The organism is Halovulum sp. GXIMD14793, assembly GCF_054457435.1.
The window spans coordinates 1-50,394 of sequence record NZ_JBTLNE010000028.1; the positions used below are offsets into that span (position 1 = coordinate 1).

At 59.0% G+C, this 50,394-nt stretch carries 43 protein-coding genes, 1 tRNA gene, 3 pseudogenes and 1 other annotated feature; of the genes and pseudogenes, 20 read left to right on the forward strand and 27 right to left on the reverse strand.

Going from position 1 to position 50,394, the window contains the following annotated elements; translation table 11 throughout:
• Window positions 1-698: pseudogene (locus ACW9UQ_RS09670) on the reverse strand (transposase); the annotation flags it as partial.
• A 205-nt stretch (window positions 699-903) separates the two neighbouring features.
• Here ACW9UQ_RS09670 and ACW9UQ_RS09675 point away from each other — a divergent pair.
• Window positions 904-1,977: a preprotein translocase subunit SecD gene (locus ACW9UQ_RS09675; protein WP_458930816.1), complete on the forward strand. Its 1,074-nt coding sequence runs from the start codon at window positions 904-906 to the stop codon at window positions 1,975-1,977.
• 275 nt (window positions 1,978-2,252) lie between these two features.
• Here the strand turns inward: ACW9UQ_RS09675 and ACW9UQ_RS09680 are convergent, their stop codons facing one another.
• The 7 genes from ACW9UQ_RS09680 to ACW9UQ_RS09710 all read right to left on the reverse strand — a co-directional run bounded on the left by ACW9UQ_RS09680 (window position 2,253) and on the right by ACW9UQ_RS09710 (window position 10,272).
• The gene (locus ACW9UQ_RS09680; protein WP_458930817.1) at window positions 2,253-2,912 is read right to left on the reverse strand and encodes a pseudouridine synthase; all 660 of its coding nucleotides are present in this window, start codon (window positions 2,910-2,912) and stop codon (window positions 2,253-2,255) included.
• Window positions 2,909-3,592 (reverse strand): 6-phosphogluconolactonase, encoded by a 684-nt coding sequence (gene pgl, locus ACW9UQ_RS09685; protein WP_458930818.1) that lies wholly within the window; start codon window positions 3,590-3,592, stop codon window positions 2,909-2,911. The genes ACW9UQ_RS09680 and pgl overlap by 4 nt, the downstream gene beginning before the upstream one ends.
• Before the next feature lie 56 nt (window positions 3,593-3,648).
• Window positions 3,649-4,737, reverse strand: a complete 1,089-nt coding sequence (locus tag ACW9UQ_RS09690; RefSeq protein WP_458930819.1) for an ABC transporter ATP-binding protein — start codon at window positions 4,735-4,737, stop codon at window positions 3,649-3,651.
• 16 nt (window positions 4,738-4,753) lie between these two features.
• On the reverse strand, window positions 4,754-6,406 hold the full coding sequence (locus ACW9UQ_RS09695; protein ID WP_458930820.1) for an alpha-amylase family glycosyl hydrolase: 1,653 nt from the start codon (window positions 6,404-6,406) through the stop codon (window positions 4,754-4,756).
• A gap of 11 nt (window positions 6,407-6,417) precedes the next feature.
• The gene (locus ACW9UQ_RS09700; RefSeq protein WP_458930821.1) at window positions 6,418-7,572 is read right to left on the reverse strand and encodes a carbohydrate ABC transporter permease; all 1,155 of its coding nucleotides are present in this window, start codon (window positions 7,570-7,572) and stop codon (window positions 6,418-6,420) included.
• A complete protein-coding gene (locus ACW9UQ_RS09705) occupies window positions 7,572-8,810 on the reverse strand; it encodes a carbohydrate ABC transporter permease (protein WP_458930822.1) in 1,239 nt (412 codons plus the stop codon). Before ACW9UQ_RS09705 ends, ACW9UQ_RS09700 begins: the two co-directional genes overlap by 1 nt.
• A 97-nt stretch (window positions 8,811-8,907) precedes the next feature.
• Window positions 8,908-10,272, reverse strand: a complete 1,365-nt coding sequence (locus tag ACW9UQ_RS09710; protein ID WP_458930823.1) for an ABC transporter substrate-binding protein — start codon at window positions 10,270-10,272, stop codon at window positions 8,908-8,910.
• A gap of 224 nt (window positions 10,273-10,496) precedes the next feature.
• On the opposite strand from ACW9UQ_RS09710, the gene ACW9UQ_RS09715 reads away from it, so the two are divergent.
• Window positions 10,497-11,516: a LacI family DNA-binding transcriptional regulator gene (locus tag ACW9UQ_RS09715; protein WP_458930824.1), complete on the forward strand. Its 1,020-nt coding sequence runs from the start codon at window positions 10,497-10,499 to the stop codon at window positions 11,514-11,516.
• A gap of 4 nt (window positions 11,517-11,520) precedes the next feature.
• Window positions 11,521-12,867, forward strand: a complete 1,347-nt coding sequence (locus tag ACW9UQ_RS09720) for a GH1 family beta-glucosidase (protein WP_458930825.1) — start codon at window positions 11,521-11,523, stop codon at window positions 12,865-12,867.
• Window positions 12,868-12,910: 43 nt separating this feature from the next.
• Here the strand turns inward: ACW9UQ_RS09720 and ACW9UQ_RS09725 are convergent, their stop codons facing one another.
• Complete coding sequence (locus tag ACW9UQ_RS09725) at window positions 12,911-14,254, reverse strand: MATE family efflux transporter (RefSeq protein ID WP_458930826.1); 1,344 nt, start codon at window positions 14,252-14,254, stop codon at window positions 12,911-12,913.
• Between the two features lie 379 nt (window positions 14,255-14,633).
• Window positions 14,634-15,848, reverse strand: a complete 1,215-nt coding sequence (hemA, locus tag ACW9UQ_RS09730) for a 5-aminolevulinate synthase (protein ID WP_458930827.1) — start codon at window positions 15,846-15,848, stop codon at window positions 14,634-14,636.
• A gap of 298 nt (window positions 15,849-16,146) precedes the next feature.
• Between hemA and gatB the strand changes: the two genes are divergently transcribed.
• Window positions 16,147-17,658, forward strand: a complete 1,512-nt coding sequence (gene gatB, locus ACW9UQ_RS09735; RefSeq protein ID WP_458930828.1) for an Asp-tRNA(Asn)/Glu-tRNA(Gln) amidotransferase subunit GatB — start codon at window positions 16,147-16,149, stop codon at window positions 17,656-17,658.
• Window positions 17,659-17,676: 18 nt separating this feature from the next.
• Window positions 17,677-18,000 carry a DUF4177 domain-containing protein gene (locus ACW9UQ_RS09740; protein WP_458930829.1) on the forward strand — a complete coding sequence of 108 codons (324 nt, stop codon included), beginning with the start codon at window positions 17,677-17,679 and terminating at the stop codon, window positions 17,998-18,000.
• Between the two features lie 76 nt (window positions 18,001-18,076).
• Here ACW9UQ_RS09740 and ACW9UQ_RS09745 read toward each other — a convergent pair whose 3' ends face one another.
• Window positions 18,077-18,337, reverse strand: coding sequence for a BolA family protein (locus ACW9UQ_RS09745; protein ID WP_458930830.1), 261 nt, complete (start codon window positions 18,335-18,337; stop codon window positions 18,077-18,079).
• Between the two features lie 87 nt (window positions 18,338-18,424).
• Between ACW9UQ_RS09745 and ACW9UQ_RS09750 the strand changes: the two genes are divergently transcribed.
• Both ACW9UQ_RS09750 and ACW9UQ_RS09755 read left to right on the forward strand, forming a co-directional pair.
• Entirely contained in the window at window positions 18,425-19,060 is a 636-nt protein-coding gene (locus ACW9UQ_RS09750) for a J domain-containing protein (RefSeq protein WP_458930831.1), read from the forward strand.
• Window positions 19,060-20,745, forward strand: a complete 1,686-nt coding sequence (locus ACW9UQ_RS09755; RefSeq protein ID WP_458930832.1) for a tetratricopeptide repeat protein — start codon at window positions 19,060-19,062, stop codon at window positions 20,743-20,745. Before ACW9UQ_RS09750 ends, ACW9UQ_RS09755 begins: the two co-directional genes overlap by 1 nt.
• Here the strand turns inward: ACW9UQ_RS09755 and ACW9UQ_RS09760 are convergent.
• Both ACW9UQ_RS09760 and ACW9UQ_RS09765 read right to left on the reverse strand, forming a co-directional pair.
• The gene (locus tag ACW9UQ_RS09760; protein WP_458930833.1) at window positions 20,740-21,660 is read right to left on the reverse strand and encodes a DMT family transporter; all 921 of its coding nucleotides are present in this window, start codon (window positions 21,658-21,660) and stop codon (window positions 20,740-20,742) included. The two genes, ACW9UQ_RS09755 and ACW9UQ_RS09760, sit on opposite strands and share 6 nt — an antisense overlap.
• Before the next feature lie 185 nt (window positions 21,661-21,845).
• Entirely contained in the window at window positions 21,846-22,361 is a 516-nt protein-coding gene (locus ACW9UQ_RS09765) for a hypothetical protein (RefSeq protein ID WP_458930834.1), read from the reverse strand.
• 393 nt (window positions 22,362-22,754) lie between these two features.
• Between ACW9UQ_RS09765 and ACW9UQ_RS09770 the strand changes: the two genes are divergently transcribed.
• The 12 genes and pseudogenes from ACW9UQ_RS09770 (at window position 22,755) to katG (ending at window position 31,905) form a co-directional block, all read left to right on the forward strand.
• Window positions 22,755-23,048: a hypothetical protein gene (locus ACW9UQ_RS09770; RefSeq protein WP_458930835.1), complete on the forward strand. Its 294-nt coding sequence runs from the start codon at window positions 22,755-22,757 to the stop codon at window positions 23,046-23,048.
• A gap of 3 nt (window positions 23,049-23,051) precedes the next feature.
• On the forward strand, window positions 23,052-24,551 hold the full coding sequence (gene ffh / locus ACW9UQ_RS09775; protein ID WP_458930836.1) for a signal recognition particle protein: 1,500 nt from the start codon (window positions 23,052-23,054) through the stop codon (window positions 24,549-24,551).
• Window positions 24,548-25,060 carry a GNAT family N-acetyltransferase gene (locus tag ACW9UQ_RS09780; RefSeq protein ID WP_458930837.1) on the forward strand — a complete coding sequence of 171 codons (513 nt, stop codon included), beginning with the start codon at window positions 24,548-24,550 and terminating at the stop codon, window positions 25,058-25,060. The genes ffh and ACW9UQ_RS09780 overlap by 4 nt, the downstream gene beginning before the upstream one ends.
• Window positions 25,057-25,569, forward strand: a complete 513-nt coding sequence (locus ACW9UQ_RS09785) for a GNAT family N-acetyltransferase (protein WP_458930838.1) — start codon at window positions 25,057-25,059, stop codon at window positions 25,567-25,569. Before ACW9UQ_RS09780 ends, ACW9UQ_RS09785 begins: the two co-directional genes overlap by 4 nt.
• Before the next feature lie 79 nt (window positions 25,570-25,648).
• Entirely contained in the window at window positions 25,649-26,164 is a 516-nt protein-coding gene (locus ACW9UQ_RS09790; protein ID WP_458930839.1) for a GNAT family N-acetyltransferase, read from the forward strand.
• A 103-nt stretch (window positions 26,165-26,267) separates the two neighbouring features.
• The gene (locus ACW9UQ_RS09795; RefSeq protein WP_458930840.1) at window positions 26,268-26,573 is read left to right on the forward strand and encodes a chorismate mutase; all 306 of its coding nucleotides are present in this window, start codon (window positions 26,268-26,270) and stop codon (window positions 26,571-26,573) included.
• Window positions 26,574-26,608: 35 nt separating this feature from the next.
• Window positions 26,609-27,004: pseudogene (gene rpsP / locus ACW9UQ_RS09800) on the forward strand (30S ribosomal protein S16); the annotation flags it as partial.
• A gap of 110 nt (window positions 27,005-27,114) precedes the next feature.
• Window positions 27,115-27,639, forward strand: coding sequence for a ribosome maturation factor RimM (gene rimM / locus ACW9UQ_RS09805; protein ID WP_458930841.1), 525 nt, complete (start codon window positions 27,115-27,117; stop codon window positions 27,637-27,639).
• On the forward strand, window positions 27,636-28,064 hold the full coding sequence (locus tag ACW9UQ_RS09810; RefSeq protein WP_458930842.1) for a bleomycin resistance protein: 429 nt from the start codon (window positions 27,636-27,638) through the stop codon (window positions 28,062-28,064). The genes rimM and ACW9UQ_RS09810 overlap by 4 nt, the downstream gene beginning before the upstream one ends.
• A complete protein-coding gene (trmD, locus tag ACW9UQ_RS09815; RefSeq protein ID WP_458930843.1) occupies window positions 28,061-28,936 on the forward strand; it encodes a tRNA (guanosine(37)-N1)-methyltransferase TrmD in 876 nt (291 codons plus the stop codon). The genes ACW9UQ_RS09810 and trmD overlap by 4 nt, the downstream gene beginning before the upstream one ends.
• Before the next feature lie 4 nt (window positions 28,937-28,940).
• Window positions 28,941-29,318 carry a 50S ribosomal protein L19 gene (rplS, locus tag ACW9UQ_RS09820; protein ID WP_458930844.1) on the forward strand — a complete coding sequence of 126 codons (378 nt, stop codon included), beginning with the start codon at window positions 28,941-28,943 and terminating at the stop codon, window positions 29,316-29,318.
• A gap of 415 nt (window positions 29,319-29,733) precedes the next feature.
• A complete protein-coding gene (gene katG / locus ACW9UQ_RS09825) occupies window positions 29,734-31,905 on the forward strand; it encodes a catalase/peroxidase HPI (RefSeq protein WP_458930845.1) in 2,172 nt (723 codons plus the stop codon).
• 48 nt (window positions 31,906-31,953) lie between these two features.
• Here the strand turns inward: katG and ACW9UQ_RS09830 are convergent, their stop codons facing one another.
• The 13 genes and pseudogenes from ACW9UQ_RS09830 to ACW9UQ_RS09890 form a co-directional block, all read right to left on the reverse strand.
• A complete protein-coding gene (locus ACW9UQ_RS09830; RefSeq protein ID WP_458930846.1) occupies window positions 31,954-32,805 on the reverse strand; it encodes a universal stress protein in 852 nt (283 codons plus the stop codon).
• A gap of 12 nt (window positions 32,806-32,817) precedes the next feature.
• Window positions 32,818-34,314, reverse strand: coding sequence for a SulP family inorganic anion transporter (locus ACW9UQ_RS09835; protein WP_458930847.1), 1,497 nt, complete (start codon window positions 34,312-34,314; stop codon window positions 32,818-32,820).
• A 181-nt stretch (window positions 34,315-34,495) separates the two neighbouring features.
• Window positions 34,496-34,551 (reverse strand) — a sequence feature (sul1 is cis-regulatory element that is thought to sense ions involved in sulfur or methionine metabolism; They are found in Alphaproteobacteria).
• A gap of 685 nt (window positions 34,552-35,236) precedes the next feature.
• Window positions 35,237-35,548, reverse strand: a pseudogene (locus ACW9UQ_RS09840) (transposase); the annotation flags it as partial.
• A 116-nt stretch (window positions 35,549-35,664) separates the two neighbouring features.
• Entirely contained in the window at window positions 35,665-39,870 is a 4,206-nt protein-coding gene (gene rpoC, locus ACW9UQ_RS09845) for a DNA-directed RNA polymerase subunit beta' (RefSeq protein ID WP_458930848.1), read from the reverse strand.
• Between the two features lie 47 nt (window positions 39,871-39,917).
• Window positions 39,918-44,051: a DNA-directed RNA polymerase subunit beta gene (rpoB, locus tag ACW9UQ_RS09850; protein WP_458930849.1), complete on the reverse strand. Its 4,134-nt coding sequence runs from the start codon at window positions 44,049-44,051 to the stop codon at window positions 39,918-39,920.
• A 233-nt stretch (window positions 44,052-44,284) separates the two neighbouring features.
• Window positions 44,285-44,662: a 50S ribosomal protein L7/L12 gene (rplL, locus tag ACW9UQ_RS09855; RefSeq protein WP_458930850.1), complete on the reverse strand. Its 378-nt coding sequence runs from the start codon at window positions 44,660-44,662 to the stop codon at window positions 44,285-44,287.
• 78 nt (window positions 44,663-44,740) lie between these two features.
• Window positions 44,741-45,253, reverse strand: coding sequence for a 50S ribosomal protein L10 (rplJ, locus tag ACW9UQ_RS09860; protein WP_458930851.1), 513 nt, complete (start codon window positions 45,251-45,253; stop codon window positions 44,741-44,743).
• Between the two features lie 244 nt (window positions 45,254-45,497).
• Window positions 45,498-46,196 carry a 50S ribosomal protein L1 gene (rplA, locus tag ACW9UQ_RS09865; protein WP_458930852.1) on the reverse strand — a complete coding sequence of 233 codons (699 nt, stop codon included), beginning with the start codon at window positions 46,194-46,196 and terminating at the stop codon, window positions 45,498-45,500.
• Window positions 46,197-46,199: 3 nt separating this feature from the next.
• Complete coding sequence (rplK, locus tag ACW9UQ_RS09870) at window positions 46,200-46,628, reverse strand: 50S ribosomal protein L11 (RefSeq protein ID WP_458930853.1); 429 nt, start codon at window positions 46,626-46,628, stop codon at window positions 46,200-46,202.
• Window positions 46,629-46,735: 107 nt separating this feature from the next.
• Entirely contained in the window at window positions 46,736-47,269 is a 534-nt protein-coding gene (nusG, locus tag ACW9UQ_RS09875; protein ID WP_458930854.1) for a transcription termination/antitermination protein NusG, read from the reverse strand.
• A gap of 164 nt (window positions 47,270-47,433) precedes the next feature.
• Window positions 47,434-47,631: a preprotein translocase subunit SecE gene (gene secE, locus ACW9UQ_RS09880; protein WP_458930855.1), complete on the reverse strand. Its 198-nt coding sequence runs from the start codon at window positions 47,629-47,631 to the stop codon at window positions 47,434-47,436.
• Between the two features lie 78 nt (window positions 47,632-47,709).
• On the reverse strand, window positions 47,710-49,008 hold the full coding sequence (locus ACW9UQ_RS09885; RefSeq protein WP_458930856.1) for a tetratricopeptide repeat protein: 1,299 nt from the start codon (window positions 49,006-49,008) through the stop codon (window positions 47,710-47,712).
• A 95-nt stretch (window positions 49,009-49,103) separates the two neighbouring features.
• Window positions 49,104-49,179, reverse strand: a tRNA-Trp gene (locus ACW9UQ_RS09890).
• 167 nt (window positions 49,180-49,346) lie between these two features.
• On the opposite strand from ACW9UQ_RS09890, the gene ACW9UQ_RS09895 reads away from it, so the two are divergent.
• Window positions 49,347-50,213 carry a hypothetical protein gene (locus ACW9UQ_RS09895; protein WP_458930857.1) on the forward strand — a complete coding sequence of 289 codons (867 nt, stop codon included), beginning with the start codon at window positions 49,347-49,349 and terminating at the stop codon, window positions 50,211-50,213.
• Between the two features lie 63 nt (window positions 50,214-50,276).
• On the opposite strand, the gene ACW9UQ_RS09900 is transcribed toward ACW9UQ_RS09895, so the two are convergent.
• On the reverse strand, window positions 50,277-50,394 hold a 118-nt coding region (locus tag ACW9UQ_RS09900; protein ID WP_458930858.1), incomplete at its 5' end, for an EF-Tu C-terminal domain-related protein.

Below are 50,394 nucleotides of genomic sequence, written 5' to 3' on the forward strand. Positions count from 1 at the left end.
CCAGGCGCAGAAGTTCAGTGAATGGCGCACCAGATGCACGATGCAGGTCTGGACCAGGGCGTCCGGAAAGGCTGCGGTGATGGCGTCCGGGAAGCCCTTGAGCCCGTCCACAACGGCGATCAAAATGTCCTGCAGCCCGCGGTTCCTGAGTTCGTTCATCACCAACTTGCGGTAGATGCGGTAGACACGTTTGTGGTTCCAGCCGAAGCCTTTGACGTTCCGCAGGTGCAGGAAACATAGGCCAAAGCCCCAACTCTTCTTTGCCGTCGTCAGCGCGACCAACCAATCCGCAATCAGTTCGTTCTCATCGCTGAGCTTTGGCTCATATCGATAGCACGTCTCGCTGATCGAGAACGCCCTGCACGCCAAAGCGATGCTGGCGGATCGGTAGCGCACCGCCCATTCGGCCATCTCGCGTCTTTAAGACGGCCTCACCACTTTTTTCCACGAGCTTCCTTGAGCAGATCGTTCTGCATGCTCTTCTCAGCATACATCTTCTTGAGCCGCTTGTTCTCCTCATTTAGTTTCTTCATCCGCGCCATCAGGCTGGCATCCATACCGCCGTACTTGGAGCGCCATTTGTAGAAGCTCGCGCTGCTCATTCCATGCTCACGGCACAGCTCCGCTACAGGCACGCCGTTCTCAGCCTGCTTCAGAATGCTCATAATCTGCGCGTCAGTGTATCTCGATTTCTTCATCAGAATCTCCTCTTCCATCTTCGAGAAAATTCTACTTCCGCACACCCCTAAATTTCGGGGGGATTACCCAACAACGTGCAGATTTGCTGCGTCGCAGCGAATGTCTGACCTTACAATGAACCAACAACTTGACAAAGCCATGCCGGTGGCGAAGTTGAGGTGCGGCACGCACATGGCTTGATGTCATCAACAGTGGAGAAGTGGGTTGAGAACTTGGCTTTCTGAAATGATTGTTTCAACGTGGTTTGTTGCAATCCTCGTCCTTTTGCCCTCTGACCCCGTTATCGCTGAACAGCGTAACGACCAGCGCGGCGGTATCTACCTGCTTGTTGATGTGCAGCTGGAGGAGGCTCAGGCTGCATATCTTGACGAACTGTGGCCCGAAGTTCGCGCTGCGCTTGCTGCGGAGCGTGATACCGTTGGTTTGACGACGCGGGAAGAAAGCCCACCAACCGAGCTGATCGTTCAGATAACGGAGCAGCAAGGCGCGACCCGCGCGGTTGAATTGGTCAAAAAGGCCGCCGCATCTTTGGGGCGACCAACCAAACTATGGGTTTCGGCGGTCGATGTTCAAGTCGACAATCTACAGCTGAAGATCACTCTTAGCGAAGCGGCGGCTGCGGCGATTGATAAGGCGACAATGGCGAAAACGCTTGAGATCCTAAACCACCGCGTTGCTGAGATCGGCCAAGGTGACATCGCTGTTTTACCCCAGGGTCCTGATCGAATTGTATTCATTGCTTTCGGGTGGGAGAAGGCCTATGGCCTCTTCCAACTTCTGACGACCAGGACCCAATTGTCCTTGAATCCCGTCGTTGAACAAACCTCGGACGGGCAATTGGACGTCGCACCCGGCAACATGCTTTTGCCAAGTAAAGACGATCCAAACACATTCTATGTTGTCAAAACACGCCCCATCGTAACCGGAGATGACTTCGAAAATGTCGATACCTATGTTGATCCGTATAGCAAATTTGGGGTGCAGTTTAAGCTCAGTCAAACTGCGGCGCAGCACTTTGGGAAGCATACATCCGAAAATATAGGCCGCGCCTTTGCGATCGTCTTGAACGACGAAGTTGTTTCAGCGCCGATAGTCCAATCGCCAATTCTAAGCGGAACAGGCGTTATCACGGGTAGCTTTACCAAGGAAGAAGCGACCAACATTGTCAAATCACTTCGTCTCGGTGCGTTGCCGACGCAACTGCGCTTTTTGGAAGAACGCAGGATCGGTCCGGCTATCCATGGTTATACGGCGGAACGAAAGTACAAGGCGGATTAAAGCGTTTCGCATTTACCTTGAGACATTACATAAAATCGAAACGCTTACGCCATATAGGCTTATCACTGCGTTTCGGGATAATCCTTTGTCTCAGGTTTATCCCGAAACGCTTTAGGGCTGGTTCATTTGGCAAAGCGGCTCTCCTGCTATTGACGCCAAACCTGTCTTATAGCGTCTCGCGTAACACCTGAATCATCCAGCGCGTTGAAATCTTTGATTTCAGGCAGCGTTGGATGATTCAGGTTTTTCGCATGACACTATAAAGTTGCCTTACCTCAAAACGGACAGGGCGCGGCCCCATTTACCCACGCCCCCAACGGGTCCCGAAAGGCCAGCGTCTCGGCATGCAGTTCCAGCCGGTCCGCCGCCGCCAGCGCCGCGTCCGCCGCATAAAACCGGTCCCCGGCAATCGGGTGCCCCAGCGCCTGCATATGCAGACGCAACTGATGCGACCGCCCCGTCTTGGGCGTCAATCGCACCCTCGTCAACGGCCCCTCTTCTGCAACCACCTGCCAATGGGTCACCGCGGGCTTCCCATCCTCGGCGATCATCTGCAAAGGCCGGTTCGGCCAGTCGGCGCGCATCGGCAGGTCGATCACACCGGCATCTTGCTGCGGCCGCCCCCAGATGCGCGCGATATAGGTCTTTTTCACCGCCCGCGTTTCAAACTGCTTGTTCAGATCCCGCTGCGCGATCCGCGACAGTGCAAACACCATGATGCCCGAAGTATCCATATCCAGACGATGCACCAGCAACGCATGCCGGAACGCCGCCTTGACCCGCGCCTCAAGGCAATCGGCCAGATCATCGGTCTTGCCCGGCACCGACAACAGGCCCGCAGGCTTATCGACCAACAGAACATGATCATCCTGATATAGGATCGACAGCGCATCCGCAGGCGGGCGGTAGATATGGCCCGATGGCAGACCGCTCACGCCGCGTAATGAACCGTGACGGGCCGGGACAGGATCGCGCGCACCGGAGCCTCCGCAATGGGACCGTCCTGCATGGCGATGCGCAACGCGTCCAATTTGGCCGCTCCGGTGATCAGGATATGCCGATGATCCGCTGCCTGCAGCACCGGGGCCGTCAGGGTCAAGCGCGGCTCGGGCGCGCCGGGTGCGCGCATTGGCAGCAGCACCGGCGCATCAGGTGCCAACGCATCCTCCAACCGATCTGCACCGGGAAACAGGGAGGCCGTATGCATATCCGCCCCCATCCCCAGCACACACACATCCAAAGGCAAGGCGGCACGGATCGCAGCTGTCAGATTATCCAGCACATCCTCGGGCTGATCCGCAGGGGAATGGAATGGCACCAATTGCGCCGCCCCGGTCGCATTCTGCAACAGGGTCTCGCGCAATAACCGCGTGTTGGAGCGATCAGAGGTTTCGGGCACAAACCGCTCATCCGTCAGCATCACCCGCACCCGGCCCCAATCCAGCGGCTGCGCAGACAGGGCTGTCAGAAACGAACCCGGCGTGGTGCCGCCAGGCACAGCCAGCGTCGCCTGCCCCTTACCCGAAAGCGCTGCACGCAATTCATCGGCGACACGATCAGCCAAAGCTTTGGCCAATATGTCCCGGTCGGGATACTCTTCGATAATGGTCTGCATCGGCCCCTAAAGCGTTTCGAGTTTACCCGTGAGACGTCATATAAAGTCGAAACGCCTCAGCGATAAAGGAAAGACTGCTCCTGCGCGTCAAACAGGTGCATCTTTTCCGGGGCCGCCGTCAGCCGCACCTTTGCATTCTTTTGCAAATCAGCATTGCCCGGCAGCTTGGCGATCAAATGCTCGGACCGGCCCTCGATAGTGAAAAACACGTTGGTGGTTTCGCCCAGCTTTTCGATCACTTCGACATTGCCCTCAAACAGGGCGGTTCCATCCGTGATCACCAGATCCTCGGGCCGGACGCCAAACTTGCCTTGCATGCCCTGATCCGCATCGGTGCTGGCCACCGGCATCGTTGCGCTGCCGCCACCGGCAATGGAAACGCTGGTCTGCGCGCCTGTCCCGGTGATTTCCATAGGCACGACATTCATGGCAGGGGAACCGATGAACTGCGCCACAAACACATTGGCCGGTTTTTCGTACAGCGTCAGCGGCGCGCCGACCTGTTCGATGCGCTTGCCATGCAGCACCACGATACGGCTGGCCAATGTCATCGCCTCCACCTGATCATGGGTGACATAGATCATGGTGCTTTCGGGCATCGATTCCTTCAGCTGGGCAATCTCGATCCTTGTGGCGACGCGCAGGGCCGCATCCAGGTTCGACAATGGCTCATCAAAAAGGAAGACCTTGGGATCGCGCACGATGGACCGGCCAATGGCCACGCGCTGCCGCTGCCCGCCCGACAGCGCCTTGGGCAGGCGGTCCAGATAGGGTTCAAGCTGCAGGATACGGGCGGCGTTCTGAATGGCCGCATCAATCTCTGTGGCGCTTTTCTTGGCGATCTTCAGACCAAAGGCCATGTTCTCCCGCACGGTCATATGCGGATAAAGCGCATAGGTCTGGAACACCATGGCAATGCCGCGCTGCGCGGGCGGCACATCATTCATCGTCATACCCTCGATCTCCAGCGTGCCAGAGGTGATGGTTTCCAGCCCGGCGATCATCCGCAACAGGGTCGACTTTCCGCACCCGGACGGACCGACAAAGACGACAAGCTCCCCCTGCTCAATCGACAGGTCGATGTCGCGCAGCACCTCGACATTGCCATAAGCCTTGCTGACCTTTGTCAGTTCCACGGATGCCATTTCGTTTCCTTCCGTTTTATCGCTCGGCAAAGAACGCCTGATGCGGCGGCAGAACCAACGTGCCATCACTGGCCGCAGCAGTGAAGCCCAGCGCGTCAATTGCCGCCCAGTCGCCCGCTGGCAAATCGCAGCGCTGCTCTGTGTCAGACAGATTGAACGCGCAGAACATGTCTTTGCCGCCCGGCATGCTGCGAATGAAACTGAACATCTGATCGGTCGCCAGGACCACCTCCATCTCGCCCTTGGCAAAAACCGGATGGTTGCTTCGGAACGCGATCAGCTGACGATAGAAATTCAGCATGCTGTCCGGGTTCTGCTCCTGTGCGGCGACAGACATCGGCAGATGCTCCATCGCCACCGGCAACCAGGGCGTTCCATCCGTAAATCCGCCGGTCGGTGTATCGGTCGTCCAGGGCATCGGTGTGCGGCAACCATCCCGGCCCTTGTATTTCGGCCAGAACTCCTTGCCATAGGGGTCCTGCAATTCCTCGTAGGACACATAGGCCTCCGTCAGGCCCAGTTCTTCGCCCTGATACAGGCAAACCGATCCGCGCAGCGACACCAGCAAAGCAGCATGCAACCGCGCGGCGTCATCGCTCAACCCCCAGCGGCTGGCATGACGGGTCACATCATGGTTGGACATCGCCCAGCAGGACCAGCTGTCAGGCGCCGTCTGGTTCAGGTTTTTCAGCATCCGCGCCGTGCTGGCCCCGGTCATCGGCTCTGGCCCCAGCATGTCAAAGGAATAGCACATATGCATGCGCTTATCGCCGCGCGTATACTCGCCCATGATCTCCAGACCATATTGCGCATCGCCGACCTCGCCCACCGCGGCAATGTCCTGATAGCTGTCCATCAGCGCGCGAAAGCGCTCCAGAAACACCAGATTTTCCGGCTGGTTCTTATCGTAAAGGTGGTTCTGGAAATTATAGGGGTTCACCTCTGGCGCGATGGTGGAGTTACGCTCAGCGGGATCAAGTGCGGGATTGTCCCGCAACTGGGCATCGTGGAAATAGAAGTTGATGGTATCAAGCCGGAACCCGTCCACCCCCCGATCCAGCCAGAACCGGGCCACATCCAGCAGCGCGTCCTGCACATCCGGATTGTGTAGGTTCAGATCCGGCTGCTCCGTCAGAAAGTTGTGCAGATAATACTGCCGCCGCACCCCGTCCCATGCCCAGGCCGGGCCGCCAAAGATCGACAGCCAGTTATTCGGCGGCGTGCCATCGGGCTTCGGGTCAGCCCAGACATACCAATCTGCCTTGGAATTGTTCCGCGATGAGCGGCTTTCCTGAAACCACGGATGCTGGTCCGAGGTATGGCTCAGCACCAGATCAATCATCACCCGGATGCCCAGATCATGCGCCTTCAGGATCAGCGCATCGAAATCGCCCAGCGTCCCGAACAGCGGGTCAATGTCGCAATAGTTCGACACGTCATAGCCGAAATCCTTCATCGGCGACGTGAAGAACGGCGAGATCCATATCGCATCCACACCCAGCGACGCCACATAAGGCAGCCGGTGGATGATCCCCGACAAATCCCCGACCCCGTCATGATTGCTGTCCTGATAGGAGCGCGGGTAAATCTGATAGATCACCGCCCCGCGCCACCAGTCGGGATCGGGCTGAAGTTTACGGGGCTGCGTCACAGGTAAGGCGAGATTCATCAGTCGTATTCCTATTTGACAGAGCCGGCCAAAAGACCGCGCACCAGATATTTTTGCATGGCGAAAAAGACCATCAGCGGCACCGCGATGGACACAAAGGCCGAGGTGGCAAGGATCTCCCAGTTGCCGCCGCGTGTGCCCAGCATTTCCACGATCTGTTTGGTCATCACCGTGGTTTCCCCCGACGCATCAATCAGGAAAACCAGCGAAACCAGCAGATCGTTCCAGGTCCAAAGGAACTGGAATATCGCGAACGAAGCGAGGGCCGGGAAAGACAGCGGCAGGATGATCTTGACGAAAATCTGAAAATCCGTCGCCCCATCGACGCGCGCATTCTCAATGATATCGCGCGGCAACCCGACCATGTAGTTGCGCAACAGATAGATCGCCAATGGCAGACCAAAGCCGGTATGCGCCAGCCAGACGCCCATATAGCCCTTGCCGATCCCAATCCCGTTATGGAATTTCAGCAGCGGGATCAGTGCCAGTTGCAGCGGCACCACCAGCAGGCCAACAACCGCAGCAATCAACAGCGCACGCCCCGGAAACTGCATCCAGGCCAGCGCATAGGCCGCAAAGGCGGCGACAACAATCGGAATGATCGTCGCTGGAATGGTCACCGTCAGCGTGTTGAAGAACGCTTTCGCCATGCCATCGCGGTTGCCTTCATCCAGCAGAACATTCTTATAGTTCTTAAGCGTGAAATCCGGCGGCACGGTAGAGGTCACAAACACCCGCTGCCCGCGCCGTCCCGATATCTCCTCCGCGCTTTCCTGACGATAATCGCCATTCGCGGTAACCGTGATGGTAGAGCCGTTGCGCAGCTCTGCCGTATCACCGGGCTTATAGGCATCAATCGCACGCGAGGATGTGCCCCAAGTGCTGATCTCAGTCGCATCGCGCCCATCCAGCGCAAAAAGGTTCCCCTCCAGCACATAAACCGCGCCATCCTGCACCTGCTCGGACGGCGGTGCGGCGCGCAGGGTGACATTCTGTTCCTGCGGGAACAAGGCCGCCCACCAGCCCGAGGATGAAATCTGATCCGCCGTGCGGAACGACGACACCAGCAAACCAATGGTCGGGAACAGCCACAAAAGGACCATCGCCACAACAGAGATATGCACCGCCCATTTCAGTGCATTGCGGGAGCCTGCGACATTATCCATCAGCGCATCTCCTTTCTGGCATTGTAAACGTTCCAGACAAGGATCGGCGTCACCAGCAGCATGATGATCATCGCCGCGGCCGAGCCGACACCCCAGTCATTGGCGCGGAACAGCTTGTCATACATATAGTTAGCCAGAACCTGCGTCTCCCACTGGCCGTTGGTCATGGCAAAAACGATGTCAAAGACTTTCAGCACGACAATGGTGATCGTGGTCCAGACCACAACAATCGTGCCCATGATCTGCGGCACCTTGATCTTGAAGAATATCTGCCAGGGATTGGCACCGTCGATAATCGCCGCCTCGATCGTATCTTCGGGCACACCGCGCAGGGCGGCAGACAGGATCACCATGGCAAAACCGGTCTGGATCCAGACCAGCACCGCCATCAGGAAAAAGCTGTTCCAGAACGGAATGGTCAGCCAGGTCTGCGGCTCACCATACGGCAGCTCTGCCCCGAATAGACCGATAACCGATTTCAGTGACAGCCAGATCAGCCACAGGGCTGCAACCGCCACGAAAAGCTGTAACGGGATCATCGCTGCAGCCGGGCGCTGCCCCTTGCCGATCAGCGGTTTCGCGAAAAGCCAGCCGACCCAGGCCACAATCGCAGCAAAGGCCAGCAGCACAATCGCGGGCACAACCTTAAGCAACAGAACCGACCAAATCCCCGGCTCAAAGCTCATCCAAAGGGCGTTCAACACCCCGATCTGATCCTCACCCGCCGGGCGCGTGTCATAGACCAGCTTCCAGATCACCGCCGCACCGACAAAGGAAATCGCCATCGGCATGAAAATCAGCGATTTGGCGATATTGCCCCAGGCGATACGGTCAGTCAGTTGCGCCGCCAACAGGCCAAACGCCGTCGAAAAGGCCGGGACCACGACCAGCCACAACAGATTGTTGCGCATCGCTTCCCAGAATTTCGGCTCGTCCATCATCTGACGATAATTGTCCAGTCCGACAAATTCCGATGCACCGCCGGGCAAACGCTCGGTCAGGGAAAGACGCAGGGTTTCGACCACCGGATAGGCCAGATACAGGCCCAGCGCGATCAGGGCCGGGGCCAGAAACAGCCACGGGCGAATGGCATTGGCGCGGTTGATATTGCGCCCGGCCTGCGGCCCTTTGGCGGGAAACAACACCTTGTCCAGAAACTGGTTGGAGAAATAATAATAGGCCACACATCCGCCGACACCGACAATGATGGTGATCAGTCCCTGCAATGCTGGATGCATTGGGTACCCCTCCCGCTGTTGTGACCGGCTTTTGCAGCCCGCCTTTTATGATGTGCCTGCGCGGGTCGAGCCGCGCAGGCCGTTGGCTTGAAAGCCTTTACTTCGCCGCGTCCCAGGACGACTGGATTTCGGCAGCGACATCTGCTGCTGACTTGCCACCGACATAGTCGACCATACCGGTCCAGAACGTGCCCTGCCCGACCGCTGCCGGCATCAGGTCAGATGCGTCAAACCGGAACGTGGTCGCGCCCAGCAGGATCTCGCCCTGCGCGCGCAGAGTATCGTCCTTGTAGGCAGCAAGGTTCACACCATTATGAGGCGTCAGGAACCCGGTCTGCGCCATCATCACCTCATGTGCCAAGGGCAGGGTCAGGAACTCCATGAAGGCCGTCGTCGCCTCGGACGGATTGGTAATCGCCATCAGCGTACCACCGCCCAAGACCGGCTTTCCCAGATCCTTCCCGGCATAACCCGGCAGATAGAAGAAGTCCGCATCCTCACCAACAACCACATCCTCAGGGAAGAAGGACGAGGCAAAAGACGCCTGCCGGTGCATGTAGCATTGCGGCGGCGAGGCGAACATGCCTTTCGGGCTGTCCCGGAAATCGGTCGCAGCCACCGCAGCAGCCCCACCTGATACCTTCGCATCATCGCGGGCAAACCAACCGAATTCCTCAATGGCCCCCAGCACCTTGGGATCATCGAACGGTATTTCGTTTGCCACCCAGGCATCATAAACCTCGGGCGGCTGGGTGCGCAGCATCAGATCCTCGACCCAGTCCGTCGCAGGCCATCCGGTCGCCGGGCCAGAGCCCAGCCCGATGCACCACGGCGTTTCGCCATCTTCAACGATCTGCTCAGTCAGCGCTTTCAGGTCTTCGAAGGTTTCGGGAACCTCATATCCGGCATCCTCGAAATTCTCCGGGCTGTACCAGACCAGGCTTTTGACATTGACGTTATAGAAAAAGCCATAAAGCTGATCATTGCCCGACGCATCCGCATAGGTGCCCAGATCAATCCAGGACTGGCCAGCCGCGTAATTCTCCGTGATCCAATCCTTCATATCCGCCGAAAGCGGCGTCAGCTGCCCCTTGGACGCCAGCAGCCTGGCCAGACCGGGCTGCGGAAACACCGACACATTCGGCGCGGACCCGGCTTCGGCATCAATGATGATCTGCTGCTCAAACCCGTCCGAGCCGGTATAGACCGCCTTCGCCCCGGTCGCGGCCTCGAAATAGGCCAGCGCATTGGCGAAATACTCATCTTCCGGGTTCAGCCACGGGCCGAAAACGGTGACGGTCTGACCGGACAGATCAGGCGCATCGGCTTTCCAGGCCTCATAGCTGTCCCAGCTGAAATTCCCCTCGCCCGGCGCAAAGATCAGATCGCCGTGACCATCTGCAAATGCTGCGCCAGCCCCAAGGGCCAGAAAAGCGGTGCAGGTGAGTAAATGTTTTCTCATGAAGCGAGACCTCCCGAAGCTTCTGTTGGAACTTGTTTTTTTCGCCCTGACCACCGCTTTCGACTCAGCAAAACCGGCATCCAAAGCGCTTTGGATAGCTGTAAATTGATCCCAAATTGCCAATCTGTCAACTAATGGATTTAAGCAAAACCGAAGTCAGACTTGCCCCAACGACCGAAATCCGCCTAGATTCAAACCGTTTTGGAACCCAACCCGGAGCCGTCTTGAACCTGAAACAACTCTCCCAGCTTCTCGGCCTGTCGCCGACAACCGTCAGTCGCGCCCTGAACGGCTATCCCGAGGTCAGCCTGGAGACCCGCAAGCGCGTCGAAGAAGCCGCACGGCAGCATGGTTACCAGCCCAACTCGACCGCCCAACGTCTGGCAACCGGCCGGTCCAAGGCCATCGGCCATGTCCTGCCCCTGGTCGAGGAAAAATCCATCAGCCCGATCTTTGCCGACTTCATCGCCGGTGCCGGGGAAACCTATCGGCGCTTTGGCTACAACATGCTGATCGACGTGACCCGCAGCGAAAACGAGGCTGAACATTACCAGGATCTCGCCCGCTCCGGCGCTGTGGATGGTTGCATCGTTCACGGTCCGATCCTCGATGAACCCCGCATCGACATTCTTCAGGACCTCGGCCTGCCCTTTCTGGTGCATGGCCGCGCCAGCGGAACCGAGGGCTATAGCTGGCTGGATTTCAACAACCAAAGCGCCTTTGAAACCCTGACCCGTCACCTGACTGATCTGGGCCACCGGCGTATCGCCCTGCTGAACGGCCCTGAAATCATGTCCTTTGCCAAACGCCGCCGCACCGGGGTGGAAAATGCCCTTGCCCGCGCCGGGCTCGATCTCGACACCGATCTGACCTTCAGCGCCGAAATGACAGAACCGTTCGGCTACGAAACAACCAAGGACCTGTTGCAGCGCGACGCCCCGCCAACCGCCATCGTGACCTCCAGCCTGATCTCAGCCCTGGGCATCAGCCGCGCTCTGGCCGAGGCGGGCCTGACACAGGGCCGCGACGTCTCGGTCGCAACGCATGACGACGCGCTATCTTTCCTGCCCAACGGTCAGGATCGCCCCGTTTTCACATCCACCCGATCCTCCATCCGCGATGCGGGCCGGCGGTGTGCCGAAATGCTGATCGACCAGATCGAAGGCCGCGCGGCAGGCCCACAATCCGAGCTGTGGGAGGCTGAGTTGATCATCGGCTCCTCAACCGGCCCGGCCCCAGCGTGAGGCCATGACCGGTTTCAACCTCAACCGCAGCGACTTCCCCAAGGATTTCCAGTTCGGCACCGCCACCTCCAGCTATCAGATTGAGGGGCACGGGTTCGGTGGCGCAGGGCCAACCCACTGGGACAGCTTTGCCGCAACACCCGGCAATGTCGCCGATGGACGGAGCGGGGCCGTGGCCTGTGATCACTATCACCACTGGGACCGCGATCTGGACCTGATCGTGCAGGCTGGTCTGACCGCTTATCGCTTCTCTACTTCGTGGGCACGGGTCCTGCCCGAAGGGCGCGGTCAGGCAAACGCCGAAGGCCTCGATTTCTATGACCGGCTGGTCGATGGCATGCTGGCGCGCGGCATCGCACCCTATCTGACCCTCTATCACTGGGAACTGCCCTCCGCGCTGGCGGATCAGGGCGGCTGGTGCAATCGCGACATCGCCGGATGGTTCGCCGATTACGCACAGGTGATCATGGCCCGGCTTGGCGACCGGATCACGGCCACCGCGACGATCAACGAACCCTGGTGCATTACCTGGCTCAGCCATTTTCACGGCATCCATGCCCCGGGCCTGCGCGACATACGCGCCACCGCCCGCGCCCTGCATCATGTCATGCTGGCGCACGGATCCGCCGTACAGGCCATACGTGCAATGGGGCTGGACAATCTGGGCGTCGTGCTGAACTTCGAAACCGCGCAGCCCGCCAGCGACGCACCCGCCGATCAGGCCGCCGCCGACCTGCAGGACGCCATCCATAACCGCTGGTTCGCCGATGCGGTGTTTCACCGCCGCTACCCCCAGCCGGTGCTGGACGGCCTCCAGTCGCATCTGCCCGATGGCTGGCAGGATGATTTCGACGTGATCGGCACCCCGGTCGACTGGCTTGGCGTGAACTACTACACCCGCCGCCTGTTCAAGGCAGCCGGTACAGGCCAGTTCCCGGATATTGCACCGGTGCCTGGCCCACTGCCCAAAACGGCACTTGGATGGGAAATCTATCCCGATGGTCTCTATCAATTCCTGACCCGGATGCACCGGGACTATGCCAAGGGGCTGCCGATCTATGTCACCGAAAACGGCATGGCCAGTCACGATATGCTGCAGGCCAGTCAGCTCGATGACGCCGCCCGCATCGCCTATCTGAACCAGCATTTCGCCGCTGCCCGTCAGGCCTTGGTCGACGGCGTTCCGCTGAAAGGCTATTTCATCTGGTCCCTGATGGACAATTTCGAATGGGCCGAGGGGTATGACGGCCGTTTCGGCCTTGTGCATGTCGATTTCGACACGCTGACCCGCACACCCAAAGCCTCCTGGCATGCGCTTAAGGCCCGCCTTGCACCTGGCGAAACCCCTTAGATATCACGCAACGCTAGAGGCGTCAGGCTCTTCGCATAACGCCTCAGGGATCCAGCCTGACCAATCCCAGCCGGTCGCGCATCATATAGCGCCCGGTCAGCAGGATCGCGGCTGCGGATAGACCAATCGCCAACCCGGTCCAGATGCCAACAGCCCCCCATCCCAGCTGGAAAGCCATCACATAGGCCACAGGCACGCCGATAAGCCAATAGCTGACCGCAGCCATGATCATCGGCACCTTGAAATCCATAATACCACGCAGCAGCGCGGCCGAGACGACCTGCAGCGTATCAACCAGCTGAAACGCAGCCGCCACCGCCAAAAGCGGAACACCAAGGGAAATGATTGCCTGCCGGTCAACATTTCGCGTCTCGTCCATGAACTGCCGGATCAAGGTCGTTGGCAACAGCACCAGGATCAGCGCCGCCAAAAAGGCCACACCGAAAGCAAGGACCAATACGGTCTTGCCCGCCCGGTCCAACCCTACCGGATCACGCCGCCCCACCGCACGCCCGACCCGCACCGTCGCGGCCGAGGACAGCCCAAGCGGCACCATGAAAATGACCGAGATAATCTGCAACGCAATCCCATGCGCCGCCAGCGGTATGGTCCCAAGCCAGCCCACCATGATCGAGGCGGCCGCAAACAATCCGACCTCCGCCAGCAAAGCCATCGCAATCAGCGCCCCCATCCGAACGATCTCGCCCAGCGCGGTCCAGTCCGGGCGCCAGACGCGCCGGAAAACTCCATGGGTGCGCAAAATCGGATGCAGCTTCACATAGATCACCAGCACCACCAGCGTCGCCAGATTGGTCGCCAGGGATGCCCAGGCCGCGCCCTCGATCCCGAGCTTCGGAAATCCATAATGCCCGAAAATCAGCAGATAATTCAGAATGATATTCACCACCACGCCGCTCAGAATGCCGATCAGCACGATCCGCGCCTGCTCCATCGCCGACATATAGGACCGCAGCACCGACACCAGCACCATGGGCCAAAGCCCCCACTGCGCGATCTGCACATAATCCGCCGCCAGTGCTGCGGTTTCCGGCTTTTGCCCGAACATCAGCAGGATCGGCTCCGCCAGCCACAGAAGCGGCATCATCGCCAGCGACATGGCCGTGACCGCCCAGAACCCCATGCGCGTTGACCGGCGCACACCGCGATAATCTTCGGCCGCCGCCGCGGTCGAGGCCAGCGGCACCAGCGCATTGGCAAACCCCGACGAGATGATAAAGGCCACAAACAAAAGCTGCGTTCCCAGAACCGAGGCCGCCAGATCCTCAGCCCCCAGCCAACCGATCATAACCGTATCGGTCACATGGATGGACATCTGTGCCAGCTGAACCCCGATCAGCGGCAGCCCAAGCGCCAGGGTAGCACGCATATGGCCCTTCCAGCTTGGATCAGCAAGGGGCGGAATGTCTTCTGATGCAGTCAAGCAATAGGACCTTTTTCATCTCTCCTAGACGTGCTTTGCAGAAACGGCAATCAGAACTGTCACAATTCGCCACATCTCGCGGCGATGAAGTAGCAAAATAACAAAGTCATCGCCAGACAATCAAATCTCATTCAAAGTCAGAGGGATGCATCGCCTCCGGCGGGGATACTTATGGAACAATGAAGAAGAAATGATGGCTCTTCCGCCTTCATTGTTCCCAAAATATCCGCCCCCGGCAGGGCCACCCCGGAGGGGCCGCCGGCGGGCTCAGACCGAAGGCCGCAGAAGTCTTGCCGCCGTCAGGCGGCTCAATTTGATCAGATGATCAGGCGACAGCGCGCGACAGCGCACATTGCGCCCACAGCGCACCCAAGGCTGACACCAGATGGTCGATATCAGCATCGGAATGCATCGGCCCCGGCGTAAAGCGCAGCCGCTCGGTCCCCTTGGGCACGGTCGGATAGTTAATTGGCTGCACATAGACGCCGTAATCATCCATCAGGATATCCGCCAACATCTTGCACTTTACCGGATCTTTGACCATCACCGGCACGATATGGCTCGGGTTCTGCAAATGCGGAATGCCGCGGGCATCCAGCATGGCCCGCAGTTTGGCAACCTGCTGCTTCTGCCGCATCCGCTCCATATCCGAGGTTTTCAGATGCCGGATAGATGCCAGCGCCCCCGCTGCTACCGCAGGCGGCAACGCGGTTGTAAAGATAAAGCCAGAGGCAAAGGACCGAATGAAATCAATCAAGGCGGCAGAGCCGGTAATATACCCGCCCATCACACCAAAGGCCTTGCCCAGCGTCCCCTCGATCAGGGTCACGCGATCCAGCAGCCCCTCCGCCTCGGCAACACCGCCGCCGCGCGGACCATACATGCCCACCGCATGAACCTCATCCAGATACGTCATCGCGCCGAACTCATCGGCCAAATCACAGATCTCTGCGATTGGGGCGATATCGCCATCCATCGAATAGACGCTTTCAAAAGCGATGATCTTGGTCGCATCCGCCGGGCATTCCTCAAGCTTACGGCGCAGGTCGGTTAGATCATTATGCTTCCAGATATTGCGCTCACATTTCGCGTTGCGCATCCCCTCGATCATCGAGGCATGGTTCAGCGCATCTGACAGGATCACCGCATTGGGCAGCCGCGCGCCCAATGTGCTCAGGCTGGCCCAGTTGGACACATAGCCCGAGGTAAACAGCAACGCCGCATCCTTGCCATGCAGATCCGCAAGTTCTGCCTCCAGCAAGACATGGGAATGGTTCGTACCGGAAATGTTGCGCGTCCCACCGGCCCCGGCACCGCAGCTATCCAGCGTCTCATGCATCGCCGCCAGCACATCCGGATGCTGGCCCATGCACAGATAATCATTGGAGCACCAGACCGTCACATCACGGGTCTGATCCCCACGATAGTTAGATGCTGCCGGAAACGCGCCGCGTCGCCGCTCAAGATCGGCAAACACACGATAATTGCCATCTTCCCGAAGCTGATCGAGTTGAGCATTAAACAGCGCGTCAAAATCCATACTCTGCACCTTTTCGCATTCCATCGGCACTTATTCCACGATTCCCGCAACATTGCGAGCCTTGCCCACAGCGCCACATAGCCGCAGCGATCTATACATCGCCAACAAAGCCACAACATTGATCTTTATCAAACAGGTCGCCAGCAAGAAACCATGCTTTTGTGTGATGTTAGCGCCTTCTACGCGTTTCAGCACAGTTTTATTCACATCCCTCGCCAGCTAAGCCATCGCCCTCTTGCCTCACTGCGGGTCCTCCCATAGAACCCTGCAAGCCACGTTAACCGCCCGGAACCGCGAAATGACAACACTGTCCTACACCGACCCCAAACCCAAGGTGATCGCCGGGGTCAAATCCGACTGGGAACTGGTCATCGGGATGGAGGTGCACGCGCAGGTCAATTCCAAGGCTAAGCTGTTCTCGGCGGCCTCCACCGATTTCGGGGCAGAACCGAACCAGAATGTCAGCCTGGTCGATGCGGCCATGCCCGGCATGCTGCCGGTGATCAACCGCTATTGCGTCGAACAGGCGGTGCGCACCGGGCTTGGCCTGAAGGCACGGATCAACCTGCGCTCGGCCTTTGACCGCAAAAACTATTTCTACCCCGATCTGCCGCAGGGCTATCAGATTTCTCAGCTTTACCACCCCATCGTCGGTGAGGGTGAGGTGCTGGTTGATATGGAACCCGGTGTCGCGCGCAAGGTGCGGATCGAACGCATCCATCTGGAACAGGACGCGGGCAAGTTGATCCACGACATGGACCCCCAGATGTCCTTTGTCGATCTGAACCGCACCGGTGTCGCGTTGATGGAGATCGTCTCGCGCCCCGATATACGCGGCCCCGAAGAGGCCGCCGAGTACGTCCGCAAACTGCGCCAGATCCTGCGCTATCTCGGCACCTGCGACGGAAACATGCAGGAAGGTTCGATGCGGGCGGATGTGAACGTCTCGGTCTGCAAACCGGGCGATTACGAAAAATTCCGCGAAACCGGCGATTTCGGCGTGCTGGGCACACGGTGCGAGATCAAGAACATGAACTCTATGCGGTTCATTCAGCAGGCCATCGACTATGAGGCCAAGCGCCAGATCGGCATTCTGGAAGATGGCGGCAAGGTCGATCAGGAAACCCGGCTTTACGATCCAAGCAAGGGCGAAACCCGCTCCATGCGCTCCAAGGAAGAGGCGCATGACTACCGCTACTTCCCCTGCCCGGACCTTCTGCCGCTGGAAATCACGCAGACTTGGGTAGACGACATCGGCACCAGCCTGCCGGAACTCCCCGATGAGAAAAAGGCCCGCTTTGTCGAAAGCTACGGCATGACCGAATATGATGCGGGTGTGCTGACAGCGGAAACCACGAATGCGATGTTCTTTGAGGATGTCGCCAAGGGCCGCGACGGGAAAATGGCCGCCAACTGGGTGATCAACGAGTTGTTCGGCCGCCTGAACAAAGAAGGCCTGGGCATCGACACCTCGCCGGTTTCCGCCGATCAGCTGGGCGGAATTATTGACCTGATTTCCAAAGGCGACATTTCGGGCAAGATTGGCAAGGACCTGTTCGAGATCGTCTGGGCCGAAGGCGGCGACCCGGCGGAGATCGTCGAAGCGCGCGGTATGAAACAGGTAACAGATACCGGCGCGATTGAGGCTGCCGTTGATGATGTGCTGGCCGCCAACCCGGACAAGGTGGCGCAGGCAAAGGAAAAACCCTCCATGGCCGGCTGGTTCGTGGGTCAGGTAATGAAAGCAACCGGCGGCAAGGCCAACCCGAAGGCGGTGAATGAGATCATCCGCCAGAAACTGGGCCTCTAAGCGCCGAGGAGATCGAGCATGAGCAAATACGAATACCGCGTCATTCCGGCCCCGCGCCGGGCCAAACGAGCCAAAGGCGCGCGCACGTCAGAGGATAAGTTTGCGCGCACATTGTCGGACCTGATGAATGAAGAGGCCCGCGAAGGCTGGGAATTCCAGCGCGCCGAATCGCTGCCGGTGGAGCAGAAGAAAGGCATGCTGTCATCTGCGACAGAATCCTACCAATCAGTTCTGGTGTTCCGCCGCGCGCTGCATTCCGCAACCCGCAGCGACCCGGGCCTGCGCGCCACGTCAAACCCGCCGCAACCCTCCCTGCGTCTTGGCCCCGCAGAAAGCAAATAGTCCGGGGTGGGTTTCACCCACCCTACGACCCGAGCGCATGTAGGGTGGGTGAAACCCACCATCGTCGGTATGGAAATCAGGGGGCTTCCACTGTCAGAGCCAAAGCGTGCACCGGCCCATTCATCTCGTCGCGCAGCACCTGATAGACAGCCCGCTGACGCGCAACCCGCCCCAGATCACGAAACGCCGCGGCTTTGATATGCACCGCAAAATGGCTTTCGCCCCCATCGCGATACCCGGCATGCCCGCGATGGGCCTCGCTTTCATCATGGACTTCCAGTTTTTCCGGCGCAAAGGCCGCTTCAAGTTTCATTCGGATTGTATCGGCAACTTTCATACCCTTGAAACCCTTCGGCAATTCCAGACTTCCCCTCTGCGTCGAAAACACTAAACTGTTGCCTCCGACTCGCAAGGGAAGAATTTCGTGACCTCAAACGGCCGCTCTCCATTTGACTTCGACATCTCCGTCGGCGCCGACAAAAAGCGCCGCGCCCGGTCGCGCGGCATGTCCGGCGCCGTCGAAACCTCGTCCCGTGTCTGCGAAAAACCAGGCTGCACCGCTGCTGGCAAGTTTCGCGCACCAAAATCACGCGATAACCTTGAGGAATTTCATTGGTTTTGCCTCGAGCATGTGCGCGAATATAATCTGAAGTGGAATTTTTTCGAAAACCATTCCGAGGAAGAGCTGGAAAAGCAATTCGCGGCTGATCGCGTCTGGGAACGTCCAACCGAACCCTTCAAAGGCGCAAGTGGCCACCCCGAGGGGCGTGCCTGGCAACGACTTGGTGTTGACGACCCTTTTGCGGTTCTTGGGGAAAACGCCACGATGAACCCCGGCAGCGCCACAAAGCGCAAATTGCCCGCAAAAGAACGCAAAGCGGTGACCATTCTGGAAGCCGAGGACCACGAAACAAAGGCGGAAATCCGCAAACGTTACAAGGCTCTTGTGAAAATACTACACCCCGATATGAATGGCGGAAAACGGGACGACGAAGACAGGCTGGCCGAGGTAGTTTGGGCCTGGGATCAGATAAAGGATAGCAGAAGCTTCAAGGACTGATGCAACGTATTTCTCTTCTTCTCGCCGCCACATTCCTTGCTCTGATATTCTATACCCAACCCGCACAAGCTCAGGATGAAACGTCGCATGCAAGTTCATGCTATTCCTGGGACTGCGCCGACCCTGCGCTTCCCGACTTAAACGCCTTCACCTGCGATGACGGCTGGAATGGAAACTGCGCCTATCACATCGCAGCCTTAATCCGCGAAACCAACGCCAGCGCGTTCAAACTGACCGCAGAATACTGTGCAAAGGGCATCGGTCTGGCCTGCGAGATGCAACAGTACAGCATTCGCCCTCAGGTAAATGCGGCCAAGGACTTTCCTTCCAAGCTCAACATGCTGAAGCCGCGATGCGCTGCCGGGAATGGCCTGGCTTGCGACGAGATCGGACTGCTGGAATACCTCATTGATGGCGATGTCAATGACCGCAGCCTGGCCTGGCTCAATCAAGGCTGCACATTGGGCAATCGCTATGCCTGCGCCAATCTTGGGGCACTGAAATCCGGCCGCCATGGCGGTCAGAACCAGGAAAATGTGGCTGAGGGCATCCGCCTGATGCAATCGGCCTGCGACGGACACCTGATGCAGCAATGCTCCCAGTTGGGCGCAGCCCTGTCGATTTATCACGACTATCTTGACCTAAACCACAGCGCCAAGACCTTCGAGGCCGGGTGCCGCACCTTGGTGGCCAGTGACTGCCAAGCCTATGCGAACCAGCTTCTTAATACGGCGCAGGACCGTCTGTCCGTCATCGTGGCTGCGCGCTATTACGACTTTGCCTGCGTGCTTCAGGATGATGTGTCCTGCTTGGCGATGGCCAGCCTGTTCGACACGGACGGGCAAATTGGCCGCCGCCCCAGCCGTGTCTCGGAATACTTGAGAAAAAGCTGTGACCTGAACAATGCACTGGCCTGTTCCAGACTTGCCTTCGGCCACCACGACGGCGCGTTTGGCCCCTCGGACTGGGCCGTCGCCAGCGTCTTTTTCAAACGCGCCTGCGATCTGGGCATGGCACGTGCCTGTCTGGTGCGTGCCATGCAGTTCAAGGACGGCATCTGGCTGCAACAGGACTACGCACAAGACCGTCAGCTCTTCGAAAGTTCCTGCGATCTGGGCTCAGCCGGGGGCTGTGACTGGCTGGGGTTGATGCTTTCGGGCGGATTGGGCGGTAAACGCGATGCCCGCCGGGCCAACATCCTGTTCGAAGACGCCTGCAGCATGGGCAGTGGCCATGGCTGTTGGGATCGGGTCGATGCCTATCTCAACCAACCGCCACCCTTGCAGAATCATGCCGCCGCTCTGAAATGGGCGCAGCGCGGCTGCAAACTGGATAGCGGCCCGTCCTGCAACGCCCTGGGCGTTATCCTGACAGGTCAGGACGGCGTCGAAACCGACCTGCAGGCCGCAACTGAGGCGTACCGCAAGGGCTGCTCACTGCAGAACGGCTTTGCCTGCTCCAACCTTGGCGACATCTATGCCAGCGGCAAAGGCGTTACACCCGACCTGGATCTGGCCCATACACTGGTTGCACGCGGCTGCAGCCTTGGCGCAGGCCCCGGCTGCTACAACCTTGGCCTAAGCTTGCGGGATGGCTGGACAGGTATGATCAACTTCGAACAGGCCGGCGAAGCCTTCCGCATCGCCTGCCACAATCGCGTCGGCCGCGCCCAAGGCAGCTTATGATGTCCTTATGCGAAACAACCGGCCATCCGTCACCGAAAACCCTAGGGCTATAATGCCGAAACCAACCCATGCGCTTGGCTCCATGCTCTCTTCCAAGAACAGAACGCCAAGCGTGATGGCAAAGGCCGGTATCAACAGAGTGACAAGCAGCAGATTTGACGCCCCGGCCATCGAAAGAATGGCAAAATAAAGCACGTAGGCAAGTGCTGTCGACAGCGCGGCCATTCCCAATAAAGCCGCCCAGACATGCGCTGAAAGGTCCAGGTTAGGCACCCCATCTGCCATCAGAACCACCGGGATCATCAGAATTGTGCTGCCAACCAGCATCCCAAGAGCATTCATCAGCGGGGGCTGGCTTGCCAAAGCGACACGGCCCCAAACGCCAGCAAACGCGTAAGAAAACGTTGCCCCAAGAATAGCGACTTGAGCAAGGCTGGCGGGGTTGAAGTCCATGAGTGCCGATGGCCCCATGATGAACGCCACGCCTGCAAGGCCAAGTATGGCACCAAGCAGTTTGTTTCTCGTCAAGGGTTCGTCCTTCAAGAGCAGCCCAGCAACGACCGCCGCAAACATTGCTGTGGTTGCATTCAGGATGGACGCTAGGCCGCTATCAATCTGTTTCTGTCCCCAGAAGATCAATGAAAACGGTATGGCATTATTCAGCGCGCCCATGACAATGTAGCTTCCCCAGATGCGCGGACTGCGAGGGATGGGCAAGCTTTTGAACCGGATGACCAGCGCGAGCAAAGGAAGCGACCACAATACGCGGTGAAGTGTGATCGTCAGGGGTGAAACCTCGGTGAGGGCAACCTCCGCAAAAAAGAATGACCCACCCCAAACGGCGGCCAGGAGTACCAGCAGAAGTCCTGCTTTCAGGCTCATAGTATGCGTTCGAACCGCGGATCTACTGGTCATTTGAAGGTCCTTATCAATTCGGCCAATGTTGTCGAAGCGGAACATAGTTGGCGACCCGAAATATGCGCATTGGGTCGCGCTAACTCTGTCCAAACCGGACATTCAGCTTCGAGCTTGAAAGGCGTCTTTGGGCCCAGACCCGCCGGATTTGTTAATCTATAGCGTCTCACGAAATACCTGAGACATCAGGCATCATCTAACGCGTTGAAATCTTTGATTTCAGGCAGCGTTAGATGATTCAGATTTTTCGCATGACGCTCGAAGGGTTTATCCAGAACCTTCGGGCGTCGCCTACCAAGCTCATCAAGTGTCTCTGAGCGTTTGCTTGGGGTGCCGATGTATTCACGAGAGGATCGTCGCCCATTTCTGTCTTCAACGGTAACGACAAACCTGTTTTCACCGCTATCCGCAATGAACCGCACTCGAAAGGTCTGGTAATCAGACACATCAACATTGTGCTTTTTGCAAAACGCGGGAAAGGCGTCCTTGAACAGCGGCAAGGCGTACGCGACCTCTCCTGCCGGAGCAGCACCATCCACCCGTCCAGTCAAAAAGTCCGCAACAAAATATCCGTCTTCGGTCGCAGCCGCCTCAGCGAAAACGTTGGTGTGCATGACGTGATGCGGCACCACGAAGCTCAAGCCGCCAGCCAAAGAGCCAGCGTAATTATGAGCGACACTATGAAGCTTGTTGTGGTTCATACCACTGGTGTTAGTTAAAAAACGAACGGCAGAAAAGTCTGCCGAGCCGATATTGCCGACCTCAGCTTATCCCAATACAAGGCCGTCTATCGAAAACGCTGGGGACAACCGGGCCGCCCGTACAATATTCAATGAAATTCTTAGCGAGGGTGAACGAGGCAATCCAAACCGGCAAGCGGAAGCCTTCCGACGACACACCAATCGACCCAGCGCCGCAGGACATACCCTCCCAAGCCCCAGCCCCCTTGACCTTTCTGCCCTTTCCCCCTAAATGCCCCTCAACACTTCCGGAGGCGTGAAACCTTCCGGTCCTGACCCTATATCAGGATCGCCACCCGTCAGCGCGTTGCGCCCACGGGTGCTTTTCTGGTTTGGGGCAACGTAAAGGCCGTTATGAGAAGTCAAAAAGCAAAACTGATCCTCTTCTTCTCGACGATTTCGTTCGGGCTGCCCGTGTTTGTATGGCTCGAAAGCGCAAAAATAATCTCCTGGCTGAGAACCTACTTACCGCCCTACCATTGCGACTACGGCCCGGACATTATCGCATCCATCGGCGGTAAAATTTTCTACACCGGTGCCTTTATCTGGTTCTATCCTGCCCTGGCCCTACTGATCGCGAGCGTCATTGTCGCAATCATACTTGAAACCTATGTGCGTTCCACGACGCCCTCTGGAAAGGCGCTTTGATCCATGTTTGAGAACCTCTCCGACCGCCTCGGCGGCGTCTTCGACAAGCTGACAAAACAGGGCGCTTTGTCCGATGCCGATGTGTCGACCGCTCTGCGCGAGGTCCGCGTTGCCCTGCTGGAGGCGGATGTCTCTCTCCCTGTCGCCCGCGATTTCGTCAAGGCGGTGCAGGACAAGGCCACCGGCCAGTCCGTCACCAAATCCGTCACCCCGGGCCAGCAGGTGGTCAAGATCGTCCATGACGAACTGGTACATGTGCTCGCTGGCGACGATGACGACCCCGGCAGCCTGAAAATCGACACGCCCCCCGCCCCGATCCTGATGGTTGGCCTGCAGGGCGGCGGTAAGACCACCACCACTGCGAAACTCGCCAAACGCCTGACCGAGAAACAGGGCAAACGCGTGCTGATGGCCTCGCTCGACATCTACCGCCCGGCCGCGATGGAACAGCTCGCCACCCTTGGCCTTCAGATCGGCGTCGACACCCTGCCCATCGTCCCGGGCCAATCCGCTGCCGACATCGCCAAACGCGCCAAACAACAGGCCTCCCTCGGTGGCTACGACGTCTACCTGCTGGATACCGCCGGACGCCTGTCCATCGACGATACCCTGATGGCCGAGGTGGAGGCCGTGCGCGACATCACCACCCCGCGCGAAACCCTTCTGGTCGTCGACGGCCTGACCGGTCAGGACGCCGTCAACACAGCCGAAAACTTCGACAGCCGCATCGGCATCTCCGGCGTCGTCCTGACCCGAATGGACGGCGACGGTCGCGGCGGTGCCGCCCTGTCCATGCGCGCCGTCACCGGCAAACCCATCAAATTCGTCGGCCTTGGCGAAAAAATGGACGCGCTGGAAACCTTCGAGCCGGACCGCATCGCCGGCCGCATCCTTGGCATGGGCGACATCGTCTCCCTCGTCGAAAAGGCCCAGGACACGATCGAGGCCGAACAGGCTGAACGCATGATGAAGCGCTTCACCAAAGGTCAGTTCAGCATGAACGACCTTCGGATGCAGCTAGAGCAAATGATGAAAATGGGCGGCATGCAGGGCGTCATGGGCATGATGCCCGGCATGGGCAAAATGGCCAAACAGATGGACAGCGCAGGCATGGATGACGCCATCCTGAAACGCCAGATTGCGCTGATCAACTCCATGACCAAACGCGAGCGCGCCCAGCCCCAGATCATGCAGGCCAGCCGCAAGAAACGCGTGGCCAAAGGCGCCGGGCTTGAGGTCTCCGAACTCAACAAGCTCCTGAAAATGCACCGCCAGATGTCCGACATGATGAAGAAAATGGGCAAAGGCGGCATGCTGAAACAGGCCATGAAAGGCATGTTTGGCAAAGGCGGCACACCGGATATGGACGACCCGGCAGCTATGGAACAGGCGGCCAAGGCGCTTGGCGGCAAACTCCCCGGCGGTGCCCTGCCCCCGGGCCTCGGCGGCATGGGCGGTGCGCAACTGCCCCCCGGCCTGTCCGGCTTTGGGAAAAAGAAATGACACCCGCAGCTACCCTCACCACAGACCGCCTAACGCTGCGCCAGCCGCAGGCCAGCGACCTGCCGGCCTATACCGCCTATTGCGCCAGCGACCGGGCGCGCTTTGTCCGTGGTCCGTTCACGGCTCAGCAAGCCTTCGACAAGCTGGCCGCCATAATCGGCCACTGGACCCTTCGCGGCTTTGGCCGCTACGTCATCACCCATAGTGACGCGCCCATCGGCCATGTCGGCCCGCTCGCCACCGTGGACCACGACACAGCAGAACTCAGCTGGACCCTCTGGGACGGCACCCACGAAGGCCAGGGCTTCGCGACCGAGGCCGCCCGGGCCGTCGCCCACCACCTGCTAACCGATCTCAGCTGGCCCGAACTCCTGATCCGCATCCAGCCGGACAACCACGCCTCGCGCCGCATCGCCGACCGGCTGGGGGCCACCCTGACCGATCAGCCAGCACCCGACTGGTATCCCGGCTGCCTGACCTACGCCCTGACCCAAAGGGCCGCCGCATGACCCTCGCCCCGACCATCACCGGCAAGGCCATCCGCCTGCGCCCCCACCGCGCCGAGGATATGGAGGCGTTCTGGACCTTCTTCCAGTCCCCCCGCGCGGTCTATACAGACACGCCCGATACCCGCACGCAGCTCTGGTACAGCTTCGCGTCCGAGGTCGGCTCCTGGGCACTGACCAGCATGGGTGGCTGGGCCATCGAAACACCGGATGGCCAGTTCGCCGGACAGGTCGCCATCATCCACCCGCCACATTTCGCAGAACCCGAACTGGGCTGGATCCTCTTTGACGGCTTCGAAGGCCGCGGCCTCGCCTATGACGCCGCCCGCCTTGCACTGGATTACGCAAGGGCGGTCCTCCGCCCCGCCTCGCTGGTCAGCTATATCCACGCCGACAACACACGCTCCATCGCCCTGGCCAAACGCCTCGGCGCCTCCCGCGACGACAGTGCCAAAAGACACGACGCCGAAGACCTGGTCTATCGCCATGCCATCCAAGGGGGCCCCCAATGACCCACCCCTTTCAATGTTCCAAAAATATCCCGGGATGCGCGAGGGGCTGGCCCCTCGCTCCCACCACAAGGGCCACGCCATGACTCACACCCTCGAAACCGACCGCCTGCGCCTCAGCATGCCCACGCCCGATATGTTCGATCACGTCGCCGATTTCCTTGGCTCGGACCGCGCCGCCTATGTCGGCGGGCCGCTGCATCGCTATCTGGCCTGGAACAGCTTTGCCGGCCATCTGGGCCACTGGCAGTTGCGCGGCTATGGCCTCTTTGCGGTGGTCGACAAATCCGACGACGCGCTCTGCGGCATGATCGGCCCCTACAACCCCGATGGCTGGCTCGCCCCGGAAATCGGCTGGTGGATCACCAACCCCGCGAAAGAGGGTAAGGGCATCGCCATGGAAGCCGCCCTGCGCGCCCGCCGCCACGCCTATGACACCATCGGCTGGACCGAGGCCTTCAGCGTCATCGCGCCGGACAACACCCGCTCGATCGCGCTGGCCGAACGGATGGGCGCGACGCTGGACCGCAAGGATGTCACCCCGACCGGCAAACCCGCCCTGATCTATCGCCACCCAGCCCCGGCGGAGGCCGCATGACCCGCAGTTTTCGCATAATGCAAATCGACTTTGCGGCCAGCCGATTGCCAGACGTTTGCCATACGCATGCCATACGCATGCTGGCACCCTTCGGAGACAGCCTATGACCGACGCCATTACCCGTGCCGCGACCCTTCTGAAAGAGCATCGCGACAGCATCGACCGACTGGACGCGATCCTCGTGTTCACCCTGGCCGAACGCTTCAAGCACACCCAGTCGGTTGGCAAGCTCAAGGCCGAACACGCCCTGCCCCCCTCCGACCCCTCGCGTGAGGCTGACCAGATTGCCCGGCTCGAACGGCTTGCCGCCGAAGCCGATCTCGACCCGGAATTTGCTAAAAAATTCCTCAACTTCGTGATCTTGGAAGTGATCCGCCATCACGAACAACACCAATCCGCGACAGACTGATCTGTCGCAGACCGCCATGATCAAAGGAGAACAAAATGGCTATTAAAATCCGTCTCGCCCGTGGGGGCTCCAAGAAACGTCCGTTTTACCGGATTGTGGCCGCCGACAGCCGCATGCCCCGCGATGGCCGCTACATCGAAAAACTGGGCACTTACAATCCCTTGCTGCCCAAAGACAGCGAAGACCGCGTCAAGATGGACCTCGACCGGGTAAAGTACTGGCTCGGCGAAGGCGCACAGACAACAGATCGTATTTCGCGGATGCTGGAAGCTGCTGGCGTGCTTGAAAAGAAAGAGCGCAGCAACCCGCAGAAAGCGGAACCCGGCAAGAAAACTCAGGAACGGGCCGAAGAAAAAGCCGCCAAAGAAGCCGAAGCTGCTGAGGCCGCAAAAGCCGCCGCAGAAGCCCCGGCCGAAGAACCGGCCGAAGAACCCGCTGCCGAGGAAGCTCCCGCAGAAGAAGCCCCTGCCGAGGACACAGCGGCCGAGGAAACCCCTGCAGAGGAAGAGAAGGCCGAGTAAGGCCTTCCTTCATCCCCGGTATGGGCGAGCCCAACACAGCGCATATATGCGTCGGCGCCATCGCCGGCGCCTTTGGTGTGCGCGGCGAGGTGCGGTTGAAATCCTTTTGCGCCGATCCCGGTGCCATTGCGGATTACGCCCCCCTGACGACCGAAGATGGTGGCACCAGCTATGAGGTCACCATCACACGGCCGATCAAAAACGGGTTCGCCGCCCGCCTGTCCGGGGTGCCCACGCGCGAGGCGGCAGAGGCGCTGAAAGGCACGCGCCTTTACGCCCCGCGCGACCGCCTGCCCGCCTTGCCCGATGACGAATTCTACCATACCGACCTGATCGGGCTGGAGGTGTTCGACACCGGCGGCGCGCGGCTTGGCAAGGTCAGTGCCGTGCATGATCACGGCGCGGGCGATCTGCTGGAGGTGTCTTTCGGCGGAAAATCCGTCCTGCTGCCCTTCACGCAGGAGGCCGTGCCAACCATCGACCTGACCGCGAAACGGGCCATCATCGACCCGCCCGACGGTCTGTTCGATGAGGGCAAGCCATGACCGCGCTTGTCCCCGAGCTTTACTGCCGCGACCTGACAAAAAGCCTGATCGCCTATACCGGCGTGTTCGGCTTTATCAAGCAATATGGGCGAGAGGGCTTTGCCTATCTGAAGCTTGGAGAGGCCGCCCTTATGCTGGAACAACTCAATGTTGACAGCTGGCTGGCCGCCCCAGCTGAACCGCCACTGGGCCGCGGGATCAACCTGCAGATCGAGGTGGAAAATCTGGCCAAACTGGTCTCCCGCGCCAAGGCCGCCCAGACACCCGTTTTTCGCCCATTGGAAGAGGTTTGGTACAAGACTGGCACCGGGCTAAGCGGCCAGCGCCAGATTGTTTTGCAGGACCCCGACGGCTATCTGCTGCGGTTCTGCCAGACCTTGCCCTCGGAAACCCCGCCCGCATCCAAAGCCCGGTTCGTCCGATGACCGACCGCCCAGAGCGCCCGGCCAAATCCCATGGCCGTCTGGCTGTCCGCCCCTCGGCCCAGCCGCGTGAACTGATGCAGGACCGGCCCGACCTGGCCGGAGCCTGGACAGCACGGGTACTGACCCTATTCCCCGAGATGTTCCCCGGCCCCCTAGGCTATTCGCTGACCGGCAAGGCGTTGCAGGACGGGCTGTGGCGTCTGGAAACGCTGCAAATTCGCGACTTTGGCGAAGGGAAGCACCGCAATGTCGATGACACGCCCGCAGGCGGCGGGGCGGGCATGGTGCTTCGCGCTGATATTCTGGCAAAGGCGCTGGATGCCGCGTCAGCCGGTGCAACGGGCAACTGGCCCGTGATCTATCTGTCCCCGCGCGGCCGGCGCTTTGATCAGACCATGGCCCGGCGGCTGGCCCAGACCGATGGCATCACGTTGCTTTGTGGCCGGTTCGAAGGTGTGGATCAGCGAATCCTCGACACAAGAAATATCATCGAGGTCAGCCTGGGCGACTATATCCTGACCGGCGGAGAAATCGCCGCACAGGCCTTGATTGACGCAACGGTTCGCCTTATACCCCGCGTGCTTGGGAATGCTGAGTCGACCGAGGAAGAAAGTTTCTCTCACGGGCTTCTCGAATACCCGCAATATACAAGGCCCACTGACTGGGATGGCCACCAGATACCCGAGATCCTGCTTTCGGGACATCATGGCCGGATTGCCACATGGCGGCACGCCCAGGCGGAAGCTTTGACAAAGGAACGTCGTCCCGACCTGTGGCGGGCTTATCTTGAAACCCAAGGTAAGAGCCCGGAGCCAGGCCAACAGCTCTCGGACGCGCACACCATCGCCGGCAAAGGCGAGAACAAGGATTGAGACGATGAACCTACTGGAAACGCTCGAGAAAGAGCAAATTGCTGCGCTTGGCAAAGATATCCCTGACTTCAAGGCTGGCGATACCATCCGCGTCGGCTTCAAGGTGACCGAGGGCACCCGGACCCGTGTGCAGAACTACGAAGGTGTCTGCATCAGCCGCAAGAACGGCCATGGCATTGACGGGTCCTTTACCGTTCGCAAAATTTCCTTCGGCGAAGGTGTCGAGCGTGTCTTCCCGCTCCACTCGCCCAATATCGACAGCATCACAGTGATCCGCCGCGGCCGCGTTCGCCGTGCGAAACTGTACTACCTGCGTGAGCGTCGCGGTAAATCTGCGCGTATCGCAGAAAAGACCAACTACCGCGAGCTGTCCTCTAAATAGAGGGCAAAGCTTCGCCACAGACGGCTTTCAAAGGCACTCCGAACGGGGTGCCTTTTTCGTTTTAAGAGACCCTGGTCGGCGTTCCGTGGCGACCCTAGGCGATAAGCCGCGCATCGCCGAGCCGTGGTGCGGCGATCTGCCATTCGGTTAGAGCGCTTTATCCCAGCCACCGGCGCGCTCCAACCATTCGATGCACCAAGACCAACCCAATCGCCGTGCCGACGGGACGGCTCGGCGATGCGCGGCGGCCTGACGGCCTTATTCCGCGCGTGGTTAGAATGGGCGTTCTACTCCGCCACGCATCCATCGTCTTAATACATTCACGAACCTGTTGAATTTCACCCTCGCCCCCTTGTTAGAATCGTTCTAGTTTATTTCCAAACTTTGACCGATTCACCAAATGGGGGAACGAATTATGGACGGGAACACCAATCCGGCAGGCGGCTGCCCAGTCATGCATGGCGGCAATACAGGACAGGACAACAGCGTCACCAAATGGTGGCCACGCTCCCTGAACCTGGACATCCTGCATCAGCATGGCGCGCGGACCAATCCGATGGACGCGGACTATGATCACCGCAAGGCGGTCAAAGCGCTGGATTTTGAGGCTGTCAAAGCAGACGTCAAAGCCCTGATGACCGACAGCCAAAGCTGGTGGCCCGCGGATTGGGGGCATTATGGCGGGCTGATGATCCGTCTGGCCTGGCACTCTGCGGGTTCTTATCGCATGGGCGATGGTCGGGGCGGTGCAGGCTCGGGCAATATCCGGTTTGCGCCGCTGAACTCCTGGCCAGACAATGCCAGCCTGGACAAGGCGCGGCGGCTGCTGTGGCCGGTGAAAAAGAAATACGGCAATGCGCTCAGCTGGGCCGATCTGATCGTGTTGTCGGGCACCATCGCCTACGAATCCATGGGGCTGAAAACCTTCGGCTTTGGCTTCGGGCGCGAGGATATCTGGGGGCCAGAGCAGGACGTGAACTGGGGGGGCGAGGATGAATGGCTCGCCCCGTCCGAGAACCGTTATGGTGATCTGGACGATACCGCGACCCTCTATAATCCGCTGGCCGCCGTTCATATGGGGCTGATCTATGTGAACCCCGAGGGGGTGAACGGCAATCCTGATCCGGCCCGCACCGCGCTGCATGTGCGCGAAACCTTTGGCCGGATGGCAATGAATGACGAGGAAACCGCCGCGCTGACCTGCGGTGGCCATACCGTTGGCAAGGCACATGGTGGCGGCGATCACGCCAATATCGGGGCTGAACCTGAGGGCTGCCCGGTGCATATGCAGGGCTTTGGTTGGGACAACCCCGGCCTGGACGGCAAGGCAACCAATGCCTTTACATCTGGGGTCGAAGGGGCCTGGACCAAAAATCCGACCCAGTGGGATATGGGCTTTTTCGACTATCTGTTCGGCTACGAATGGGAACTGACCAAATCCCCTGCCGGGGCCAATCAGTGGAAACCGGTCGACATGCCTGAAGATCACATGCCGGTTGACCCGACTGATCCTTCGGTTCGCATCATGCCGGTCATGACCGATGCGGATATGGCGATGAAGGTCGATCCAACCTACAATGCGATCTGCCAGAAATTCCGCGCCGATCCCGATTACTTTGCCGATACCTTTGCCCGCGCCTGGTTCAAGCTGACCCACCGCGATATGGGGCCTCGGGCGAATTACCATGGGCCGGATGTGCCGTCAGAGGATCTGATCTGGCAGGACCCGGTTCCCGCTGGTTCCACCGCCTATGACGTTGCAGCTGTGAAGGCGAAGATCGCGGCCAGCGGCCTGTCTGCGGCAGACATGATTGCCACCGCCTGGGACAGCGCGCGGACCTATCGCGGCTCGGACAAACGGGGCGGAGCGAATGGCGCACGCATCCGTCTGGCACCGCAAAAGGACTGGGCGGCGAATGAGCCGCAGCGAATGGCGCAGGTGCTGGCTGTGCTGGAGCCGATTGCAGCTGAGACCGGAGCCTCCATCGCGGATGTGATCGTTCTGGCCGGGAATGTCGGTCTGGAGCAGGCCATAACGGCGGCGGGCCACAGCATCGCGGTTCCCTTTGCTCCGGGACGCGGCGACGCGACCGATGCGCAAACCGATGCCGAGAGCTTTGACGTGCTGGAGCCGTTGGCCTGCGGTTTCCGCAACTGGCAAAAGGAAAAATACGCCGTCGCGCCCGAGGAACTGATGCTGGATAAGGCGCAGCTTCTGAGCCTGACCGCGGCGGAAATGACTGTGCTGGTCGGCGGGATGCGAGTGTTGGGCGTCAATCACAGCGGCAGCAGCCATGGTGTGTTCACCGACCGCGTGGGTCAGCTGACCAACGACTTTTTCGTCAACCTGACCGACATGGCCTATAGCTGGCACCCGGCAGAGGATGGCAGTTACGAGATCCGCGACCGGGCCTCTGGCGCTGTCAAATGGACTGCGACCAGCGCCGATCTGGTCTTCGGCTCAAACTCGATCCTGCGCGCCTATGCCGAGGTTTACGCCCAGGATGACAATGCCGAGAAATTCGTGCGCGATTTTGTGGCCGCCTGGACCAAGGTCATGAACGCAGATCGGTTTGATCTGGCTTAAGGTTATCGCCGGGCGGTGTATCTGCCGCCCGGCGCTTCTGATCCCGTTTTAGCGATACAGCAGAACCGGGATTTTCACCGATTGGATCATCGCCGTTGTGGTCGACCCGATGATCAGGCTGCGAATGCGGCTGTGGCCATAGGCCCCCATCACCAGCAGATCGAAGCCTTCCTCTGTGGTCAGGCGGGTCAACACCTCCTCGGGGGTGCCAGAGACAACGCGCGGGGTCGCGTTGATGTCTGCGGCGCGCAGGGTTGCGACCGCGGCTTCTGCAATCTCCTGCAGTTTGACGGTGTCCTGACCGATGCTTAGCACGCAGATCTCAAGACCGGCAAAGACCGGGCTGGCCGCCATCCGGTCAATGGCCACGTTCGCACTGGCGCTGCCATCATAGGCCACCAGCACGCGGGAAATGGGCCGAAACTCGCGCGAGGCGACAAAGACCGGCACCTTGGAGGTCCGCACGATCCGTTCCAGGTTTGAGCCAAGATGGCCGGAGGCAAAATCCGCCCCCTCGCCGCGTTTGCCGATGGTGATGGCGCGGATATCGCCGTCCAACTCCCGCACGGCATCCAGCAGATCGCCCTTGCGCAGCCGCAGGTTCACATGCGGCACACCGTCCTGATCCAGGATCGCCTTGGCATCCTCAAGAATGGCGTGGCCCTGCGCCTGCGCCAGTTTCGCGCGCTGTTCATCCAGCGCGGACAGCTCTTTCAGCAGGGCCGATCGTGCCCCTAGGCGCAGCGCGCCTGACAGGTCGGTCGGTGTCCCGCCCTCGTTGCGACCCAGCACATGCATCGCCTCTACCCCGGCGTTCAGCTTTTGTGCGATCCAGGCCGTGTGATGGCACACACTTTCGGAATAGGCCGAGCCATCCAGCAATGCCAATATCTTGTCCATGCTCATCCCCCCTCAATGCCCCATCAGCTTGTCCAGCGCCCCGGGCTTGTCATGGATAGCAAGCTTGTCGACCAATGTCTCGGTGGCGGCGTTCATGCCGATAACCTTCACCTCGGCCCCTTCGCGGCGGAATTTCAGGATAATCATGTCCAGCGCCTGCACCGAACTGATATCCCAGATATGTGCCTGACTGACATCGATGACAACGCGGTCCAGCGCTTCGCGCAGATCGAACGCCTCGGTGAAATCCTCGACGGAGCCATAGAACAGCTGGCCTTCCACAACGTAAGTCCGCTCGCGCCCATCCTCTGACAGGCTGGAGGACATGCGAAACAGCTGGGCGATCTTGCCCGCGAAAAAGATGCCGGACAGCAGCACACCCACCAACACACCGATAGCCAGGTTATGGGTGTAAACGACCACCGCGACGGTTGCGATCATAACTATAGAGGACGAATGCGGATGCACCTTCAGGTTTTTAATCGAAGACCAGGAAAACGTCCCGATGGAGACCATGATCATGATGGCCACCAACGCTGGCATTGGGATGCGGGCGACGAAATCCCCAAGCCCGACCACTAGAACCAGCAGAACAACACCGGCGGTAAAGGCCGACAGGCGGCCGCGCCCGCCGGACTTAACATTGATGATCGACTGGCCGATCATGGCACATCCGGCCATGCCGCCGATAAACCCGGTGACGGTGTTTGCGATGCCCTGCCCGATACATTCCTGATCCCGGCTGGTTTTCGTGTCAGTCAGATCGTCCACGATGCTCTGGGTCATCAAGCTTTCCAGCAGGCCGACGGCCGCGACGGCCGCCGCATAGGGAAAGATGATTTTCAGCGTTTCCAGCGTCAGAGGAATATCAGGCAGCAGAAAGGCCGGCAGGGCCTCGGGCAGATCGCCCAGATTGTCAACGGTGCGAACGTCCCAGCCTGTCAGCACAACAACAGCCGTCAGCACGATGATGGCGACCAGCGGCGACGGGAAGGCTGTGGTGATCCGCGGGAACAGGTAGATGATCGCAAGCCCCACCGCCACAAGCGCATAGGTCAACCAGGTCACATCCGCATTGCGCGGATCAATCTCGGGGATTTGCGACATGAAAATCAGGATCGCGAGCGCGTTCACAAAGCCGGTCATCACCGAGCTTGATATATAGCGCATAAAACGCCCCAGCTTCAGAAAACCAGCGGTGATCTGCAGCAGACCGGCCAGAACGGTCGCGGCCAGCAGATGATCCAGCCCATGCTGCTTGACCAGAGAGCCCATGACAAAGGCCGTTGCAGCAGTCGCCGCCGAGATCATCCCGGGCCGCCCGCCCGTAAAGGCAATCAGCACCGCGATAGAGAACGAGGCATAAAGCCCCACCTCGGGATCCACCCCCGCCATGGTCGAGAACGCAATCGCCTCGGGGATCAGGGCCAGGGCCACAACGATGCCCGCAAGGACATCACCGCGAATATTGCCGAACCATTGCTGTCGGTATTCAGAAACAGAGATCATGAGCAGTTAGATACCTTGCGCCGCGCAGGTCCCGCAAAGACCAGTCCGGCATGTCAGATTAAGAAACCGACACGTTTTGCTGAACCAGCCTTTGGTTCGGCCCGAAACATCCCGGAATGTCATTGTTGTTTATGCACGCCGCGCACAGGCGAAAGCCTGCTTTTCACGCCGAGCGGTAAAGGGTTATCCGGCGGATCAGCGACCGGAAGCGCCACCCGGGCTTTCACCGAGACCTGTACGATTTGCACCGCATAGACCTGATTCTGCGCAAAATCTCAAGCATTATTGGCACCACAGGCCGTGTTTACCCTTCCAATTTCGGAGGGTTCATCAATACCGCCTTAAAAACATCAAGCTATCAAAATAGATAAAACTACTCTTCCAGATTATAATTTATATTAGACACCTTACCCAATATTGTTAATACGTCAGACGTGGGTTTTTCAGAGTAATTGGTGCTAAAGTAGTGCGTCTCAAAGTCGCTGGAGAAGCCTTGGTTTTTTCCCGCTACAAAACCATACTCGTCACTCTCCAGCGACTTAATGTCGTCGACTGACAGGCCCAGCTTACGCAGCGTTTTGTTCCCAAATTTAACCGACCCCACATAGTAGGGTTTGCTCTCAAATTCCTCAAACTCTGCGAATATGCAGGTGCCATTGCTGTCCAGCATTGGGTAAGACAAGACCTGAACTGGATTTCATAAGCTCTACTCCATAGATGCCAACCATGCCCGAAAGAAAGTCCGACTTGCTTTCACCGCACTATGCCAATTCGCACTATCCTCCCAAAATGTCCTCCTAAAGCGTTTCGAGTTTACCTTGAGACATCACATAAAATCGAAACGCGTACACCATATAGGCTTATCACTGCGTTTCAGGATAATCTTTTGTCTCAGGTTTATCCCGAAACGCTTTAGGGCCTGTTAACACTTAATCATCTCCACGATGAGGGTGAAGTTCAGAAAGGCGCGGCACATGACATCAAGCTTTTCGAATCTTGAGAAGATACGTCGGAAGTCTTTCAGCCTTCGGAACAGGCGTTCGACTTCGTTGCGCCTCTTGTAGAGGGTGCGGTCGTAGCCCCATTTGACCCGCCGGTTTGCCTTCGGAGGGACAACCGGAACCATGCCCAAGTCGAGCACCAGTTGTCGCGTTTCGTCGCCCTCATAGGCCCGGTCCATGAGCAGGGGCACACCTTTGATCGGCGCCTCCCAATCGGTCAGCAGGGCGCGGCCCTCGGACCAAGAAATTTGCGATGTCGCGGCATCGGCCATGTCGTTTTGTAAGTCCTCACAAAAGAAAAGCCCCGCCAGTTGGCAGGGCTTTTCATTGTTCAGACGTAAGACGCCCGTTACTCGGTCGCGCTTTCCTCGGGAACCTCTACCGGGCCTTCCAGCGCAATTGCAGCTTCGGCGTCTTCGCGGCGTTCTTCCAGGATCTTGGCGTCACGCTGCTGGGCCACACGTTTGATATCGTGTGTGGCACCACCGGTCCCGGCGGGGATCAGGCGGCCAACGATGACGTTTTCCTTCAGGCCGATCAGGCGATCGCGTTTGCCTTGCGTTGCCGCTTCGGTCAGAACGCGGGTGGTTTCCTGGAACGACGCAGCCGAGATGAAGCTGCGGGTCTGCAGCGACGCCTTGGTGATCCCCAGAAGGATCGGGCCGCCCTTGGCAGGCTCGCGGCCTTCGGCGATGGCCTTTTCGTTGGCCTCGTCGAATTCGGCCTTATCGACCTGTTCACCCTTCAGAAGGATGGTACCGCCACTGTCGGACACTTCCCATTTCTGCAGCATCTGGCGGACGATCACCTCGATATGCTTATCGTTGATCTTCACGCCCTGCAGACGATAGACGTCCTGGACCTCGTCGATCAGGTAATCGGCCAGCGCCTCGACACCCATGATCTGCAGGATGTCATGCGGCGCAGGGTTGCCGTCCATCAGGTATTCGCCCTTCTGGATGAAGTCGCCTTCCTGCACAGGGATGTGCTTGCCTTTCGGGATCATGTACTCGACAGGATCGGCACCTTCCTCGGTCGGAACGATCGAGACGCGGCGCTTGTTTTTGTAATCCTTACCAAAATGCACATGGCCGGAAATTTCGGCAATGATCGCATGATCCTTCGGACGGCGGGCTTCGAACAGTTCGGCCACACGCGGCAGACCACCGGTGATGTCCTTGGTCTTCGCGCCCTCACGCGGGATACGCGCCAGCACATCACCGGCCTTGACCTCCTGCCCGTCTTCGATCGACAGAATGGCGTCAACCGACATCGGGTGGGTCTCAGGGTTGCCGTTATCCAGCCGCACAGGTTCCCCGGTTTTGGGGTCAGCCAGGATAATCTCAGGCTTCAGATCGTTGCCCTTCGGCGCAGTGCGCCAGTCGATCACGATCTTCTGGCTGATACCGGTGGCATCGTCGGTCTCTTCGCGGACGGCAACGCCTGCGGCCAGATCGACGAATTTCGCCACACCATCCTTTTCGGCGATGATCGGCAGGGTGTAGGGATCCCATTCGAACAGCTTATCGCCGCGCGCAACCTTGGCCTTGTCCTTGACATGAACCTTGGACCCATAGCCGATCTTGTGGCTGACCAGTTCGGTGCCGTTGCCGTCAATGATCGCAATTTCCATGTTGCGGGACATCGCCACATGCTCACCATCACGGTTTTTCAGCAGGTTCGGGTTCCGAAACTCGATCTTGCCTTCCTGACTGGCTTCCTGGAACGACTGGCTGCCGCCCTGGGCGATCCCGCCGATGTGGAAGGTCCGCATGGTCAGCTGGGTGCCCGGCTCGCCGATGGACTGCGCGGCGATGATGCCGACAGCCTCGCCCGGGTTCACCCGGGTCCCGCGTGCCAGATCGCGACCGTAACAGGTGGCACAGATGCCATCCTCGGCCTCGCAGGTCAGCGGGGATCGGATCTGCATGGTGACAACACCCGCAGCCTCGATCTCTTCGGACAGACGCTCGTCCAGCAGGTCGCCGCGCTTGGCCAGAACCTCATCGGTGCCGGGACGCAGGACATCCTCGGCCACGACGCGGCCCAAAATACGCTCGCTGAGCGAGGCGACAACCTCCCCGTCATTGACCGCAGCCCTTGCGGTGATCGACTTGTCGGTGCCGCAATCGTCCATCTTGACGATGCAATCCTGTGCCACATCCACCAGACGCCGGGTCAGATAGCCCGAGTTGGCGGTTTTCAGTGCGGTATCGGCCAGACCCTTACGGGCACCGTGGGTGGAGTTAAAGTACTCCTGCACGGTCAGGCCTTCCTTAAAGTTCGAGATAATCGGCGTTTCGATAATCTCGCCCGACGGTTTGGCCATCAGACCACGCATCCCGCCCAGCTGTTTCATCTGGGCCGGGCTACCACGTGCCCCGGAATGCGCCATCATGTAGACGCTGTTGGGTTCCATTTCGGCCCCGGCATCATCCCGGCGCACGGCCGAAATCTCGCCCATCATCGCGTCCGCAACAACGTCCGAACATTTCGACCAGGCATCGACCACCTTGTTGTATTTCTCGCCCTGAGTGATCAGGCCGTCCATATACTGGTGTTCGAATTCCTTCACCTGATCGCGGGTGGAGTTCACCAGATCCCACTTGGTGTCGGGAATGACCATGTCATCCTTGCCAAAGGAAATCCCGGCCTTGAAGGCCTCGCGGAAGCCCAGCGACATGATCTGATCGCAGAAAATGACGCTCTCTTTCTGGCCGCAGTGACGGTAGACGATGTCGATGACCTCACCGACTTCTTTCTTCCGCAGCAGGCGGTTGACGATGTCGTAAGGCGCTTTGTGGTTCTTCGGCAGCAGCGCACCAAGACGCATCCGGCCCGGGGTGGTTTCCACCCGTGCCCAATAAGCGTTGCCTTCCTCGTCGATCTGTTCGACCCGCGCCGTGATCTTGGCATGCAGATGCACAAGGCCAGAGTTCAGCGCGTGCTCTACCTCTTCGATGTTGGAGAAGACCATGCCTTCACCCAGCATCCCCTCACGCTCCAGCGTGATGTAGTAGAGACCAAGGATCATATCCTGCGACGGAACGATGATCGGCTTACCGTTCGCAGGCGACAGAACGTTGTTGGTCGACATCATCAGGACGCGCGCCTCAAGCTGAGCCTCAAGGCTCAGCGGGACGTGTACGGCCATCTGATCGCCGTCGAAGTCAGCGTTAAAGGCGGAACAGACCAGCGGGTGCAGCTGGATTGCCTTGCCTTCGATCAGCACTGGCTCGAACGCCTGAATGCCCAGACGGTGCAGGGTCGGCGCGCGGTTCAGCAGCACGGGGTGTTCGCGGATCACCTCATCAAGGATATCCCAAACTTCCGGACGCTCTTTCTCGACCAGTTTCTTGGCCTGCTTGACGGTCGAGGACAGACCCTTCGCATCAAGGCGCGAATAGATGAACGGCTTGAACAGCTCCAGCGCCATCTTCTTGGGCAAGCCGCACTGGTGCAGCTTCAGCTCCGGCCCGGTCACGATCACCGAACGGCCCGAGAAGTCGACGCGTTTCCCCAGAAGGTTCTGGCGGAAGCGGCCCTGCTTGCCCTTCAGCATGTCGGAAAGCGATTTCAGCGGGCGCTTGTTGGCCCCCGTGATCACGCGGCCCCGGCGACCGTTGTCAAACAACGCATCAACGGATTCCTGCAGCATCCGCTTTTCGTTGCGGATGATGATGTCCGGGGCGCGCAGTTCGATCAGGCGCTTCAGACGGTTGTTCCGGTTGATCACCCGGCGGTACAGATCGTTCAGATCCGAGGTCGCGAACCGGCCACCATCCAGCGGCACCAGCGGGCGCAGCTCGGGCGGGATGACCGGGATCACGGTCAGGATCATCCATTCCGGACGGTTGCCTGACTCGCGGAAATTCTCGACCAGTTTCAGACGCTTGATGATCTTTTTCGGCTTCAGTTCACCGGTGGCCTCGGCCAGATCGGCGCGCAGTTGCTCTGCCTCGGCATCTAGGTCGATGGCGGCCAGCATTTCGCGGATCGCTTCGGCACCAATGCCAGCGCGGAACGCATCTGCGCCATACTGATCCTCGGCATCCATGAACTCTTCCTCGGTCATAAGCTGACCATAGGCGAGGTCCGTCAGACCGGGTTCGATCACCACGTAGTTTTCGAAGTAAAGGATGCGCTCCAGATCGCGCAGCGTCATATCCAGCATCAGACCGATGCGAGACGGCAGCGATTTCAGGAACCAGATATGCGCAACCGGTGCGGCCAGTTCGATATGGCCCATCCGCTCGCGCCGGACCTTCTGCAGCGTGACTTCCACACCGCATTTCTCGCAGGTCACACCGCGATACTTCATGCGTTTATATTTGCCGCACAAGCATTCGTAATCCTTGATCGGGCCAAAGATACGCGCACAGAACAGGCCATCACGCTCGGGCTTGAAGGTCCGGTAGTTGATGGTTTCGGGCTTTTTGATCTCACCGAACGACCAACTGAGAATACGCTCTGGCGAGGCAAGATTGATCTTGATCTCGTCAAAGGTCCGCATTGGCTGGACGGGGTTGAACGGGTTCATCACTTCTTGGTTCATCTCGTGATCCTTATGTCAGGGAAAGGGAGTGGGACGCCGGTGCGCCCTTACTCCGTCTCCTCCGCGTCCTGCAGTTCCATGTTCAGACCCAGCGAGCGGATCTCCTTGACCAGAACGTTGAACGATTCCGGCACGCCGGCTTCGAAGTTGTCCTCGCCCTTGACGATGCTTTCGTAGACCTTGGTCCGGCCTGCCACATCGTCCGATTTCACCGTCAGCATTTCCTGCAAGGTGTAAGCGGCACCGTAAGCTTCCAGTGCCCAGACCTCCATCTCACCAAAGCGCTGACCACCGAACTGCGCCTTACCACCCAGCGGCTGCTGTGTAACCAGCGAGTATGGGCCGGTGGAGCGGGCGTGGATCTTGTCATCGACCAGGTGGTGCAGTTTCAGGATGTATTTCACACCCACGGTAACGGGGCGGGCGAATTGTTCGCCGGTCCGGCCATCGAACAGCACTGACTGACCGCTTTCGTTGAAACCGGCACGGACAAGCGCGTCGTTGACATCTGCCTCTTTGGCACCGTCGAAGACGGGGGTTGCGATCGGAACACCGGCGGTAACATTACCGGCCGCTTCGGTGAATTCGTCATCTGACATCGGCTTGATAGCTTCGTCATAGACCTCATCACCATAGGCGATCTTCATCGCGTCGCGCACCGGGGTCATATCGCCAGAGCGGCGGTATTCATCCAGCGCGTTCTTGATCGACCCGCCAAGACCGCGCGCGGCCCAGCCCATATGGGTTTCAAGGATCTGACCGACATTCATACGGCTGGGAACGCCGAGCGGGTTCAGCACCACGTCGACCGGGGTCCCGTCCTCAAGGAACGGCATGTCTTCCTCGGGCACCACCTTAGAGATAACACCCTTGTTGCCGTGACGCCCGGCCATCTTGTCGCCCGGCTGCAGCTTACGCTTCACCGCGATAAAGACTTTGACCATCTTCATCACACCCGGTGGCAGGTCGTCGCCGCGGCGTACTTTCTCTACCTTGTCTTCAAAGCGCGCATCAAGCGAGGCTTTCTGCCGCTCATACTGGGTGTTCAGCGCCTCAACCTCGGTCGCGACTTTCTCGTCGTCGATGGCCAGCTGCCACCACTGACCGCGGCTCAGGCTTTCCAGCAGGTCTTGGTCGATAGTGGCCGGTGTCTTGACGCCTTTCGGGCCTTTGACAGCCTTTTGTCCCAGGATCATCGATTGCAGACGCGCATAGATGTTGCGGTCCAGGATGGCCAGCTCGTCATCGCGGTCGCGCGACAGGCGTTCCACCTCTTCGCGCTCGATCTGCAGGGCACGCTCGTCTTTTTCCACGCCATGGCGGTTAAAGACACGCACCTCAACCACGGTGCCGAAATCGCCCGGCGGCAGCCGCAGGGAGGTGTCGCGCACATCCGAGGCTTTCTCTCCAAAGATGGCCCGCAGGAGTTTTTCCTCCGGGGTCATCGGGCTTTCGCCTTTCGGGGTGATCTTGCCGACCAGAATATCGGCCGGTCCCACCTCGGACCCGATATAGACGATGCCCGCCTCGTCGAGGTTGCGCAAAGCTTCCTCGCCGACATTGGGGATATCGCGGGTGATTTCCTCGGGGCCCAGCTTGGTGTCGCGGGCCGCAACCTCGAATTCCTCGATATGAACGGAGGTAAAGACATCGTCTTTCACGATCCGCTCAGAGATCAGGATGGAATCCTCGTAGTTGTAGCCGTTCCAGGGCATGAACGCGACCAGCGCGTTTTTACCCAGGGCCAGTTCACCCAGATCGGTCGACGGGCCATCGGCGATAAACTCACCTTTGGATACCGTGTCGCCCACCTTCACCAGCGGACGCTGGTTGATGCAGGTGTTCTGGTTCGACCGCTGGAACTTGCGCAGGCGGTAGATATCGACGCCCGGATCGCCGGGGTCCAGATCTTCGGTGGCGCGCACAACGATACGCATCGCATCGACCTGATCGACAATACCAGCACGGCGCGCGGTGATCGCAGCGCCGGAATCGCGGGCAACGATTTCCTCGATCCCGGTGCCGACAAACGGCGCCTCGGCCCGCAGCAGCGGCACGGCCTGACGTTGCATGTTCGATCCCATCAAGGCGCGGTTCGCATCGTCATTCTCAAGGAACGGGATCAGCGAGGCCGCGACCGAGACCAGCTGCTTGGGCGAGACGTCGATCAGATCGACATTCTCGGCCGGGTTCAGCATGTATTCGCCGGATTTCCGGGTCGAGACCAGTTCATTGACGAACTTACCCTTCGCATCCAGCTGCGCATTCGCCTGCGCCACGGTGTGGCGCATCTCTTCGGTTGCGGACATGTAAAGGACCTCATCGGTCACTTTGCCTTCCTCAACCCGGCGATAGGGCGTTTCGATAAAGCCGTATTTGTTCACCCGGGCGAACGATGCCAGCGAGTTGATCAGACCAATATTCGGCCCTTCAGGCGTTTCAATCGGGCACATCCGGCCATAATGGGTCGGGTGAACGTCGCGCACCTCAAAGCCCGCACGCTCCCGGGTCAGACCGCCCGGCCCAAGCGCCGAAAGGCGGCGTTTGTGCGTCACTTCGGACAGCGGGTTGGTCTGGTCCATGAACTGCGACAACTGCGAGGACCCGAAGAATTCACGCACAGCGGCGGCTGCCGGTTTCGCGTTGATCAGATCCTGGGGCATCACGGTGTCAATCTCGACACTGGACATGCGTTCCCTGATCGCACGCTCCATCCGCAGCAGGCCGACGCGATACTGGTTTTCCATCAACTCACCGACGGAGCGGACGCGGCGGTTACCAAGGTGGTCGATATCGTCCACCTCACCCCGGCCATCGCGCAGATCAACCAGCGCTTTGATCACGGAAATGATGTCTTCGTTGCGCAGGGTGCGCATTGTGTCGGGCGCATCCAGATCCAGACGCATGTTCATTTTGACCCGGCCAACGGCGGACAGGTCATAGCGTTCGGCGTCAAAGAACAGCTGGTCGAACAGCGCCTGTGCCGCATCAACGGTTGGCGGCTCGCCCGGGCGCATCACACGATAGATATCCATCAGCGCGGTTTCGCGGTTCAGGTTCTTGTCCACCGCCATGGTGTTGCGGATATAGGCACCGACATTGATACCATCGATATCAAGAACCGGGATCGATTTCACGCCATTGTCCAGCAGCGTCTTGATCGTACCGCCCGTGACGTTGCCGTCTTTGTCAATCTCCTGGGTCAGCTCATCACCAGCTTCGACCCAGATTTCACCGGTTTCTTCGTTGATGATGTCTTCGGCAACAAACTTGCCGATGATGGCATCGTAAGGCACCAGAATGTCAGGAACCTTACCGGAATCGAGGATCTGTTTGACCGTGCGCGGGGTAACTTTCTTACCCGCTTCGGCAATCACTTCGCCTGATTTCGCATCGACCACGTCGAACAGCGGCTTGGTGCCGCGGATCCGCTCGGGGAAGAACTTGGTGGTCCAACCCTTCTTGGAATGCTTGTAGGTGACGGTGTCGTAATACTCCTTCATGATGCCTTCCTGGTCGAGACCAAGTGCATAAAGAAGGGTCGTCACCGGCAGTTTGCGGCGGCGGTCGATACGGGCGAAAACGATATCCTTGGCGTCGAATTCGAAGTCCAGCCAGGAGCCGCGATAGGGAATGATCCGGCTGGTGAACAGCAGCTTGCCCGAAGAATGGGTCTTGCCCTTGTCATGATCAAAGAACACGCCCGGGGACCGGTGCATCTGGGAAACGATGACCCGCTCTGTCCCGTTGACAACGAATGTACCGTTCTTGGTCATCAGGGGCATGTCGCCCATAAAGACATCCTGTTCCTTGATGTCCTTGACCGATTTCGCGCCGGTATCTTCATCAACTTCAAAGACGATCAGCCGCAGGGTGACTTTCAGCGGGGCCGAATAGGTCATGTCGCGCTGCTGGCATTCCTCAACGTCGTATTTCGGCGCTTCCAGTTCGTAGCGCACAAACTCCAACACCGAGGTTTCGTTGAAATCCTTGATCGGGAAAACCGACTGGAAAACGCCCATGATCCCTTCGCCATCCAGCGGATCGGGCTGATCGCCGGAATTCAGGAACAGATCATAAGAGCTTTTCTGAACCTCAATCAGGTTCGGCATCTCCGCGACTTCGCGGATTTTGCCGTAGAATTTACGAATACGTTTGTGACCGGAATGAGTCTGAGCCATGTGTGTCGCGTACCTTCGTTGCCTGCGGACATGCGGGGCCGGGATACCGCGCATGCCTGCCATGCCAGGGCTTTTGGTCAATACCAGCAAGGGTTCCCATCCCTCACTTCCCGACCGTTTGCACCTTTTTCGGGGTCTTCACCAAAAGGCCCCGAAAGAGACGCAAACCGGCCGGACCCGATTTCCCGGGTCCGACCGAATGTCTGTCCAGCGCCGGCAAACCGGCAGCGGGATTACTTAAGCTCGACCTTGGCGCCAGCCTCTTCGAGCTTTTTCTTGATCTCTTCAGCTTCAGCTTTCGCTGCGCCTTCTTTGACCGCTTTGCCGCCAGCTTCGACCAGTTCCTTGGCTTCTTTCAGGCCAAGACCGGTGATGCCGCGAACTTCTTTGATGACGTTGATTTTCTTGTCACCAGCTTCGACGAGGATGACGTCAAACTCGTCTTTTTCCTCAGCAGCAGGGCCAGCGTCGGTCGCAGGACCTACGGCCATGACTGCGCCACCGGCAGCAGGTTCGATGCCGTACTCGTCTTTCAGGACAGTTTTCAGTTCCTGCGCCTCGAGAAGGGTCAGGCCCACGATCTCTTCGGCAAGTTTCTTGATATCAGCCATTGTTCAGTTTCCGTTTCGTTTGCTTTGTGAAATCCGGTGTCCGGTCTTTGCCCGGTCCCGGCCTCATATGTCGCTGTTTCAGGCCGCCTTTTCCTCGATGGTCGACATAATCGACGCAATATTCGAGGCAGGCGCGCCAATCGCACCGGCGATATTCGCAGCAGGGGCACCAATGCAGCCGACGATGGAGGCAATAAGCTCCTCGCGCGACGGCATGGCGGCCACGGCTTTGACACCAGCCCGGTCCAGAGCGTTCTCACCCATTGCACCGCCGAGGATCACGAGCTTCTCGTTCTCCTTGGCGTAATCCTCGATCACCTTTGCCGCAGCAACGGGATCTTCAGAATAGGCAAGAACTGTCTGACCCTCAAGATACTCAGCAATAGACGCGCTGGATGTCCCTTCGAGGGCGATTTTGGCAAGCCTGTTCTTGGCGACGCGGACCGCACCACCACCGGCTTTCATCCGGCGGCGGAAATCCGTCATCTCAGCGACTGTGAGGCCGGTGTAGTGCGCAACCACAACGACACCAGAGTCCGAGAAGATCTGGCCGAGTTCATCAACCACTGCTTCTTTCTGGGCTCTATCCACAGGTCTCTCCAAGTTATGGGGATTGCTCCCCGGCTCATTTTGGCCGGGTTGCCCCGACCGGTTTGGGTCCTTGTTACGGGTCCCGCCAAAATCACCCGGGATATGTCCCTTCGGATTCTGATCGCTACCCGTCTCAGGCAGGAAATTAAGGCCCCTTCACTTAGGTCGGCGCCACCCACCATCTCGGACGTGTAGGGTGGGTGAAACCCACCACTGACCGGCGGGGTTGCCCCCGCCGGAACTCTTACTCGGCTGTCGCGTTCGCGATATCAACCGAAACACCGGGCCCCATGGTGGAGCTGACGGCGATCTTTTTCATATAGGTGCCCTTGGCGCCCGACGGCTTGGCCTTATTAACCGCAGCAATAAACGCTTTCAGGTTCTCGGCCAGTTTCGCCTCATCGAAGGACGCTTTGCCGATCCCGGCATGCACGACTCCGGCTTTTTCGGCCTTGAACTGCACTTCGCCGCCCTTGGCCGCCTCAACCGCTGCCTTGACGTCCATGGTCACCGTGCCGACCTTGGGGTTTGGCATCAGGTTGCGGGGGCCAAGCACCTTACCCAGACGACCGACGATCGGCATCATGTCGGGGGTCGCGATGCAGCGATCAAATTCGATCGTGCCGCCCTGAATGGTTTCCATCAGGTCTTCGGCGCCAATAATATCTGCACCAGCCTCTTTCGCCTCGTCCGCTTTTGGACCTCTGGCGAAAACAGCGACGCGCATGGTTTTACCGGTGCCATTGGGCAGGCTGACCACACCGCGGACCATCTGGTCGGCATGGCGCGGGTCGACACCCAGATTAACCGCAACTTCGACAGTCTCGTCGAATTTGGCGGTTGCGTTTGCCTTGACCAGCTTCACCGCTTCTTCAACGGTGACGTTCTGCTTGCCGTTAAAGGATTCACGAGCGGCGCGGGTACGCTTTCCATACTTAGCCATGACTTACCCTTTCACCTCGATACCCATCGACCGGGCAGAGCCCAGGATGATCTGCATCGCTGCTTCGACGTCGTTCGCGCTAAGATCCTTCATCTTGGTCTCGGCAATCTCACGCACCTGAGCAACAGTCACCGAGCCGACAGTCTCGCGGCTGGGGTTGGTTGCACCCGACTGCAGCTTCGCAGCCTTTTTCAACAGGTATGACGCGGGCGGCGTCTTGATGTCCATGGTGAAGGATTTATCAACGTAATAGGTGATAATCGTCGGGCACGGCGCACCCGGCTCCATCTCCTGCGTCTTGGCGTTGAACGCCTTGCAGAATTCCATGATGTTGATGCCGCGCTGACCCAAAGCCGGCCCAACGGGCGGCGACGGGTTCGCTTTACCGGCAGGGACCTGCAGCTTCATGGTCCCGGCAATCTTCTTGGCCATGATGGGCCTCCTCTTGCTCCTGCCGTCAGGGCGCGTCCCATCCGGCCTTGATTGGCGTGGTGCGGTCCGAACAACGCGTTGCCCTCGCCTTCCACGTTTGCATCACATCAGGTCTGTTTCGCGACCTGGGTGAATTCCAGCTCGACCGGGGTTGCCCGGCCAAAAATCGAAACCGTCACCTTCAGGCGGGCATTGGCCTCATCGACATCTTCAACCATGCCAGAGAAGCCCTCGAACGGCCCGTCGGTCACATTTACATTCTCACCCACATCGAAGGAGATCAGATTGCGCGGACGCTCCGCCCCTTCTTCGACCTGGTTCAGGATCGCCCCGACCTCAGCATCGCGCATCGGCACAGGTTTGCCCTGCGGACCCAGGAAACCGGTGACCCGGTTGGTGTCCTTGATCAGGTGATAGGCGCGATCCGTCAGATCGGCCTGCACCAGAACATAGCCGGGCATAAAGCGGCGCTCAGCCTGCACCTTTTTGCCCCGGCGCACCTCGATCACTTCTTCGGTCGGGACCAGAACCTGCAGGATTTCTTCCTGCAAACCATGCTGCTCCGCCGTCTCACGGATAGATTCCGCGACACGTTTTTCGAAATTGGAGAGGACGCTAACTGCGTACCACCGTGCCGCCATCTCTGCTCTGACCCTCAACTCGAGGCTGCCAAGCCCCTGATATTCAATTTAAAAAGACGCGCATGAACCCGCCGCCTTCCGAACAGGCAACCGCGCGCAGACGAATCACTGCACGCAGAAGAAGTTTCGGAGATGGGTGCAAATACCTGTCAAGCGAGCAGAGTTCAAGAGGCCGCGTTGATAAACGTCTCAACACCCCAGCGGATCAGATAATCCACGAGGTAAAAGAAGGCTGCTGCCAGAAAGGATAGCACAAAAACCATGGCTGCGGTCAACAAAGTCTCACGCCGACTTGGCCAGGTGACCTTCGCGGTTTCCGAGCGAACCTGCTGAACGAATTGCAATGGATTGGTCTTTGCCATGGATTTTTACTTTCACGTAGGAACGCGCGACAGATAATGCCCTATGCCGGGCAACGCAACCCCCCAGGCGTCTGCGCTTTAATACCGGCTGCGCAACTTGATCGCCTGCAGGAAATAGCCGCCCGAAATCATCTCTGCCGCAAAATCGCCAATCATGCTGTCTGGCAAACCTGTGGCCATCGCCTGATCGAACCGTTCCACCGCTTTGTCCGGTTCATCAAAGGAAATCTGCGCCAGGGCGGCATAAAAATGCGAAAAAGCCGAGGTGTTGGGCGACAGCCGCACCGCTTCATTCGCAGCACTGAGCGCTGCGTGATTGTCATTGAGGTTGAGGGTTATATAAGCCCGCAACTCGTGATCAGCCGCATAGGTATCGTTGATCTCAATCGCCTTATCGATCGCCACAAGCGCTTCGGCAAACTTGTCATCGTCCGACAGAAAATCAGCAAGCCAGTAGTAACTGCTGTTTTTGGCAGCCCCCGCTTCAACCGACTGTTTCAGGACGTCAATCGCAGCGCCAAGCTTGCCCAGCTCATTCAGGGACCGCGCGTGTTCGACATATCCCCACTCAAAACTTGGCATCAGCTTGATCGCAGCGACCGCATCCTTGATCGCCGCCCCCGGACGCCCGCTCATACGCAACAGACGTGCCCGCTCCACCCGCAGATAAACATCCTTGTCGCCGCCAAAATTCATCGAAAGGTTCAGCGCCGCAATCGCCTCGTCCCTTCGGTCGCTATTGTCCAGCACCCGCGCCAGGCCGCGGTAAGCATTGCCGTCCCATTCATTCACAGCCAGCGCATCGCGAAACGCTTTTTCCGCCTCGGGGAACGCCCCTTCCGACAACTGCGCCCAGCCCAGTTCACGCAAACCCCAAGTGTATTCGGGATTGATAGCCAAAGCCGCCTGCAGCATTTCCAACGCCTTCTCCTGTTGGCCGTCATGAACGCGCAGGATATTGGCGAGCCCCGCCAAAGCATCGGCTTGCGGATGCAACTCTATCGACTTCTCGAACTGCGCACGCGCCTCGTCGATCCGCTCCTGCTCCCAATAGATCCAGCCCAGCGACGAAAACTGGTCAGCATCATCGGGCCGCAATTCGAGGGCTTTCAGAGCATGCTTTTCGGCCAAGTCAAACTCGCGGCGATCCAGATAGAGGTAAGACAAATGGCTCAGGATCTCTGCCCTGTTGGACCGGCCAAGCCCACCTTCCTGCAACGCCTGAACGCAGGCTTCCAGCAGCACCTCATCCGGCCGTTCAAAGTCCAGGCAAATGCTTGCGGCGGTTTCCTCGGACGAGGTCACAACCGGCGGGGCCGCCTGTGCCAGACCGGCGGCAAGAACAAAAACAGGGAGCAGGGACAACAATTTTGACATCGGACAAACTTCTGGCAATGAGACGATATCGCAAGCTTGCCAAAGACAGCCGTGCCAGACAAGCAAAGGACGGGTATTTGCCGGAAACTGTGGCCTGGCAGGGGTTGAGGGACTCGAACCCACGACCTACGGTTTTGGAGACCGTCGCTCTACCAACTGAGCTAAACCCCTATGGCCTTGGGCGTGTTACGACCGCGCCGCGCAGATTTCAAGCGAATTTGACATCGCAGGCCAAATTCCCTCAGGTGGCTCCTCCGTTATCCCATACATCTTCTGGCGGGGCGGTTTTGTTTGACGTATAAACCTTGCCGACCGACCAAGCGCTGACAAGCAGGACCATGATATCGATCTTTGGCAGAAATCAGCCCGAGCAACGCGACCTCTCCGCGTTTGGCACCGCCCCCTGGACCCAGGTCACACAGGCCCAGCTCGGCCGGGCCGCCGATCTGCCGTCGATGATCAGCTTCGAGGAGCGTCAGCTGTATTACTGGTTGACGCACAATGTCATCCAAGATGCAGGTGCGGTTGTTGATCTGGGTTGCTTTCTGGGCGGTTCAACCGGTTGTCTGGCTCAGGGGATGGCGGCGCGTAAATCCGTGGCCCGGGTTCAGGCCTATGACACCTTCACCGCTGGCGCGCGGCAAAAGCGAAAGCATCTCTATGCCCGTGGCGTACCGGAATTTGAAGGCAATGACATCTACCCCTACGCTCAGGATTACCTTGCGCCCTGGGCAGATCATGTCGCGTTGCATCGCGGCGATATCCTAAAGATTGGCTGGTCCGATGCCCCGATCGAGTTGCTGGTTTTCGACGCTGGCAAATCCCCGCGCACCGCTGATGGCATCGCCGCTGCGTTCTTCCCCGCGCTTATCCCCGGAAGGTCGCTATTGGTACAACAGGACTACCTGCTGCCCAATCACCCATGGCTGATCTGTCAGCTTGAACTGCTGGCCGATGCATTCCATCCCATTGCACGAACCGAGAAGAACTCCGTCCTTTTCCAAACCTCCCGCCAGATCACGCGGCGCGATCTGCGCAAAGCCCGAACAGCAGACCTGTCTGACAAAAAGATGCTATCCCTGATGGAACAGGCGCGGGTCCGAATGGCACCATTTGATGCGGCATCCACAATCGACCAGGCTATCGCGATGCTGAAAGCCAATCCCGGCCAGCGCCTGCCCCGACATTTCAGCAATGCACCATAAGAAAGGGCCGCGCAAAACATGCGCGGCCCTTCAATCGTTGGGCCGAAACGGCCCGATATGTCATCACTCTATGATTTTGGATACGACGCCTGAACCGACGGTGCGGCCGCCTTCGCGGATGGCGAAGCGGAGGCCGTCTTCCATGGCGATCGGGGCGATCAGGTCCACGGTGAATTTCAGG

Bases quoted from the DNA above. Each gene is read 5' to 3' on its own strand.
- pgl (WP_458930818.1), bottom strand. From the start codon at position 3,592: ATGCAGACCATTATCGAAGAGTATCCCGACCGGGACATATTGGCCAAA.
- ACW9UQ_RS09690 (WP_458930819.1), bottom strand. From the start codon at position 4,737: ATGGCATCCGTGGAACTGACAAAGGTCAGCAAGGCTTATGGCAATGTC.
- ACW9UQ_RS09695 (WP_458930820.1), bottom strand. From the start codon at position 6,406: ATGAATCTCGCCTTACCTGTGACGCAGCCCCGTAAACTTCAGCCCGAT.
- ACW9UQ_RS09700 (WP_458930821.1), bottom strand. From the start codon at position 7,572: ATGGATAATGTCGCAGGCTCCCGCAATGCACTGAAATGGGCGGTGCAT.
- ACW9UQ_RS09705 (WP_458930822.1), bottom strand. From the start codon at position 8,810: ATGCATCCAGCATTGCAGGGACTGATCACCATCATTGTCGGTGTCGGC.
- ACW9UQ_RS09710 (WP_458930823.1), bottom strand. From the start codon at position 10,272: ATGAGAAAACATTTACTCACCTGCACCGCTTTTCTGGCCCTTGGGGCT.
- ACW9UQ_RS09720 (WP_458930825.1), top strand. From the start codon at position 11,521: ATGACCGGTTTCAACCTCAACCGCAGCGACTTCCCCAAGGATTTCCAG.
- ACW9UQ_RS09725 (WP_458930826.1), bottom strand. From the start codon at position 14,254: ATGCGTGCTACCCTGGCGCTTGGGCTGCCGCTGATCGGGGTTCAGCTG.
- hemA (WP_458930827.1), bottom strand. From the start codon at position 15,848: ATGGATTTTGACGCGCTGTTTAATGCTCAACTCGATCAGCTTCGGGAA.
- gatB (WP_458930828.1), top strand. From the start codon at position 16,147: ATGACAACACTGTCCTACACCGACCCCAAACCCAAGGTGATCGCCGGG.
- ACW9UQ_RS09740 (WP_458930829.1), top strand. From the start codon at position 17,677: ATGAGCAAATACGAATACCGCGTCATTCCGGCCCCGCGCCGGGCCAAA.
- ACW9UQ_RS09745 (WP_458930830.1), bottom strand. From the start codon at position 18,337: ATGAAAGTTGCCGATACAATCCGAATGAAACTTGAAGCGGCCTTTGCG.
- ACW9UQ_RS09755 (WP_458930832.1), top strand. From the start codon at position 19,060: ATGCAACGTATTTCTCTTCTTCTCGCCGCCACATTCCTTGCTCTGATA.
- ACW9UQ_RS09760 (WP_458930833.1), bottom strand. From the start codon at position 21,660: ATGACCAGTAGATCCGCGGTTCGAACGCATACTATGAGCCTGAAAGCA.
- ACW9UQ_RS09765 (WP_458930834.1), bottom strand. From the start codon at position 22,361: ATGAACCACAACAAGCTTCATAGTGTCGCTCATAATTACGCTGGCTCT.
- ACW9UQ_RS09770 (WP_458930835.1), top strand. From the start codon at position 22,755: ATGAGAAGTCAAAAAGCAAAACTGATCCTCTTCTTCTCGACGATTTCG.
- ffh (WP_458930836.1), top strand. From the start codon at position 23,052: ATGTTTGAGAACCTCTCCGACCGCCTCGGCGGCGTCTTCGACAAGCTG.
- ACW9UQ_RS09780 (WP_458930837.1), top strand. From the start codon at position 24,548: ATGACACCCGCAGCTACCCTCACCACAGACCGCCTAACGCTGCGCCAG.
- ACW9UQ_RS09785 (WP_458930838.1), top strand. From the start codon at position 25,057: ATGACCCTCGCCCCGACCATCACCGGCAAGGCCATCCGCCTGCGCCCC.
- ACW9UQ_RS09790 (WP_458930839.1), top strand. From the start codon at position 25,649: ATGACTCACACCCTCGAAACCGACCGCCTGCGCCTCAGCATGCCCACG.
- ACW9UQ_RS09795 (WP_458930840.1), top strand. From the start codon at position 26,268: ATGACCGACGCCATTACCCGTGCCGCGACCCTTCTGAAAGAGCATCGC.
- rimM (WP_458930841.1), top strand. From the start codon at position 27,115: ATGGGCGAGCCCAACACAGCGCATATATGCGTCGGCGCCATCGCCGGC.
- ACW9UQ_RS09810 (WP_458930842.1), top strand. From the start codon at position 27,636: ATGACCGCGCTTGTCCCCGAGCTTTACTGCCGCGACCTGACAAAAAGC.
- trmD (WP_458930843.1), top strand. From the start codon at position 28,061: ATGACCGACCGCCCAGAGCGCCCGGCCAAATCCCATGGCCGTCTGGCT.
- rplS (WP_458930844.1), top strand. From the start codon at position 28,941: ATGAACCTACTGGAAACGCTCGAGAAAGAGCAAATTGCTGCGCTTGGC.
- katG (WP_458930845.1), top strand. From the start codon at position 29,734: ATGGACGGGAACACCAATCCGGCAGGCGGCTGCCCAGTCATGCATGGC.
- ACW9UQ_RS09830 (WP_458930846.1), bottom strand. From the start codon at position 32,805: ATGGACAAGATATTGGCATTGCTGGATGGCTCGGCCTATTCCGAAAGT.
- ACW9UQ_RS09835 (WP_458930847.1), bottom strand. From the start codon at position 34,314: ATGATCTCTGTTTCTGAATACCGACAGCAATGGTTCGGCAATATTCGC.
- rpoC (WP_458930848.1), bottom strand. From the start codon at position 39,870: ATGAACCAAGAAGTGATGAACCCGTTCAACCCCGTCCAGCCAATGCGG.
- rpoB (WP_458930849.1), bottom strand. From the start codon at position 44,051: ATGGCTCAGACTCATTCCGGTCACAAACGTATTCGTAAATTCTACGGC.
- rplL (WP_458930850.1), bottom strand. From the start codon at position 44,662: ATGGCTGATATCAAGAAACTTGCCGAAGAGATCGTGGGCCTGACCCTT.
- rplA (WP_458930852.1), bottom strand. From the start codon at position 46,196: ATGGCTAAGTATGGAAAGCGTACCCGCGCCGCTCGTGAATCCTTTAAC.
- rplK (WP_458930853.1), bottom strand. From the start codon at position 46,628: ATGGCCAAGAAGATTGCCGGGACCATGAAGCTGCAGGTCCCTGCCGGT.
- nusG (WP_458930854.1), bottom strand. From the start codon at position 47,269: ATGGCGGCACGGTGGTACGCAGTTAGCGTCCTCTCCAATTTCGAAAAA.
- secE (WP_458930855.1), bottom strand. From the start codon at position 47,631: ATGGCAAAGACCAATCCATTGCAATTCGTTCAGCAGGTTCGCTCGGAA.
- ACW9UQ_RS09885 (WP_458930856.1), bottom strand. From the start codon at position 49,008: ATGTCAAAATTGTTGTCCCTGCTCCCTGTTTTTGTTCTTGCCGCCGGT.
- ACW9UQ_RS09895 (WP_458930857.1), top strand. From the start codon at position 49,347: ATGATATCGATCTTTGGCAGAAATCAGCCCGAGCAACGCGACCTCTCC.